The sequence below is a fragment of the Snodgrassella communis genome, assembly GCF_914768045.1.
In the GTDB taxonomy this organism is placed as follows: domain Bacteria; phylum Pseudomonadota; class Gammaproteobacteria; order Burkholderiales; family Neisseriaceae; genus Snodgrassella; species Snodgrassella communis.
The window spans coordinates 288357-346027 of the sequence record NZ_CAJZCD010000002.1 but is presented as its reverse complement, the minus strand read 5'-3'; the positions used below and the strand labels follow the sequence as shown (position 1 = coordinate 346027).

Genomic DNA, 57671 nt, shown 5'->3' with positions numbered 1-57671 from the left:
GGGAGTCGTCAAGTGGTTAAGACACTGGGTTTTGATCCCAGTATGCGTAGGTTCGAATCCTACCTCCCCAGCCAATTGCTTAATACAAAAGCATTGGGGAGTCGTCAAGTGGTTAAGACACTGGGTTTTGATCCCAGTATGCGTAGGTTCGAATCCTACCTCCCCAGCCACATTTGAGTATTTAAGTAGTAGACCCTTTTGGGGAGTCGTCAAGTGGTTAAGACCCCGGATTCTGATTCCGGTATGCGTAGGTTCGAATCCTACCTCCCCAGCCAATTTAAATAAGCGTGTAAGTTTACTTACACGCTTATTTAATGTGTAAATGACAAATTGTTACATAAGAGCGTATGTATATCACCAGAAGTGATATAATGCGCCCAGCCGGATAGATGGAAATTCATACAAGCATAATAATGCTCCAGTATGTATAAACAGCTTTCACTATTTATAGATAGACTGATTGAAAGGTTAAAAACACAACACAGATTCAATCCTAGTAACAGAAAAGGTGTTACTATTTTGCCATGCTACGATCAGGCATTAGCAAAATCCATTGATTAAATCCGTATCAACCCTGATACTTGTAGCTAACCAGTGCACACACTGGAAAATCTTTTTTCAAAGAAGTGGTTATTACTTTTAAATTTAAAAGTAACGTAAATAGATAAAGACTGAGAGAAAAAGGCGTAAACTACCTTGCTCAGTTGATTACACTACTTGTTTAAATGACAGATACACCAGCGTCAGTGGTGATATGAAAGCCTTGGATTAAATGTTTAATCTACCTCATACAAACCAAACCAAACCTAAACAGGACTCAGGTACAACAGAAATGGCAGCATACGACAGTTTGATGGTGTTTACCGGCAATGCAAACCCAGAGTTGGCTAATAACGTAGCCAGACATTTAGATATTTCTCTGGGACGTGCCTCCGTAGGAAAATTCTCTGATGGCGAAATCGCAATTGAATTACTTGAAAATGTACGTGGTCGTGACGTATTTATCGTACAGCCTACCTGCGCACCAACCAATGATAATTTAATGGAAATCCTGACTATGGCTGATGCGCTTAAACGCGCTTCTGCCGGCCGGATTACCGCTGCCATACCTTATTTCGGTTATGCACGCCAGGATCGTCGTCCTCGCTCAGTTCGAGTGCCGATTTCTGCCAAGCTGGTAGCCAATATGCTGTATTCTGCCGGCATTGATCGGGTACTCACCGTTGACTTACATGCCGACCAGATTCAGGGCTTTTTTGATATTCCAGTTGACAATATCTATGCCACTCCTATATTAGTGCACGATATTGAAAAGCAGCGCATTGATAATCTGACCGTAGTTAGTCCTGATATTGGTGGCGTAGTTCGTGCTCGTGCCGTAGCCAAAACGCTGGGTACAGATTTAGCCATTATTGATAAGCGCCGGCCAAAAGCCAACGTGGCTGAAGTGATGAATATTATCGGCGAAATCCAGAATCGCACCTGCCTGATTATTGACGACATGATTGATACAGCCAATACCTTATGTAAAGCTGCATCAGCATTAAAAGAGCGTGGTGCAGAACGCGTATTGGCCTATGCAACTCATCCAGTATTTTCCGGCGCAGCAATCGAACGTATCGCCTCATCAGAAATCGATCAGGTTGTAGTAACCGATACCATTCCATTATCTGAAGCTGCACAAAAATGCGAGCGAATCCGTCAGGTAAGCATTTCCGGCTTGCTGGCAGAAACTGTACGCCGTATCAGCAACGAAGAATCTGTGTCATATCTTTTTAATGAAGATGTGGCCATACCGGGAGCAATGTTTCTCCCTTAATCCCCAAAAGCCATCTTAAGCTGGTCGCGGCCGATGATGGCATTACAACCTTGGAGTAGTTATGTCTTACGAAATTAAAGCAGAAATCCGTGAAGCTCAGGGCACTGGTGCGAGCCGCCGCCTGCGTCGCGAAGGTAAAGTACCGGCTGTATTATACGGTGAAGGCACCGAACCGGTAGCTATTACTGTAGATCACCGTACCTTATGGTATGCACTGGAAAAAGAATCTTTCCATACTGCTATCATCAAACTGGACGTTAATGGTAAAACTTACGACGTTATCGTACGTGATTTCCAGATGCACCCATTTAAACCACAAGTACAACATATAGATTTTCAGGCTGTTGATGCAAATAAAGCCATCAATATCCGTGTTCCATTACATCTGTTGAATGCAGCTATTTCTCCAGCAGAAAAATTGCAGAGTGGCCGCGTATCCCTATTAGCTACCAGCGTAGAAGTGAATGCATTACCGAAAGACATTCCTGCTGTGATGGAACTGGATGTTGCCACCATTCGTGCCGGTGAAATCCGCCACCTGTCTGATCTGGTATTCCCAGAAGGCGTTACCAGCGTTGCCTTGAATCGCAACGAGAATCTGGCTATTGCTTCTGCTACCGGTAAAAACAAATAAGCTAGATAGTTTAAATATAAACCTATATTTGAAAAGTATTTAGCTTATTACAGATAAATACTTAATAAAAACTGAAGCCTGTTATTGCAGGCTTCAGTTTTTTCGTAAAATTTATAGTCATGAACAGCCGATAAAATCACGCTTGTCCAGTAGCATAACAATAAAAAAATGAACTGATAGCTCAAATATATAAAGCTATGCATTCTCAGAAACTGAATTGAGACAACATAATATAGCTCAAGAACACAACACTAATAATCGCTTAAACTCCAAACTACTATCCATAAGCCCCAAAATATAAGTAGCTATCGATAAATTGCATATTGCCTTCCTATACAGGAGCAAACCATTCATACAATAATTGAATCACAGGCATACATTACAGAAACTTTTAAATACACCAATAAAAGCAGCCAGCAAAAAGCGCCTAATAAAAGCCTTTATAAACCCAAAATAACGAATTCATTGTTACAGAGTATAAAACAGATTATCAACAGACAGCTAAATTGCCTTAAGCTAAAACCTAATTAATAGCCATTAAACAAAATCAGGATCTTTTCCGGCCTGATCTGCTGCGAGTACTCGTTACATGAGCTTTCTGGCCTGATGCCGGTTTAGTTCTAGAATCTTTTTGCTTATTATTAACTGCTTTGCGCGGTTTTTTAACAGCTGCCTTAAATTGTTTCTGAACCTTTTGTGTATTTTTTTTCTGAGATCGCTTGCCACTACTAGAGCTGATCAGTACCAAATCAATCCGACTAGTATCCAGATCAGCACGAGCGACTTTCACCATAACCTTGTCACCAAGCTTAAAGCGAATACCACTACGTTCGCCAACAATTGCCATCAGTTCAGGATGGAAATTGAAATAATCCTCACCCAGATCACTGATATGAATCATACCATCAATGTAAACATTATCTAAAGTAACAAACAGGCCAAAATTTGCCATACCAGAAATCGTACCAGAAAACACCTCACCAATTTTGTCTTGCATATAGTAAGTTTTCAGCCAGTTTTCAACATCACGGCTGGCATTATCAGCTTTACGCTCCGCCAGAGAGCAATGTACACCTAACTCAGTCCATGATTTTGGCTGATACTGTCTGTGCTGTAAAATTGCCTTAATAGCACGATGCACCGTCAAATCGGGATAACGCCGAATCGGAGAAGTAAAATGCGTATATGCCGAATAAGCCAAACCAAAATGGCCTATATTTTGCGGTTCATATACTGCTTGTTGCATAGATCGCAGCAACATAACACTAATGACACTACGATCTGGACGTTCTTTGATTTTTTCACTTAGATCTGCATAATCCTTTGGCGTAGGATTATTACCACCATTTAATTGCAGACTAAGTAAAGCCAGTTGCTCGCGCAACGTACTCAGCCGTTCACTGGTTGGGCCAGCATGATTACGGTATAGAGCAGGGTGTTTATGCTGCTTAAGAAATTCAGCTGCGCAGACATTGGCTGCCAGCATACATTCCTCAATCAGACGATGAGCCTCATTACGTTCAACCGGTACAATACGTTCGATTTTACCCTGCTGATTAAATATCATCTGAGTTTCAATACTTTCAAATTCCACAGCACCACGTTGCAAACGCTTTTTCAGTAAAATCTGATACAGCCGGTACAAACTCAGTACATGCGTTTTCATAGGATCGTCAAACTGATCATTACTAATCCAGTCCCATGCCTGCGTGTAAGTAAGCCGTGCATGAGAACGCATTATAGCCGGATAGAATTCATAGCTTTTAATATTGCCGGCATAAGTAATCACCATATCACAAACCAGACACAGACGTTCCACATTTGGATTAAGCGAGCAGATACCATTAGAAAGATTTTCTGGCAGCATAGGAATAACCCGACGCGGAAAATATACACTCGTAGCGCGTTCCAGAGCATCATGATCAATAGCATCATCAGGATGAACGTAATGGCTGACATCAGCAATAGCTACCACCAGACGGTAATTACGGCCAATTTTTTCCGCATATACAGCATCATCAAAATCTCGTGCAGTTTCACCATCAATAGTAATCAGAGGCAGTTCACGCAAATCAACCCGATTTTTGCGCTCAGCAGCTGTAACATGATCAGGTATTTTTGCCGCCTGAGCCAGACATTCACGACTAAATTGATATGGTAAATGATGTTTGCGTACAGCGATTTCAATTTCCATACCACTATCAGCATAATCACCTAAAATTTCAGTAACTCGAGCAACAGCGGCTTGTGTTGCATTCGGATAAGATTCAATTCTGGCCACTAGAACCTGCCCGGTTTTGGCCTTACCAAGAGAATCAGGCTGTAGCACAATACTGGCACCCAGACGCTTATCCTCAGGTACCAGCATCGCTACACCATGTTCAATAGCTAGCCGGCCAACCACATCCTGATTAGCGCGTTCAATCACATCCAGTACTTGCCCTTCGCGTCGTCCACGCCGGTCAGTACCTGCTGGCCGTACTGTAACAATATCCCCGTTCATCAACCCGCGCATTTGACGGGTATAAAGCACAAAATCACTACCATCTGCCGGATTCAACGGCACAGCAAAACCAAAATCATCCTTATGTACTTCAACACGACACTTAACCAGTGCCAGCTTATTAGCTACACAAACAGCACCACGGCGATTAATTAAAATCTGTCCGTCGCGCGCCATAGCGTTTAAACGCCGTTCAAAAAAAACTGTTTCTTCTTTCGTAATATTGAGTTTTTGTGCCAGCTCAGCCATTCTGACAGGGATGCCAATCTTTTCCAAAACAGCGATAATCCACTCGCGGCTGGGCAGGGGATTAGAATAACGTTGTAGTTCTCGTTGCAAATAAGGGTCTTGATGGCGTAAATCCGATTTTTTTTTCATAGGGTATTGACAATCTCTTTAGAGAAGATATAATGCGTTTCCTCAGTTAAAGGTATACTTTAACTGAAACTTGCAATATATGCAAAAGCCCAGGTGGCGGAATTGGTAGACGCGCATGGTTCAGGTCCATGTACCAGCAATGGTGTGGAAGTTCGAGTCTTCTCCTGGGCACCAGAATTCTGAAAAAAAGATATCTAATTTCTTAGATATCTTTTTTTCCATTTAAAACATTCGTAGAACATTTAAATTTTTAAATGCCATTCTCAAACTTTGTTTTTAAAACATAACATCATAAACTAAAACAGAACAGAGTAGCATTTAAAACATCAAAGCTTAATGACTGCCAAAATCATAATCAATTAAAGCATAATATTATGAAAAATCTGCGGACTGCCTGAAAGCTGTAAGCCCATACAAACCAAGATTTATATAAGCATATACCACAACATGAGTATATACATAATGATTAAAATATTTGTATAACATTGGCTATACCCATAACCAACAAAATACCTTCATATAAGCAATCTAATTGACAACATATTTTACAATAATAGAAAATTCTCTTGCCAATCAACAGCTATTATTCTTGATGCCCGTATTGCTATTGACAAATAGTACCAAAAATATATAATGCACAGCTCAGCTAAACGCAGCGAAATCATAGTTGCGGTAGAAAATAAGCCCAGGTGGCGGAATTGGTAGACGCGCATGGTTCAGGTCCATGTGCCAGCAATGGTGTGGAAGTTCGAGTCTTCTCCTGGGCACCAAAATTCCGAGAAAAGATATCTAAGAAATTAGATATCTTTTTTTATTTCTAAATGCGCAAGTAACTTTTCGCAAAACATAAAATTCTTATTTTATCCTTCTGCTTAAATACAGAACTGAATAAACTAAAGCAAAAAACAAACAAATTACCTTCTTTCATCAGCAGGTAACTGATTAAAAGCCCATTCTTTATCTGTACAAACCCGTGCCAATACCAAACCTAACGGCAGAGCCAAAACAATAAGCATAGCCTGTGTGCCCCAGTTAATAGCACTAATAATATCGTTTTGCTGTACAAAATACATGGCACGAAACATATATATACCGGGCACCATAATACATACCGCAGGTATCGATAGAGCAATACGTGGGCATTTACAAAGATGACTAAAATAAAAGGCACTAATACCAACCACAAATGCTGCAACCAGAGCGGCGGCTTGAATAGGAATATTGGTAAAATCGATTAATTCCAAACGCAGAGTATTGGCATACATCCCAATAAAGGCCGTTGTCAACGCAGTTTTAATCGGACTGTTAAAAAGCAGAGAAAACCCAAGTACACCCAAAAAGCTGGCAATCAGACGGAATAAAGCAGTCCAGACAGGATAAAGATTAGGAGTAAGCATAGCTTCCGGTGCCATATGGATACCGGCTGCAACCATCCAAGCTGCAAAAGTAGCACAAAAAATTACAGTCATCGCATAGGCTACCCGTTGAATGCCGGAGGAAAAATCCAGCTTAGCCAAATCCAGCACACCTGTTATCAGCGGAAAGCCGGGAATAAGAAACAGCATAGAAGCAATATAGCCAGCAGTATGCTGAATATTAACTTCTAATAATAAATAACTAACACCAATAATCAAAAAATACAGACTTGAAGCCACAGCAGCAGCCAGCATAGTGACCACAAACTGATTCAAGTGCTTGTGTAATAAAGTGCGTCGTAATGCCTGCCCAAAACCAGAAGCGATCAACACACCCAGCATCTCAATCAAACCACCACCGATTAGAAAAGTAAAAGAAGAGCAGGCAATAGCCGCAAATAATGCGGACTGGCGTAAACTATAAAGAGCTGGCTGATTTTCAATTTTTGCCAAAGACTGATCGAAATAGCGAATAAGTTCACTTTCACTCATATGCTGATAACGAGTCTGTATATCTAGTAACAGCGTTTCCAGTAACTGAATATTATTAGTATTGATACCCACACCCTGAATATTAGTGACTTCGGTTTTAAACTGCTTACCACAGCGACAGGTTGAATTAATTTCCGTCAGCGTAACATGTGCCTGATTTTCTACCCCAAGCATATGAGCAACATGTCGCATTGACTGCTTAATGCGGAAACTACCTGTGCCTGCTGCTAAACAAATTTTACCAACCCGTAAAACCAAATCTGATTTAATATTTAACTGGAGCTCGTCAGAAGAAATAGGCAAAGTCATAATTGATTAAGCTATAACAACAAATTAACCATTATAACCCTTATATTTCTTAACAGATAAAATATATATTAACCAACCCATTAACATAATAGATAACGTAATGCATTATTAATCATACAACATAATCGAAAGTCAAATTGCAAGACTCCACACTAAGCAAAGAACCTTGTCATCAATATGACATAGATAACTTAACTTCATATAAAACAAACCCAGAGCAAAGTGCAGCGCAATATAAACTCCCAATAACATTTAAAGCAAATTAAAAGCCACTAAATAGATTTTGCAAAATTGAATTTAAAAAACCAACTTTAGCAAGAAACCACAAAACAGCCCTAGTACATGTGCCTGCTGCAATAATTAACCTAATCAAACAACCGTAATTATTTAAAAAAATAGATTAAAAACAACCAGATTCCTAAACTAATTTAGCACCAATAAACAACTTGAAAGAAATCAATTCCTGCGAGGAAATGCTGCGTAACCACCAGTCAAAAGCACCCCCAACATAACGAATTTCAGTTATTTCTGCTCATTAAATATTGTTTTATAACAACAAAATTAATTAAACATCGTAAAAGTATATCTATTGTACAGTCAGATAAAGCTGGGTAGATTGACATTTTTCCGTTAGTATAGCAATGTACACATGAATCACATTTATAATTTAATTACAAAAGGATAAAGGAAATAAAATGAAAAATACATTGATAGAAGCCATCGAAAAACGTCGTACCCAATATACATTGGGTAAAAATGTTTCTCAGACACACGAGCAAATTACTGCCTTGATAGAAGAGGCCGTAAAACTGTCACCATCTGCCTTCAATTCGCAAAGCTCACGAGTGGTAATCCTGTTTGCTCAGCAAAGTGAAAAATTCTGGCAGATTGTCATGAATGAATTGCGTGCCATTGTTCCAGCCGACAAATTTGCGCCCACCGAGACCAAGATCAATAGCTTCGCTGCCGGCATTGGAACAGTATTATTTTATGAAGATCAGCAAACCATTGCTAGCCTGCAACAGCAATATCCCAGTTATGCTGAGCAGTTCCCCATTTGGTCAGAGCAAGGTAGTGGCATTGCACAGTTTGCTGTCTGGTCGGCACTAGCCAATGCCAATATCGGCGCCAGCTTACAACACTATAACCCGCTGCCAGATGCCGCTGCCGCTAAAGAATGGCAGATACCGGATAGCTGGAAACTACGAGCAATGATGCCTTTCGGTTCCAATGAAGCCCCATTTCCTGAAAAAACCTTTATTGATGATACCGAACGCTTTAAAGTATTTAATTAACCCTGTCTGTAACGTAACTATATAGACTAAAACTGGCCGGATTGACATACAGTCCGGCTTTTTTTATCTTGTTTTCTAAGCTTAAGCAAACAATCTTATAGCAGTACAAATGATTAGCAATATATAGTAAGTGTAAAATGCAGATTAAAAAAGCTGCATTATTGTCCGCGTAAAAAGAGTGCATCCAAATCCTGTAAACGCAATTTTACCCACGTAGGTCGGCCATGATTACATTGATTTGCGCGTTCAGTCTGTTCCATATCTCGCAGTAAAGCATTCATTTCCGGCAATGTTAATTTACGTCCGGCACGTACAGAACCATGACAGGCTAAAGTGGACAGAATACGATTTTCACTTTCTCTGATTACATCACTGCTGCCAATAGTCATTAAATCGGCTAGTACTTGCTGTACCAGTTGCTGAATATCACTTTTGACCAGCATTGCTGGTACTGTATGAACCACCAGTTGCTGATCATTCTCAATGCTGATATTCAGACCATAATTTTGCAAAGTGGTAGCATATTCGCTTGCAGAAGCAATTTCTTCATGACTGGCAGTAAAGCGGACAGGAATCAATAATGTTTGGCTGCTTACTTTACCATTAGCATCGCGTTGTTGTTTCATCTTTTCATAATTGACACGTTCGGCAGTAGCATGCATGTCTACCAGAATCAAAGCTTCTTCAGCCTGTGCCAGAATATAAATATCCAGTAGCTGGGCAATGGCATAACCTAACGGGGGGACATTTGTTTCATTTACAGGTAGTTGTACTGGAGTTTGCGTAGCAGTAATCCCCCGCGCTTGCTCCAAATCATTAAGTTCACTATCAATTACTTCTGCATCGGCAGTAGCAACGTTATCTGCCATAGAAACTGTTTCTGATCTATATAGTTCGGCATAAGTATTCATGGCAGCTTGAGATTCTTTTAAACTCAAGTTGCGCTGTATGGGGGTATGGCTACGGTGATAGGGCGCTGGTGATTGTTTTGAACCAGCTGCGTTTTCTTGCGCGGGGAACAGTTGCTGTACACTGGCAGGCTGTTTGTGCATGATATCCGCCAAAACAACGGCTGGCTGGGAAATGGATTCAGTTTGAGTGGCATTGGTGGCAGCCAGACATTTATTTAAAGCATGAAAAACCAGCTGATGTACAGCCTGACTTTGCCGGAAGCGCACTTCGGTTTTGGTGGGATGAACATTTGCGTCCACATCAGTTGGTGATAGGGTAAGAAAAAGCGCAAATGCTGGTGTTAATGCTTGATGCAAAACATCGTTATAGGCCTGTTTTACAGCGTGTAAAATAATTTTGTCACGTACAAAGCGCTGATTGACAAAAATGTATTGCTGGCTGGTTTTTCCTTGTGCAAAAGTAGGTTTGCCAATTAGACCGTTTAATCGCATCCCGTTTATTGTTTCATCTACATTTAGGCTGGCCGCGGTAAAATCTACCCCCATAATTGCGGTGCACCGCTCCGAAAGGGATTGTGCAGGCAGGGTGAATATATTCTTGCTATTGTGCTGTAATTCAAAAGCTACATCAGGATAAGCCAGTGCCAGACGCTCTACCATGGTACGACAATGAGCAAATTCTGTGCTTGGCGATTTCAGAAACTGCCGTCTGGCCGGTGTATTAAAAAAAAGCTCAACAACATCTACCGTGGTACCTGGTGCGTGTGCTGCTGGTTTGACGGGACTAAGTTTGCCATCTTCTGCAAAAATTTGGGTAGCATGGGCAGCAGTGGCAGTACGGCTGGTTAATGTTAGGCGGCTGACTGAGGCAATACTGGCCAATCCTTCACCGCGAAATCCCATGCTTACCACTTTTTCTAGATCATCCAGTGTGCTAATTTTACTGGTGGCATGGCGTTGCAGAGCAAGGGGGACGTCGGTCTCATTTATGCCTTGTCCGTTATCAGTTACAGTTAGACGTTTGATACCACCAGCTTCTAACTGGATATCGATATAACTGGCACCGGCATCCAGACTATTTTCAATAATTTCTTTAAGCGCATTAGCAGGGCGTTCTATCACTTCACCGGCTGCTATCTGGTTAATTAAGTGATCGGGTAACAGATGTATCTGGCTCATATTTTGCCTATAATATATGAATGTACAGCAGTATAGAATACTTAATTTCGTTTATGTGCTGTTAGCTTGTGCCGCATAATTTCAATTATGGCTGGTAAAACAGAAATGACAATAATAATAATCAATGCTAAAGATAGGTTCTGCTTGATAAATGGCAGATTACCAAAAAAATAGCCGGCATAGGAAAACAGCAATACCCAGAGAATAGCACCAATACAATTGTAACGGAGAAAATGACCATAATGCATATGGCTCATACCGGCCACAAAGGGCGCAAATGTTCGTATGATCGGTACGAAGCGTGCAATAACTATGGTTTTTCCGCCATGTCTTGCATAAAATTCCTGCGTTTTGTGTAAATAAATCTGCTTAAATATTCGAGATTGAGGATTAGCAAACAGATATCCTCCAAATTTCTTGCCAATTGAGAAATTTACCGCATCTCCAATAATAGCCGCAGTTAGCAACAGCACGACCATTAAATGGATATTCATCTCTCCGACTGCTGCTATTCCGCCCGCTGCGAACAGTAAGGAATCACCCGGGAGAAAAGGTGTGATTACTAATCCAGTTTCGCAAAAAATTAAAACAAAGAGGATAACATAAATCCATATACCATATTGACTGACAATGAATTGCAGGTGCTGATCAATATGTAAAATAAAATCTATCAGGGTAGAGATGATATTCATAAAGCATGAAAAAAGATAAAAGGAAGCATTTTAACGCAAAGCATACCGTGACAGCAGTTATATGCATGTTAAAATCAAATTTATAACTTTCGGTCTATCATTCAGGCTGATAAAGACTAATCTAATACTGATGAACATACTATGAGCCAATATGTGTACTCAATGCTGCGCGTAAGTAAAACCGTGCCGCCACAAAAACAAATTATTAAAGATATTTCGCTATCCTTTTTCCCGGGTGCAAAAATTGGTTTGCTGGGACTTAATGGTGCTGGTAAATCGACTGTGCTGAAAATTATGGCCGGAGTGGATACCGAATTTGAAGGAGAAGCTATTGCTATGAGTGGCATCAAAATCGGTTACTTACCACAGGAACCGCAATTAGATGCTGATAAAACTGTACGGGAGGAAGTGGAATCTGGACTGGGCGATGTAGCCGGTGCCCAGCAGAAGCTAGAAGAGATTTATGCGGCCTATGCCGAACCAGACGCTGATTTTGATGCATTGGCCGAAGAACAGGCACGTCTGGAAGCCATTATCACCGCTGGCGCCGGAGATAATATAAAACATCAATTAGAAATTGCCGCTGATGCTTTACGTCTACCTGAATGGGATGCGCGAATTGGTAATTTGTCTGGTGGTGAAAAACGCCGTGTAGCTTTGTGCAAATTGTTATTAAGCAAACCAGATATGCTGTTGCTGGATGAGCCTACTAATCATCTGGATGCCGAATCTGTAGAATGGCTGGAGCAATTTCTAGTTCGTTTTCCCGGTACTGTGGTTGCTGTAACACATGACCGCTACTTTCTGGATAATGCCGCTGAATGGATTCTGGAATTAGACCGAGGTCATGGTATTCCGTGGAAAGGTAATTATAGTTCTTGGCTAGAGCAAAAAGAAGCAAGACTGGCACATGAGGCAAAAGCTGAAGCTGCGCGTATTAAAGCTATGAAACAAGAACTCGAGTGGGTACGCCAGAGCGCGCGCGGACGTCAGGCCAAATCAAAAGCTCGCTTAGCTCGTTTTGAGGAAATGAGTAATTATGAGTATCAGAAGCGTAACGAAACACAGGAAATTTTCATACCAGTGGCTGAGCGTCTGGGTAATGAGGTAATCGAATTTGAGCATGTTAGCAAGAGTTTTGGTGACAAATTACTGATTGATGATTTAAGTTTCAAAATTCCGCCGGGAGCCATCGTCGGTATTATTGGTCCTAATGGTGCAGGTAAGTCGACATTATTTAAGTTGATTACTGGGCAGGAACAGCCAGATCAGGGGCAGGTGAAAATTGGGCAGACTGTTAAATTGTCAGTAGTAGATCAAAGCCGTCACGGGTTGCATGAAGATAAAAATGTGTTTGATGAGATTGCTGAGGGGCGTGATATTTTACAGGTAGGACAGTTTGAAATACCGGCACGCGCCTATCTGGGAAGATTCAATTTCAAAGGCAGTGACCAGAGCAAAATTGTCGGTAAACTATCCGGTGGCGAACGTGGACGGTTACATTTGGCTAAAACGCTGATTTCTGGTGGCAATGTTTTATTACTGGATGAACCTTCCAATGATCTGGACGTGGAAACTTTACGCGCACTGGAAGATGCATTACTGGAATTTGCAGGTAGTGTTCTGGTTGTATCACACGATAGGTGGTTCCTTGATCGAATAGCTACGCATATTCTGGCTGCCGAAGGTGAATCAAAATGGATATTTTTTGATGGTAATTATCAGGAATACGAAGCAGATAAAAAGCGCCGCTTAGGGGAGGAAGGAGCAAAGCCTAAACGTATTCGCTATAAACCAGTAACCCGCTGATCAGCTAAAGCCGGGCAGACTGAGATCAAATAATTTGAATTGTCCGGCTTATCTCTATAAGTTGATATCAATCATAAATTAGTATTTTAAACATTGTCATGCAGCAATGGGCGCTAAACCACAAAAGTACTTGAAAAATGTTGGTTCAGCACCATTTCTACATTCAATTTTATTGCATATTTTCAGGAAAGATTGAGGCATTACATGGCTGAAGTTTATGATTCTCCTTCGGTACAGCCAACTACAATGGCGATGTTGCCCCTGCGTGACGTTGTCGTTTACCCGCATATGGTATTGCCCTTGTTTGTAGGGCGGGAAAAATCTATAGCGGCTCTGAATGCAGCAATGGAGCATGACGAACCGGTATTCTTACTGGCACAGAAAAATGCTGATACTGATGAACCGCATGCAGAAGATATGTATGCTATGGGTACAGTGGCCAATATTCTGCAAGTACTCAAACTACCTGATGGTACCGTTAAAGTGCTGGTAGAGGGTCTGTATCGTGCTCAAGTACAGTATATTGATGAAAGTGGTGCGTACGCTGAGGCTCATATCGAAAAATGTGAAGACACCAATGAGGACACACATGATGACGAGGCATTGCGTCGCACATTACTGTCTCAGTTTGAGCAGCTGGTAAAATTAAACAAAAAAATTCCGACAGAAGTAGTAACCACTATTCACGGAATTAATGAATTAAGCCGGCTGGCTGACACCATCGCTGCTCATTTGCAGCTTAAGCTGGATCAGCGCCAACAGATTCTGGCTATGGTAAATGTTACCGCTCGTCTGGAACATTTACTGCATCTGCTTGAATCTGAGCTGGATATTCTTCAGGTAGAAAAACGTATTCGCGGCCGGGTAAAACGGCAGATGGAGAAATCTCAGCGTGAATACTATCTGAATGAGCAGGTAAAAGCGATTCAGAAGGAGCTTGGTGAAGAAGATGATGATCTGGCTAATCTTGAAGCACAGATTCGTCAGGCCGGTATGAGCAAGGAAGCAGAAGAAAAATGTCTGTCTGAGTTCAAAAAATTACGCATGATGCCCCCGATGTCTGCGGAATCTACTGTTGTGCGTAACTATATTGATACTTTGCTTGAATTACCATGGAAAAAGAAATCTAAAGTTAGCAAGGATATTGCCAAAGCAGATCTGATTTTGAATGCTGATCATTATGGCTTGGAAAAGGTAAAAGAACGCATTCTTGAATATCTTGCTGTACAAAAGCGCATGAATCAGCTAAAAGGGCCAATTTTGTGTCTGGTTGGGCCACCTGGTGTGGGTAAGACTTCATTGGGTGAATCCATTGCTAAAGCCACTGGTCGTAAATATGTGCGCATGGCTCTGGGTGGCGTACATGATGAAAGTGAAATCCGAGGCCATCGCCGTACCTATATTGGTTCTATGCCCGGTAAAATTCTGCAAAACATGACTAAGGCTGGTGTAAAAAACCCACTGTTTTTGCTGGATGAGATTGATAAATTAGGTAACGATTTTCGAGGTGATCCGGCCAGCGCTTTACTTGAAGTGCTCGATCCTGAACAGAACCATTCGTTTTCTGATCACTATGCAGAAGTAGAATTTGATTTATCGGATGTCATGTTTATAGCTACGTCCAATAGTCTAAATATTCCTACGCCGTTGCTCGATCGTATGGAGATTATTCGTCTTTCCGGTTATACCGAAGACGAGAAAATCAACATTGCCATGAAATATCTGGTTGCGAAGCAAGTCAAGCAGAACGGCGTACGTGATGGTGAAATCTGCATTGAAGAATCTGCTGTGCGCGATATTATTCGTTACTACACCCGCGAAGCCGGCGTACGTTCACTAGATCGTGAGATTGCCAAGATTTGCCGCAAAGTAGTTATGAAGCAGTCGGTTGCAGAAGAGAAAGTCGGTGCAGGTGGTAAGGGTAAAAAGGCTCAAGCCAAGCCGGAAGAAATCATTATCAATGCTGAAAATTTGCATGAATATCTTGGTGTGCGTCGCTTTGATTATGGTGTGGCAGAAAATGAGAACCGTGTCGGACAGGTAACCGGTCTAGCTTGGACTGAAGTGGGCGGTGAGCTTTTAACAATTGAAGCCAGCAAATTCCGTGGTAAAGGTAATATCCTGCGTACCGGTAAGCTGGGTGATGTTATGCAAGAATCCGTCAGTGCTGCATGGAGTGTAGTGCGTTCTCGGGCTGAAAGTTTGGGTATTGAACCTGATTTTTATGAGAAAAACGACATTCATGTTCATGTTCCCGAAGGTGCTACTCCTAAGGATGGACCTAGTGCAGGTAGTGCAATTACTCTGGCTCTGGTTTCGGCTTTTACCGGTATTCCTGTACGTGCAGATGTAGCCATGACTGGAGAAATTACCCTGAGAGGTGAGGTTTTACCGATTGGCGGATTGAAAGAAAAACTGCTGGCGGCATTGCGTGGTGGGATCAAACATGTGTTGATTCCAAAAGATAATGTTAAAGATCTGGAAGAAATTCCTGCTAATATTTGTGAAGAACTTACCATTCATCCGGTACAATGGATTGATGAAGTGCTTAATCTGGGACTGGCATATCCACCCAGCCCTTGGCAAAGCGTTTCTGAAGAAGGTGTATTAGCTAAATCTGCGACTAAGTCAACTACAAAAACCGTAAAACATTGATATGCAGCCATTCACCAACACTAATTGGTGAATGGCTTTATTTTTGGTTCGATTTAACTCACTGCAAGCCTATCGACGCTTGACACAGAGAATTTGGGCTTGTTATAAAGTAAGCGTAATGTATTGTTCAGGTTTCACCACCCATGTGGCACCTGAAAATCATATGAACATAACAACAGAAAGGGACTTTATTGTGAATAAGTCTGAATTGATTGAAGCTATTGCTCAAGAAGCCGATTTATCTAAAGCTTCTGCAGCTAAAGCTCTAGATGGTATGATTAGCGCTGTTACCAATGCACTGAAAGGTGGCGATACGGTAACTTTGGTGGGTTTCGGTACATTTTATGTAGGTGAGCGTGCTGCCCGTGCTGGACGCAATCCTAAAACAGGTGAACCATTAGAAATCAAAGCAGCCAAAACACCTAAGTTCCGTGCTGGTAAAGCACTGAAAGATGCTCTTTGATTTAAAATTGCGTAATACAGCAAGGCGGGATATCCCGCCTTTTCTGTTGTTGTCGTATTTATGCATTAGCGCTTCAAACGGCATTGGTTTAGCTTAACAAAAAACGTTACAATAGAATATTATCTGCTTTAGAAAAGTTAACTGAATCCCATGTTCCACATTGTAGAAAAATATAGAACTCCAGCCCAGATCATTCTGGGTGTGATTTGTCTTAGTTTTGTGTTTGCAGGTGGCTATTCGCTGGCTGTACCCGGTACTGATTACATCAGTAAAGTTGGTGATATTAAAATCAAAGTTAGTGATGTTAATGATTTCCAGCGGCGATTACAGAATGCTTCTGGTAACCCAGTGAGCAAACAGCTGGTTTATGACACACTGGTTGATCAGGCTTATATTCAGCAGGGTGCTCAAGATATGAGCATCAATGTATCACTCGAACAGATAAAGCAAATTATTGCTTCTGAACCTAGTTTTCAGGAAAACGGAAAATTTGTCGAAACCAAATATCGCGCATTCCTGCAACAGGCTGGCATGTCTGAAGAAGCTTTAATCGACGATATACGTAAGCAGTATGCCATGCAGACAATGCTCAATCTGATGAAAGCTGGTAATCTGGTAAGTGATGTACAAGCAAAGCAGATGGTTAATCTGCTTCAGTCTGCACGCCAATTGCAAACTGTAACCTTTCCAGCAGCAAACTTTGTCAATCAGGTGGCAATAGATGACAACAAACTTAAGGCTCATTACGAAGCCAATAAAAAACAATATTATCAGCCACAAGCAGTAAAATATGAGTTTGTACAATTGTCAGCAGCAGAATTGGGTGCTAAGGAAAATGTCAGTGCGGAGGAGTTAAAGGAAGCGTATGACAAAATTCCGGCATCAGCTTCTGCGCCAAAACCATCTCTGGAAGATGTAAAAGCACAATTAACACAGGAGATACAGGCTCGCAAGGGTACAGCACTGGTGGCTAAAATGAAAGAAAGTATCACTGATCTGGCTTTTAATAATCCTACAACACTGCAACCCATTAAAGACAAGCTTGGCTTGGAAATTCATAAAGTTGATCAGGGATGGGTAACACGTGAGATGGCTAGTGCCAGCGGTATGCCGAAAGCCTTGGAAGATGTTTTGTTTGGCAATGATGTACTGGTTAAACGCTACAATTCCGAACCAGTAGATATGGGTAACGGAACTTACTGGGTAGTGCGCGCTCTTGATGTGCGCAAAGAACATCAGGCATCCTTTGCCGAAGTCAAGGCTCAGGTGAAACAGGATTATGTGGCATTGGAAACCAAAAATCTTGCCATAGCAGCGGCCAAACAGGCTATAGATGCTATAAATAAAGGTAACAGCCCCACTTTGTCATGGTCTCCCAGTACTGATTTGACTCCACAGCAGGCAGTAGCTGTTATGTCCAAGGACGATTTCCAATCTTGGATTAAAGCTAAACCGGCAAACGGCAAATCTGCATATATCCTGCTTAGTGACCAGCAAAACCCGGTTCTGGTGAAAATTAATTCAATCAAGCCGCCACAAGATTTGGTTAATGTTCTGCCACAGGCCAAACAAGTAATCAGTCGAAATCTGGCACAAAATCTGGTTACCCTAAATCTAGAATGGATGAAGAGTCGTTATAAGCTTAAGCAGGGTGTACAGAAACTGGAAACCGGAGACGAGCAATAATTTTTATCATTGACCTTATAAATTAGTTTATAAGGTCAATATTATTTAATAGCCTGTATGAATTAGTAGCACGTGCTGTTTGATTTATTTTTTGTGGATGAAGGATTGTTGCGTTGTATACCAGTTATCATGCCGTTACAGGTGAAGTTCTGTTTAATCGTAAAAGTCTGACCAAGGCTGAATTCGGACTACAGTATCAGCAGTTGGCACTGCAACAATATGCCTTTGCCCAAGAAGATGTACAATCCCGTACCCAATGTTTACTGGCCTTTGCTCAGCGTCTGGAGCAGGCCAAAGCGGAGCTGGCCTATCAGATTTGTATTGAAGTAGGACGCTGTTTGCGCGAGTGCGAAGCCGAAATCAGCAAATCAATTGCGTTAATTCGCTACTACGCCCATCTGGCACCTGAACTACTGGCACACAAAACCATTGCTACACAGGCAAGTCTGAGTCAGGTACGCTTTGAACCATTGGGAACACTACTGGCCGTTATGCCGTGGAATTATCCGGTATGGCAGATTCTGCGTTTTGCTATTCCGGCTTTATGTGCGGGCAATGCCTGTCTAGTAAAACCAGCACCTTCTGTAGGCCAAATCAGCCAGATGCTGTTTGACTTGGTGGGTGAAGACTTACCTTTACAATTGGCCTGGCTAAATAATAATGATATTGAGTATGCTATTTCAAAAACGCAGGCATTGGCTTTTACAGGCTCAACTGAGACAGGACGGTATTTGGCAGCACTTGCCGGCCGACATCTGCGTAAATGCGTAATGGAGCTGGGAGGAAGCAATGCATTCATTGTATTGAATGATGCAGATGTGGAACAGGCAGCTTCAGAAGCGTGTTATTCGCGTTTTCGTGATGCTGGCCAATCCTGTAATGCAGCCAAACGGCTTATAATCCATAATGAAATTGCAGACGATTTTATTACTGCGTTGCAACAGCATTGCCAAAAATTGCGGATGGGCGAACCATGGTTGCCAACTACTACTTTAGCACCCTTGCACCGTCAGGATTTACGCACCGCTGTTCATACGCAAGTACAGGATGCAGTAGCTCATGGTGCACAGTGTCTGCTGGGCGGTGAAATTCCAAAAGATATGTCAGGTTGGTTTTATCCAGCTACTATTCTGGATAAAGTAAATTCAGATTGTCGTGTATATCATGAAGAAGTATTCGGGCCGGTTGCTATTATTCTACGGGCGCAAGACAATGCTCATGCATTGAATCTGGCTAATGATAATCCTTTTGGCTTGGGGGCTAGTATTTACACGCAGAATACCCATACAGCATGGCAGTTTGCGGAACAGTTAAATGTGGGTAGTGTGTTTATCAACCGTCATACCAGTAGTGATTTACGTTTACCATTTGGAGGCGTAAAAGATTCTGGATTTGGACGTGAGCTGTCAGAATTCGGGATATATGAATTTGTTAATGTTAAAACTTACTGGCAAAAATAAGCAGCTAAAACAGATAGTGACGTCCTGTTTGAAAAAAAATGTAATAAAGATAGAAATAATTTTCATTGCATAAAATAATGACTCTGCTTAGTAAATAGGGATAAAATTCATGTATGTAGCCAGACGTACTTACTGGTTCGTACTCGCAGTAATACTCATTCTGATAGCTATCGTGTGGCTGATCAAATCAGATCCTCAAAAGAGTGTGTATTCCAGTGCAGATGGTCAGACTGTTCAAAAACAGTCTGAAGTAAATCATGTGCAACATCCTCACGATAATAATAATAATCATACAGACAAGCAGGATTTTCATGTACCGACCAAACCCAGTGACAGCTATGCATTGCCTATAGATGAATTGCAACAATTTATTCCGGCAATGAAAGAAGGTAAGTTGCAGCTAAAGTATCCGGATGGCGGTAATAAAATTCAGGGTGGCTATAAAAACGGCAAGCCGGTAGGGAAATGGCATACTTGGTACCCTAATGGTCAGATGGCTATTGAAATGAATTGGAAAAAGGGGATGCCAAGTGGCCGGACTTTGAGTTGGTATGAAAACGGGCAAAAACGTGGTGAGCTGTTTTTTGTTAATGGTAAAGCAGAGGGACGCTGGCAGCGCTGGTATCCAAATGGCCAGATGAAACAGGATATGTACGTCCATCTGGGCGAGGTTCAAACCATGACAACATGGGATGATAAAGGGCATCTGCTTGCCGATGTGGCTATACACAATAATAAGGTAAGTGGTGTAGTACTGAGTTGGTACGATTCGGGCGCCAAAAAAAGTGAATCGATATTTGAAAAAAATGAACTGATACGGAAAACCCAATGGGACGAGGACGGTTTGATTGTTGATTTAGGTGATAATTAAAAATATTCACTAGTTTGCTATTTAAAATAAATATTTTTATGTAATGCACAGCGTGGATTAAAAGAGGCTAGACAAAATGGGCACTTATATTGTTGATATTGTTCATAAGTCAGAAAGTTTTTGCACTTTCCACACATAACCGGCTTGCTGTTTTCAGTGTTCATGGGAACAAAACGATGGCCACACATTTGGTCATGACATTTAAAACAAGCATAATATTGCTTACACTGATTACATTGAAGTGCGGCAATATCATTTTCATTGTGATAATGTGTACAACGGCCACATACATCGGTTTCAATTCCTAAAATCATGTTTTTACATATGAATGCTGTTAATTTAAATTTATTGTAATAGAATTGCCAGCTTTATAAAATACCGGCTTCATTACTTCGACTATTAATTATTGTAGTCAGAATTTTGTATTTGAAGGAAATGATATATAAAGCCGAATCTTTGGAACAGATTCGGCTTTATATAATTAAATAAACAAACTCAGATTACATGCGTTCAATTAAGGCTTTACCGAAAGCTGAGCAAGAAACTTCTTTTGCGCCATCCATCATACGGGCAAAATCATAAGTAACGATTTTATCAGCAATGGCTTTTTCAATAGCTGCATTCACCAACTCGGCAGCTTCTTTCCAACCTAAATGACGCAGCATCATTTCGGCAGAAAGAATGATTGAACCCGGATTGACTTTATCCTGACCGGCATATTTGGGTGCTGTGCCATGAGTGGCTTCAAAAACGGCATATTCGTCAGAAATATTAGCACCCGGCGCAATACCAATACCGCCTACTTGAGCAGCCAGCGCATCAGAAATGTAATCACCATTCAGATTCAGGGTGGCGATTACATCGTATTCTGCTGGACGTAATAAAATCTGTTGTAGGAAAGCATCGGCAATACAATCTTTAATTACAATGTTTTTACCTGTTTTCGGATTTTTGAATTCGCACCATGGACCTTCACCAATTAAAGTCGCACCAAATTCATTTTTAGCTACTTCATACGACCAGTCGCGGAAACCGCCTTCGGTGAATTTCATGATGTTACCTTTATGAACAAAGGTAACACTGTCACGGTCATTATCAATAGCATAACGTATGGCTGCACGAGTCAGGCGCTGTGAGCCTTCTTTGGACACAGGTTTGATCCCAATGCTGGAAGTTTGCGGGAAACGGATTTTGGTAACGCCCATTTCACCCTGCAGGAAATTAATTACCTTTTTAGCATCTTCTGTTTCAGACAGCCATTCAATACCTGCATATATATCTTCGGTATTTTCACGGAAAATAACCATATTCACTTTACTTGGGTCTTTCAGTGGCGAAGGCACACCGGTAAAGTATTGTACAGGGCGAACACACTGATATAAATCTAGTTGCTGGCGAATAGCAACGTTCAGTGAGCGGATTCCGCCACCAACGGGTGTAGTCATCGGCCCTTTGATGGCTACTTTGTACTCTTTGATGGCTTCCAGTGTTTCTTCCGGTAACCACACGTTTTCACCATAAATTTTAGTGGCTTTTTCGCCAGCATAGACTTCCATCCAGACTATTTTTCTCGTACCGTTATAAGCTTTGGCTACTGCAGCATCAATAACGTCTTTCATCACTGGCGTAATATCTACACCGATACCATCACCTTCAATAAAGGGAATGATAGGATCATTCGGGATGGCTTGGCCGGAAACGATTTTATGACCTTCTGTTGGCACTTTAATGTGACTCATGGTAACTCCTGTGATGTTACTTTTTCTGATGGGTGACTACACACTCCCGCTTGTAGCCAGTCAGGTTAATTATCCTTTATTTTGTTGACTTAAGCCAGAAAAATGTAGTGCGATGTAGTCTGAACTTTGCTTTAGGCAGAATAGCGCAATTACAGCTGCCATTTAGCTCTGGATTGACTTGTATGTACTTGCCGCTGTCCATAAATCTGATTGATATTCATGCTGATAGAAGTGGCTGATACCCAGACCTATGAGCCGGAAAAGAGCACTGTCGTTAGGCATGCGTTTAAGTAGATTCTGTCCGGCAGCAATCAGAGCGGCAGCATCAGGTAAAGGAGATGAATAGGTTTGGGAGCGCGTATAAATCTGAAAATGTGTATTTTTTAATTTTAATGTAACACAACTGCCTTGAAGCCGTTTTTGTTGCATGCTTTGAAACAACGTCTGTGCCAATTCAGGCAGATGATGGGCTATTTCTGTTAGATTTTCGTTATCATTCAGTGTAATTTCAGTTGAGATTTGCTGACGGTCACGTTCAGCTGTCACCTCACGGTCATCGCGTCCTCGAGCTAAATCAAATAGCCGGTACCCCCAGCGACCAAAATGATGCACTAAAACAGATAAACTTACCTGACTTAAATCACTCACTGTAGTCCAGCCTAATGAATGCATTTTCTGTTCGGTAACCTTACCAACACCGGGAATTTTTCCTAATGGCAGATTATGTAGAAAAGCTTTAACTTGTGAAGGCGCAATAACAAACTGTCCGTTTGGTTTGCGCCAGTCGGAAGCAATTTTAGCCAAAAATTTGTTGGGTGCAATTCCCGCCGAAGCTGTCAAACCCGTTTCAGCCTGTATGGCAGCGCGTATTTCGCGCGCAATATCTCGTGCATAAGGTAATGTGCCCTGATAGCTGGTTACGTCCAGATAAGCTTCATCTAGTGAAACAGGTTCAATCTGATAAGTGTAGCGGCTAAATATACTGTGTATATGTTGTGATACAGCGCGATATTTACTAAAATTTGGTGGAATATAGATTGCCTGAGGACATAAACGTTTGGCTGTGGTTACAGCCATAGCTGAATGTAAACCATACTTGCGTGCAGTATATGAAGCAGCACAGATAACCGATCTGGGCCCATCCCACGCAACCACAACCGGTTTGTTTTGTAGTTCTGGACGGTCGCGCAATTCTACTGAAGCATAAAAAGCATCCATATCAATATGAATTATTTTTCTTTCGGACATATTACCCTGTGCGATATAGTATGATTATTTTCAATTTATCCTGTTCTGTATTGGTTGAAGCCGATAAATATACATTTAATTAATATTTTTAATGATTTTCAATTCATTAAATAAAATAGAATCCAATAACTTTTGTATTGTACTATTTTCGCTGGTATATGAACCAATGTAGAGAATGTAAGCTATCTTACCGTACTGCCATTTTCAAGTTTTGCTTTATTAATGTCTGGATTTACCTGCTTCAACGTTATGGCAAATTTACTGTCTTTTCAGAGAGATATTCTCATTCGCTTTATACCATTCTGATTCTAAGTTTATTGCAATCAGGACATTTAGATTTTCTGCCGTCATTACCTTAATAATGCTTATGAAAATTTCATATCAGCACTTTGTACATTTATGTCCAGTAGGTGTAGAGAAAATGTGTAATGTGCACAATTAAGGCATAATTTAATATGTATGTACATGTTTTTTAGTTCAGTACAACTATATTAACGAGATTAAAAACAGGCATCAGCAATAAACATTATAGCTGATGCCCGCTTTGAAATTATGGATTAATGTAATGCGTAGCCACTCAGATACTTAATGCGTTCGTTAGTCATCTGAGTATCACATTCCAGTCGCAGGAATTCTGCATGAGCCGGTGTGTCTGCTTTCGCAGCTTTTTCCTGACATTGACTGTTCTTACGGGCTATCCATTTCTGCTCTTCCTGCTGTAATGTTTTGCGTACAGTATCATCAAGATTACGCCAGTGTGTATTAATAACACTGTTGGCATTGCGGTTATTATCCCGTGCTAGTTGCAATTGATTAGCCGTAATCTCAGTTGGTTTACTGTTGTTTTCTGAAATTTTATCTGCATTATTATTGCTATCAGTCTGGTTGTCGTTGCCTATAGCAGGTATATGTCCGTTAAGAATCGCACTGGCCATTTGCGCAGTTGCGCTTGGCTGATCTATTGGCGATACCTTTGCATTAGGATTGGTGATCAGGGTAATAGCGTCGGCACGATTGTAGGTATGGCCGGCAATGACCACTGTATCTTTAATACCAAATGGCAGCAAAGCATTCCCCAGAACTGTAGCGAATGTCTGAATACCTGCCTGATCAAAATTGCTGGCAGCGGTGGCTGCTGATGCTGCATTAGTATTGCTGGCCACCGGAGCATATTTAACAGCTTTGGTAAAAACACCATCACGTTGTGTAACTTCGTTTCCCTGTAGCTGCTGATTAAGTTGAGCAATAAAATCTGATTTACCAAATAACAATGGTGCATTGGCTTGGGTTTGCTGCCAGATATTGGTCGGAATAGTAATCTTTAATTTACTGCTGCAAATAGGATTACCATTAGCGTCTTTGTCTAATTTACCTTCTGACAAAGCAATACTCAGTTCGTGACTGGCACCAATAACTTTTTCGGCATCAACAAACTGTCGACTGTCATTTTGGGCAAACTGACGGGCATTGTTATCAATACCGGCTTGCAGAGTTTGTTGAATCTGGTTGTGCAACTGTTCACTGTTACAGCTTAATTGCGGTGATGAGGCTGATTCATCCCGGGAGCAGGCTGCCATAGAGAGAACGCTGATGATGCTGTACACAAGTATGCTTTTTTTCATGATTGTTTCCTAAGCATTGTTAATGAATATAGACAACATGATTACATATAACCCATCCTTATTATGCGGCGCATGTAATTTTTAATCATTTGATTTTACTAAAAAATACAAAAAAAGCCTGTAATATGTTCAAGTTTAGGATACAACATGCGGAAATTAACGCAAACTATCAAGTATGGCATATATTGGGCTTAGAATGGCTTCACCCAAGCGTAGTGAACGCTGTCCGTTCCAGCCAAAATCATCATCAGGCCATTGATGGTTATCCTTAAATGGCATCTCCAATGTATAGGCTAAGCACTTGAAGGTTTCACCGATATAAGATGTGGCAAGACTTAGATTTGCTTCGCCCGGTGCATCTTTTTCATAACCATATTTATCCTGAAAATCTGGACTGGCCACCAGAAAGGCATGTTTAAATTGTTTCTGTAATGTATACAGCCGTTCATCAAATGAGGGGATACCCTCATTACCGGAAAGAAATACATAAGGAATGGTTTCATCACCATGAATATCCAGAAATAAATCAACACCGGTTTCCTGCATTTTTTGCCGGACTACAAAAACTTCTGGACTGCGTTCCATGCTGGGATTTAACCATTCACGATTTAAATTAGCACCAACTGCATTAGTACGAAGATTACCCAATGCTGAACCATCTGGATTCATGTTAGGAACAATATAAAAAGTAGCCCGATCAAGTAGCGCACGAGCTGTCGGATCCTGATGATCAAGCAGACGGTTAAGTACGCCCTCAACAAACCATTCGGCCATGGTTTCGCCTGGATGCTGGCGAGCAATAATCCATATTTTCAGATCACTGGCGGCCTGATTGCCGATAGTTAATAGATTAATGTCACGCCCTTGTATTGTGCTACCTAAGTCTTCTATTTGACACAGTCCGCTACTTTGTGAGTCACCAAGCAAATTAAGATGCTGTTCATAAGAATAGGGTTCAAAATAAGCGTAATAGACACTGTTTGCCAATGGGGTGTGATTAATGCAAAGTATTCCGTTTTCGTAGGTGGTAGGAACGCGAAACCAGTTGATCCGGTCATAAGAACACATTGCTTCATAGTCTTCCCAACCAGCAGGATAGGCGGAGTCGGCAGCATTGATAAAGTGTAGCTGAAGATTCTGGTAGGCCGCACCCTGTACACGGAAATAAAACCATTGGCGGATGTTGGCTGCGTTGTCTTTGGGTAATTTCAGGCGAATGTTGCTAGGCGTATGAGCATCTACAATTTCTATATTACCACCATCAAACTGAGTACTAATTTTAAGCATGAAATCACTTTCATATGGGCCACTGATTTAAATTTAGATATATTGTATTCTTTTTGTAGGTGATTTTCGATATTGTGTATCTAACTTGTTGCTTGAAAGTATTGTTATTGTCAGTAAATTTGTATTTAAATAGTTGATTAGTCTTGTGCAGAGGAAAGTATTGGTTCTGGTTTTCCCAAAAATTTAGGTTGTTTATCTTTGATATATAAATCACTTACAGCTTTAACACGTGCTAAAATCTCACGGACTATTACTTTTGCATAGTTTTTGCCACCTGGAGCTGCTACTGCATAGCATTGTGCATCTAGCTGATGCTTTCTGGCGATAAGTATGGCACGATCACAATGGAAGCTTTGCGTAATTATGGTAAAACTGTTTACCTGAAAAATTTTTTCTGCACGAAGTACAGAGTCTAAAGTTCTTAGTCCGCCATAGTCCAATGTTATAGATGAAGCAGGAATGCCCGCTTGAATTAAGTCTTGGCGCATGGTTTCTGGTTCATTGTAATTTTTACGAGAATGATCTCCGCTCAGAAGCAAATGTTTAATTTTTCCTTGCTGATAAAGTTTAACGGCACCCTCAATACGGTATTGATAAAACGGATTTAGTTGACCATTGCGTAAATACTTTGCCGTACCTAATACAAGACCTACATGACGCGGTGTGAGCTGGCTGCTGTCTGTGAAGGTATAGGGCATAGCCTGTCTGCTTATTAATTGATAAAGCAGTATCAAAAAAATTAGGATGGCTATTGTGCTAAAAAGGATATATTTAGTGATCCTTTTTAATAAAGTTATAGTCATGTGATTAGAGCTTTATAATGTTTAAGATGTATATAAATATATTCTTTCAGAATAATTGATAAAGGCTAAATCTGTCAATAATATGACATATTTTGTTAACACTACTGATTTATAGTAGTGATGAGAATTGAATATGGCAATATTAGTGAATTTAAAAAAATTGTCGATTATAAATTTTTCGGCGAACTTGGGCTCATTCCGTTAAAATGGGCAGTTATTTTTGGTTTTCTGGTGTCTGATATTGAAGATGCCGGGACGCTATTGACTGAATTAATTAATTATTGGCTTGCATGAATAATATACGTAATTTCTCTATTATCGCCCATATTGATCATGGGAAGTCTACACTGGCTGATCGTTTCATTCAGTATTGCGGCGGTCTTGAAAATCGGGAGATGAGTGCTCAGGTACTTGACTCCATGGATATCGAAAAAGAACGTGGCATTACTATCAAAGCACAAACAGCAGCCTTGCAATATAAGGCACGTGATGGTCAGGTTTATCAGCTTAATCTGATTGATACTCCGGGACATGTGGATTTTTCTTATGAAGTATCGCGTTCGCTGTCTGCCTGTGAAGGTGCATTGCTTGTGGTTGATGCCTCACAGGGTGTAGAAGCACAAACTGTTGCCAATTGCTACACCGCAATTGATCTAGGTGTAGAAGTACTGCCGGTATTGAACAAAATTGACTTGCCGGCAGCAGAGCCAGAACGGGTAATCGAAGAGATAGAAGACATTATTGGCATTGAAGCTATGGACGCTGTGCGCTGTTCGGCTAAAAGTGGTATCGGTATAGAAGATGTGCTGGAAGAAATTGTCAAAAAGGTCCCTGCACCTACTGGCACGGCTGATGCACCATTAAAAGCATTAATTATTGACTCATGGTTTGATAATTATGTTGGCGTAGTGATGTTGATACGTATGGTAGATGGAACCGTGCGCCTGAAGGATAAAGTTCGCTTCATGGCCACAGGCGCCGAGACACAGGTCGAACAGCTGGGTGTATTTACGCCAAAATCTGTTCAGAAACCAGAGCTTAAAGCTGGTGATGTAGGCTTTCTGATTACTGGTGTTAAAGAGTTGGGATCAGCAAAGGTGGGGGATACAATCACCTTGGCTCGCGAGCCGGCCAGTGAACCTTTACCCGGATTCAAAGAGGTTCAGCCACAAGTGTTTGCCGGTCTCTATCCGGTAGAAAGTCACGATTATGATGCGTTACGCGAAGCATTGGAGAAATTACAGCTCAACGATGCAGCGCTGAAATTTGAGCCGGAGGTTTCTCAGGCGCTGGGCTTTGGTTTTCGCTGTGGCTTTCTCGGCCTATTGCATCTTGAAATTGTGCAGGAAAGGCTGGAACGAGAATTTGACATGGATTTAATTACCACTGCACCAACAGTGGTATATGAAGTGTTGCTGAAAAGTGGCGAACGTATTGAAATTGAGAATCCATCCAAATTGCCGGACATCGGTACTCTTGATGCGATTTATGAACCCATTATCACTGCAACTATATTGCTGCCACAGGAATATGTTGGTGCAGTAATGACGTTATGTAACCAGAAACGTGGGGTACAAAAGAATATGCAGTATATGGGGCGGCAGGTAATGCTTACCTATGATATGCCTATGAATGAAGTGGTAATGGATTTCTTTGATCGATTAAAATCAACTTCACGTGGTTACGCTTCATTAGATTATGAATTTCTTGAATTTAGAGCCGCAGACTTGGTGAAACTGGATATTTTGGTCAATAGTGAAAAGGTTGATGCGCTCAGTCTGATTGTGCATCGCAGTAATTCAGTTCATCGTGGCCGGGAACTGGTAGCCAAAATGCGTGAACTGATTCCGCGCCAGATGTTTGATATTGCAGTACAGGCGGCAATAGGCGGTAAGATTATTGCCCGCGAAAATGTTAAGGCGCTGCGCAAGAATGTGCTGGCTAAATGTTATGGCGGTGACATCACCCGTAAGAAAAAATTATTGGAAAAACAAAAAGCCGGTAAAAAACGCATGAAACAAGTAGGCAACGTGGAAATTCCGCAAACTGCCTTTCTGGCGATTTTGCAGGTTGGAGATTAATATATGTCGAATACGATGATTATAGGCGCAGCGGTACTACTGGTACTGGGTATTCTGCTATTTTTCAAGAGTGCAAAAGTGCGCGGGGAAAATGGCGAGTGGAGTGGTGCATTGCAATGGGGCTATCTGCTGATGCTGGTTGGTGCTTTTGGCCTGTTGTCAACACTGATGAGCTTTACCGCGGTATTACTGCTATTCGTGCTGCTTACCGGTATAGCTTGGTTTGTACACCGGAAACAGAAGAAAAAGCATTCTGGTCAGATGGATGATAATCACTTCACTGATTACATGAGTGGTTTTTTTCCCATCATTCTGGTGGTATTTATACTACGTACATTTGTGGCCGAACCTTTTCAGATTCCGTCTAGCTCAATGCGCCCGGGCTTGATTCCCGGTGATTTTATTCTGGTGAATAAATTTGTCTATGGCATTCGTCTGCCCATTCTGAATAATGTGCTTATTCCCGTAAGCAAGGTTGAGCGTGGTGATGTGATGGTGTTTAATTATCCTGAAAAAACAAAAATCAATTATATTAAACGCGTGATTGGTTTACCGGGAGATGTTGTTACTTATAAGGATAAAACACTTTCAATCAATGGTAAGACAGTTAACGATACTGACGAGCAAAAACTTTACAGCTATCCCGAGCAGGTACCTAATTTTGGCACTATAACCATTCAGGCTCAGCAACAGACTGAACAGCTTGATAATAAATCGGTTCAGGTGTTGAAGATGCCACAACAGCCTTCAGTTATTTCTGAGGGCGTACGGTCTTTTCCCGATCGTGAGTTATGTACTTATTATCCTGATGGCAATGGATTCAGTTGTACAGTTCCGGCTGGAAAATACTTTATGATGGGTGATAATCGTGATAACAGTGAAGATAGTCGCTACTGGGGCTTTGTAGATGACAAACTGGTTGTAGGCAAAGCGTTTCTGATATGGCTGAATATGGGCGATATGAAACGAATCGGTACCAAAATTCACTAATGCTGATTTCAAGCGCAAGATTCTGTCTTGCGCTTTGTCTATGCAGCAATAATGTATTGATTCTGATATGTCAGACTGATTGCAAAATCTTTCCTGAAAAACAATTAATTTATTATTAAAGAAGGTTAAATGAAAAAAACTGATGTACGGCATGAAAATGCTTTGGGCTATGTTCAGAAGATGCTTGGCTATCACTTTAAGCAATCAAAACTATTGCAACAGGCATTAACCCATCGCAGTTACAGCGCGTTACACAATGAGCGGTTTGAATTTATTGGCGATTCAATTTTAAATTATTCTGTAGCCAAGATGTTGTTTGAGGCATTTCCACGCCTGACAGAGGGCGAATTGTCTAGAATGCGTGCAAATCTGGTGAATCAGGATACATTGTCACAAATCGCTGCTGAATTAAAAGTGGGTGATGCTTTGTTGCTGGGTACCGGAGAATTGAAAAGCGGCGGCTTTAGACGTCCATCCACGCTGGCAGATGCAATGGAAGCATTGTTTGCTGCGGTGAGTTTTGATGCTGATTTCAATACGGCCGAAGCTGTGGTGCGCCGCTTGTATGCAGAACGAATCCGGCATATCAATCCGCTAAATAGTGGTAAAGATGCAAAAACGCTTTTACAGGAAGCTTTACAGGCAAGGCATATGCCATTGCCTAAGTATAGAATCGTAGATCAGATTGGTGATGTGCATAATCAGCAGTTTGTAGTGCAATGTGATTTGGGGGAAACGGGTTTTCAAACTGAAGCGGCCGGACATAGTCGCCGTGAAGCAGAACAGCAAACAGCGAAGACTGCTCTGGTTTGGCTAGAAAAGAATTTCCCGTCGGCAAAGAATCGGAAAAAATAATTTTTTAACAATTATCGATATAAAAATGAGAATTATATGTATCTTTATGTTGTTACTGAGTAATATTATCTGGGCTAAAATAGTGCACTCTTTTGATGCTGTTTATCCGAATATTAAACATTCTGCTGGTCGGGAATTTTTTGCAGAGGAAATGGGAGGCGTAAAGCCAGTTGATTATTTTGGCCGTCATTATTTTTCAAAACCAAATGAATTTATAAAAATTCTAGCTTTGGTTGATGCAAAACAGGCAAGTGAGGAAAATTGGCATTTTGCTGGTATAAAGGCATGGCCAAGTCAGCCTGATACCTATATTTTTATAGCTTGTTCTAGCATTCAAAAAGATGATAACGATTATTGTCATTATCTAGAAAAAGGTAAAACAATCATCGCTGTGCTGCATTTAGATCGGGTAAAGGGCTTTTCACTGCTGACTAAACCGTGGATTGAAAATAGTGATAATCTGCAAAGCAGTGCCTTTTTACTAGATAATGATTTAGGTGAAGAGGTTATTGGAAATCCACGACGTTATGATTTTGCTCCTTATCGATTAAGCTCTAATGTATTAGCTTTTGGTATACGTCATAACGCATTTACAAGCTATGCTGGTGGTGGAGCAAATGATGAATCGGTAACATTATTTGCCGTAATTAATGGTGAATTACTACCTATTTTCAATGCACCAACCTATCATTTGGCTAATTATGCAGGAGACTGGCATGAAGATGGTACACGTGACCATGAACTGCATGAAAATAAATATATTATTAAAATTCTGCCAACGTCTCATTCAGGAATGAAAGATATTCTTTGGTCGGAAAAAGGGAATGCAAAAAAGGTATCTATGATATATCATTGGGATAAGCTAAAGAAAAGGTATATTCCTGTCAAAAATCAATTATTCAATAATGAAAACTGAGCTGTCGATTAGCAAGTGTCAAGTATTCCTGTATGGGCAAATATCATCCAATTAATCGGAAAATCAGTATTCCCTGTATAAGCACTCAGATTACTTAAATATTTATATTGATAAGGAAAAAAATGATTAACAGGCAAAAGACAATTTCCAAAACGCTGACTGAGCTACCTGATAATGTTACTCTGGTTGCAGAAAAATTGGATTATCTGGATTGCCAGAAGAAAGAAATTTGCAAAAATATTACAGCATATGAAGCTTATAAAATGATGACATCTAATCAGCCCGAATGGCTAAGGATGTTATTTAATCTTAGAGATATTCTAGTCAAACCGGCAGGCGTGCGGGCTATACAAGGGTTTACTAATCTGGATGAGGACAAGTATAAATCCGGCCAGATAAATACAGCTCATTTTTTTACCATAACTGAAGACACTGCGGATAAGCTTACTTTGATTGTGAAAGATTCGCATTTGGACGTTTGCGTATGCGTGCGGATTACTGAGAATACTTCTAATTCCGATAAAAACATGCTTTATCTGGTTGCATCAGTAAGAAATCATAATTTCTGGGGGCGTTTGTATATGTTGCCCGTTTCAATACTTCATCCGTTTATTGTTCATAAACTGTTTGAAAATATTCATTAATCAATTGTGGTAATTTTATTTTGTCAGTTTGATGTATTCTGAGCGTTATTTGTAATATATCGGTAATTGCTAATATGCTGAAGTTTCAATAATATGGTAATCAAACCGGGTAAAAAATTGCATCACCAGCGCAATGTATTCATGAACCCGATAGTTTATATTTTTGCTTTGCAACTTAGTAGCCTATAATCTGATTTTGCAACGTTGCATTGGTAAATTTATTGTCTTTTAAAATTCCATATTTTGGAAAATGCCAGTTTATTATTCGCTACGCTGTGGTTATTTTATATCTTTTGGAAAGAGTGTATGTCTGAAGTGCCTAGTCATAATTATCCATCTCCGTCAGACAATTTTAGCTGTGGCTTTGTTGCCATTGTCGGCCGCCCGAATGTGGGTAAATCGACATTAATGAATCACCTTATTGGCCAGAAAATCAGTATTACCAGTAAAAAGGCTCAGACTACCCGCCATAGAGTTAATGGTATTTATACTGATAATGAAGCACAATTGATCTTTGTTGATACGCCAGGATTTCAGACATATCACCGTAATGCGCTGAATGACCGTTTGAATCAGAATGTTACTGAAGCAGTAGCTGGTGTGGATGTGATTGTTTTTGTGGTTGAGGCTTTACGGTTTTCTGATGCAGATCGCGAAGTTTTGCAACAATTACCACAGCGCGTTCCCGTGGTGCTGGTGATTAATAAAGTGGATAAGGATAAGGCAAAAGACCAGACTATCATGCAGGCTTTCATTGATGAAGTACAGCAAGCCTTTACTTTTGCTAAAGTAGCATTGGTTAGTGCCAAGCATGGTTTGGGTGTGGCTCAACTGATACACATACTTAAACCCATGTTGCCACAGGGAATCCCGCTTTATCCTGAAGATATGGTAACAGATAAATCGGCACGATTTCTGGCCATGGAGATTGTGCGTGAAAAGCTGTTTCGCTATCTGGGTGAAGAGCTGCCTTATGCTATGAACGTTGAAGTGGAGCAGTTTGCCGAAGAGGATGGGCTATACCAGATTTATATTGCTGTTCTGGTGGATAAAGATAGCCAGAAAGGTATTCTGATTGGCAAAGGTGGGGAAAAATTAAAAAAGATTTCCACTGAAGCACGTTTAGATATGGAAAAGCTGTTTGAAACCAAAGTATTTTTAAAGGTTTGGGCAAAAGTGAAATCTGGCTGGGCTGACGATATTCGCTTTTTACGTGAATTGGGTATGTAGGATTCAACTGAATATAAGTACTTGTCTGCTCAGATGCTGTGGTACGGACAAGAATACTATTCACTTTGTGGGCGCAGGTATTTTGTTTACATGAAAATATGCTGATGCCTTTGATAGGCATTGGTTGGTAAATGTAATCAGATATTGCTATGTATCAACTACAAATAATAATAGGTTTATGCTTTTAAATATTCTGGACTTTGTGCATACCAGTATTCAGCAAGTAGTGCAGGTTGGTGATACGGTGGTAGATGCTACAGCGGGTAACGGGCACGATACTCTTTTTCTGGCTACCTGTGTTGGTGAACAAGGTAAGGTAATGGCCTTTGATATCCAGAAAGCTGCATTGCAGGCAACCCATAAAAGACTGAAAAATGCTGGTTTGAGTGAACGGATTGAGCTGATTGAGGCCGGACATGAGTATCTGGATAATTATATTGAAGGTGAGGTCAGTGCTATCATGTTTAATCTGGGATATTTACCGGGAGCAGATAAAAACTGTACAACTACAGCCAGTACAACATTAAAAGCCATGCAGGCGGGCTTGGCTCATTTGGCGATCAATGGGGTATTGGCTGCGGTTTTATATCCGGGGCATGAACAGGGTAGAATTGAGGCTCAAGCAGTACAAGAATGGGCTGCTGGCTTACCACAACAGCAGATAGCAGTATTAAAATATGCTTTTATTAATCGGGTACATAATGCACCATATGCTTTGTTGTTACAGAAGCAGGCATAAGACCACGAATTAAAGTAACAGGAAACTAGAGATGAAACGCAAGGAATTGATACAGCTGGCTACAACTGTATTACAGCGACTCGATGCTATCTTACCTCCATTAGCTCAGGAACCAGACTGGACGGCGGTTGCTTATCGCTGGCATAAGCTGGGTAATAAAGGTATTCTGGAAAGCCTGCCTCATCCACATACTTTTGCCCTGAACTGTCTGGCAGCAGTAGATGAGCAACGACGTCAACTGGTACGTAATACTGAACAATTTCTGGTAGGCCGGCCAGCAAATAATGTATTAATGACTGGTGCACGTGGTACGGGTAAGTCATCACTGGTTAAAGCATTATTGCATCAGTATGCTGCTCAGGGCTTGCGTCTGGTGGAAGTGGATAAAGGTGATTTGCTCACTTTACCGGCACTGTTGACTATGCTGGCGCAACGAGCAGAAAAATTTATTTTGTTCTGTGATGATTTGTCGTTTGAAGACGGTGACGATGCTTACAAGGCTCTGAAAACCACACTTGATGGTGGCTTGTCGCAACGTTGTGACAATGTGCTGGTTTATGCTACTTCTAATCGTCGGCATCTGATGCCTGAATATATGGCTGACAATACTGCCCAGACAGGTAGTGGTGGCGAAGTCCACCCACAAGAGGCAGTAGAAGAAAAGGTATCATTGTCTGATCGCTTTGGTTTGTGGCTGAGCTTTTACCCATTTGATCAGGATGCTTATTTGCAGGCAGTAGAAAATTGGCTGGCACAAGCTGGTTTACATCTGGATGACACTACTAAACGTGCAGCACTTAACTGGAGCCAGAGTCGAGGCAGCCGCTCGGGCAGGGTGGCGTGGCAATTTGTCTGTGACTGGGTTGGACGGGAACCACAAGAAAGAAAAGTTTGATTTTTTTGAGAGAAGATTTTTTTATTGACTTTTCAACTTAAAAACTATCTTAATTAATTATGAAGTAGTTTGAATAAATTCTTTGGTAATAATTGATTTTTCTTATATATTATTAATGAATTTTTTTGAACAGAATTTAAATAATTATTTATTGTTTTCCTTTGGGCTGTATATAAAGTGCTGTCTTTTTTACTCCTTGAAAATAAACATTATCACAATCTGATTCTATTTCATTGATGGTGTTGAATCGTGTTGTGTTGTTTTTTGATTTCAATGCTGTAAATGAGTTTACTGATCGGTTTTAATTTATTAATTAGGTGATTATTTCCACTCTGTATTTTAGATAAGTATATGTTTATGTTGATTTTGTCAATATAAATTTTCTTTGATTTTTACTTTTGCAAGATGCGATATGGCTTTTTGCCAAAATAATATTCAATTATACTATAGAGGGGAATTAGTGCTCACTTACTCGTTATGGTAATAAAATAATCTGTTAGAAAAATGCCAATTTCAGCTAGCAAATAATCTGATTAATTACTGCGCTTAATATTGATTTTTATTGTTAACAATATTAAGAAAGTACGATATAGATTTTCATCGTTTAATGGTTGTCTTTTCGTTTTAAAATTATTGATTTATATCAGTAAAGCTTAATTATCAAATAAATCAGACTGGACTTTGGCAGGAGCTACTTGTACACGTCGTTCACCTGTGGCGAAGCGGATATTAAGATACTGACCGGTTTTCAGTTTGCTGCCATCATTAATAATGTGTCCGCGCTGATTGGTTACCACGCTGTAACCTCTGGCCAGAATCTGCAAAGGTGAAACAGCCTCCAGTACTGAAGCTTGCTGTTGTAATCGCTGCTGAGCTCGCAACAGAATATTTTGCCAAAATTGCCGCAACTGCTGTTCACGGTAAGCAAGTGCCTGCTGCGCATGGGTAGTCTGTGGCCGTAAGCTGTTTAGGTTGCGCTGTTGCTGTATCAGACTTTGTTGTTGCTGTCTGAGCTGACGTTGCATGCTTAGTTGTAATTGGCGTTGCAAGTCTGATAGTTGCTGCTGTTGTTGCTGCCAGTTTTGTTGCGGATGTTTTAACTGACGCGCCAACCAGTCGAGTTTCTGTGAAGCATCGTAATAGCGCTGTTGCAGTAATTGGCAAATGCGGGTTTGCCATTGAGCAACGGTATGCCGTAATTGTGCCATATCTGGACTAACCAGTTCTGCGGCTGCTGTAGGGGTAGGAGCGCGCACATCGGCAGCAAAATCGGTGAGGGTAAAATCGGTTTCATGGCCAACACCACTAACGCTAGGGATAGCACTTTCTGCTACGGCTCGTACCACGATTTCTTCATTGTAAGACCATAAATCCTCAATACTGCCACCACCACGGCAGATAATCAGTACATCTGCCTGTGCATGTTCGTTGGCTGTGGCTATGGCAGCTGCAATCTGCTGTTCACTGCCGGCGCCCTGTACCGCAGTCGGATAGACAATCACGCTGATGCCGCTATGACGTCGACGTAACGTTGTTACCACGTCACGCAAAGCTGCTGCGGCCAGACTGGTGACTACGCCCACTACTTTTGGATGGGGTGGTAGCTGGCGTTTACGTTGAGGAGAGAATAAACCTTCCGCAGTTAATTGTTGTTTCAGTCGTTCATAAGCTTCGTATAATTGCCCCAAACCTTTATGCCGGACGGCATTGATGGTGATCTGAAATTCACCACGAGCCTCATAAATGCTGATTTTTCCAGATACTTCAAGGTCATCGCCTTCCTGTAAGGGCTGGCTAAGTTGCTGTGCCACGCCTTTAAACAGTACACATCGAACCTGTGCGCGGGCATCTTTTAAAGAGAAATAATAGTGTCCGCTGGCGGCACGGGTAAGATTGGAGACTTCGCCGCCAATCCATAAACCAACCAGATTCTGTTCGAGTAATTGCCGGGCACATGCATTGAGTTCAGAGACGCTTAATGCAGCTGGAGCAAAGAAATCAGACATAAAACACCATATTTCGAGCGATATTGTGGTGCACATATTATACGGCCTTTTCAACAGGGTTTCAGTTCTGTGTATACACCGTGGTATAGTGCCATTTTGTCATTTATGAGCAGAATTATGGGCTGGTTAGCCGGTTTGATACAACGCCACTGGCAACATCCACATACAGGGCTGACCATACTGTTATGGCCGCTGGCACGGATTTTTCAAATAATAGCCATGCTGCGCCGCTGGCTTTATCGAGTCGGGCTATTATCCAGTAAACGGTTGTCCTGTCCGGTGGTGGTAATCGGCAATATTCATGTTGGCGGTGTGGGTAAAACCCCTTTAGTGGCTACATTAGTTCAGGCGTTGCAGCAGCGGCAGATTAAGGTTGGTATCATTAGCCGCGGCTATGGACGTTCCAGCAACGATACGATAATTATCAATGCCTGTACTACTGCTTCAGAAGTCGGAGATGAACCGCTGATGCTGTTTCAGCAAACTCAGGCACCGATTGCTGTTGCCAGTACACGTGAGGCTGCGGGTAAAGCATTGCTACAGGCACATCCGAATTTGCAGCTCTTGCTAAGTGATGATGGTCTGCAACATTATGCCCTTAAGCGGGATCTGGAAATTGTGGTGTTTCCGGCAGCAGATATTGGCAGAAACATGGATTTATTACCTAATGGACCATTACGTGAACCACTTGGTCGTTTGCATTTGGCTGATGGGATAATATTCAGTCAGGGCGATGCAATAGCGATGCAGCGAGCGCAGCAGTTAGGCATACTAAAAACACAGTGGTGTGGTTACAGTAGATTAAATTATGCTGATTTTTATTGCCTGAACCAGCCACAACAGACTGCACAAGCAACAGACTTTGCTGGTAAGAATTGTGCAGCTATCGCTGCTATTGGCCGACCAGAACGTTTTTTTCAGGCATTACAGACTTTGGGCATTGAGCTGAAGCAGACTATCGCGCTGAGCGATCACGCTGTGATTAAGTCAGCAGACTGGCCTCAAGCAGATGTGATTTTTATTACCGAAAAGGATGCAGTGAAGTTGGCAGCACCTTTGCAACATAATATCTGGGTTTTGCCTCTTTCGGCACAAATCTGTCCGGATTTGGCTGAATTTATTCAGACCCGATTACAATTGTGCGCTACTGATACATTGAAAACATGCTCATAATGAAAAAGATGTCATTAATGCTGGCTACTGGTAAAATTTCTATAGATTGACTTGTCAGTACAGGATTGATGGATGGTACAGAAATCAGGATACAAGGAAAATTTTGTTCAGGCTGGATATTTCAGTGTAGTCTGTATCGTCATTTCAATATATGGTAAAGTCATTCATTAATGTTATGTGTCGATTATTAACAGGCAATGCCTTATTCGGCCATCAGGCTGAATGAAAAAAGATAGATATCGCTTACCACTTGTGTGGTATTAAAGGATAAAAAATGGATCAAAAATATCTGGATATTCTGGTATGCCCCCAATGCAAGGGAAAATTGCAATGGCATCCACAGCAACAGGAACTGTGGTGTAAGGCTTCGCGGCTGGCTTATCCGGTTAAAGACGGCATTCCCTATATGCTGGTAAATGAGGCGCGTGAATTATCTGATGAGGAATGCACAGCGAGCAAATGAGTAATTTTGTCGTATTGATTCCGGCGCGACTGTCTTCCAGCCGCTTGCCCAACAAGGCTTTAGCAGATATTCATGGTAAACCGATGGTTGTGCGGGTAGCAGAACGTGCCCGCCTGAGTAAAGCCAGTAATGTTGTTGTGGCCACCGACCATATAGACATTCAGGCTGCGTGTGAAGCTCATGGAATTAAAGCCGTATTAACGGGTACAGACCACGAAAGTGGTACTACACGTCTGGCGGAAGCAGCTACTATCCTGAATTTGGCTGATAATGACTGTGTAGTCAATGTACAGGGTGATGAACCGCTGATTGAACCGGAACTAATTAATGCAGTGGCTACGCAATTACAACAAAGCAGTGCTCCAATGGCAACAGCTGCACACTTGTTAACTGATTATGCAGATTTTATTGATGCTAATTGTGTTAAGGTGGTGCTGAATAGCCAGCACAATGCATTGTATTTCAGCCGTGCTTGCATTCCTTGGCCACGTGACCTGATGCGCAGCGGTGCCGAAGTGTTGCCGAAGGATATACCGGTCTATCGTCATATTGGAATTTATGGTTATCGGGTACAATTTCTGCATCAGTATTCTGGTTTAACACCCTCTCCATTAGAGCAGGCAGAATCGCTTGAGCAACTACGGGTATTATGGCATGGCTTTAACATTGCCGTACAAATCACACCTCATGCACCTGCTGCGGGAGTTGATACGTTGACAGATCTGGAGCGTGTACGAGCCAGTTGGCTGGATACATATAAATAAATATTATTATTTACAGTATATTAGATTAAATTATAGATATATTCAGGAGTTTAAATGAAAATTTTATTGTTAGGTGCGCCTGGTGCTGGTAAAGGCACACAAGCACAATATATTACTGCTGCGTTCAATATTCCGCAGATTTCAACTGGAGATATGCTGCGTGCGGCAGTAAAAGCGGGTACACCACTGGGTATCGAAGCTAAAAAAATTATGGATGCCGGTGGTCTGGTACGTGATGACATTATAATTGGTTTGGTTAAAGAACGCATTGCTCAGCCTGATTGTGCTAACGGCTTTTTGTTTGATGGTTTTCCCCGTACACTGGCTCAGGCCGAAGCCATGGAAAGGGCAGAAGTACATCTGGACGCCGTAGTAGAAATTGCTGTACCTGATGAAGTGATTATTGAACGTTTGTCTGGTCGGCGCGTGCACCCGGCTTCAGGCCGTACCTATCATGTAATATATAATCCACCAAAAGTAAGTGGTGTTGATGATGAAACGGGTGAACCACTGATTCAACGTGACGATGATCAGGAGGAAACCATTAAAAAACGCTTGCAGGTATACCATGAACAGACAGAAGTACTGATTGACTTCTATGGCAAACAGGATGGTGCTACTGCGCCGGATTATATCCGTGTTGATGGCACACAGCCGGTGGAAGCAGTCAAAATTCAGGTATTGGCAGCATTAAAGCTATAATTCTTTGTTCAGGCTGTCTGTTTCCGGATTTAATTTCAAGCGCAGGCAGTCTTTAATTTTGGTTACACTGTGCCAATACTTTTTCCAAATAATTAAGCTGAATAAAATATTCAGTCTCGGAGACTTTGGTATGAATATTGCCAAAACTGTGCTGGTGACTATGCTACTTAGTGTTTGTACTCTGGCATTAGCTCGTAAGGAAACTTTGTATAACGAACATTACATTGGCCCGGATGAGAATCAGGCATGGGAAGAACTTGCTGTGCCGATGCCAGCCTATCCGACTGCTAATGAGCAATGGGCAAACATTTATGTTAACCAGACGTATACAGGCCAGCCAAAATTAATGCTAAACAGTATTTCTATTCATACTGACCATACTGTACATTATATTTTGAATCAGCAATCCAATCAGGGTATTAATAATCTCTCTACTGAAGCCATCCATTGTCCTACACGACGCATGAAAGTATTCGGTTTTGGAGATGATGTTAATAAACGCTGGATACAACCACGCAATAGCCAGTGGAAAGTAATCGGTACTACTCTAAATCAGCTGGATAAAGTGCGTTCTGTGCTGTATCAGACTTTCTGTGAAGACGGATTGCCACGTAATCAGCAGGAATTGATGAAACGTATAACTACCCGCGCAATGCGCTAGACAGGACTTATCGTGGAATGGTTCAGTGATGCTCATATCTGGTGGTTGCTAATTATTGGTTTTAGTGCCGGTTTGATGGATGCCGCTGTAGGCGGTGGTGGGTTGTTACAGATACCAGGACTTTTTGGAGCCTTACCAGCACAAACCAGTGTACCTGTTGTTTTGGGGGTCAATAAATTTGCATCAGCCAGTGGTACGTTGGTAGCCGCGGTACAATACACTAGGCGTATTCCGGTACCATGGGCAATGTTGTTGCCAGCTGCCGTTCTTGCGTTTATTTTTTCCTATCTGGGTTCGCATGTTGTGGTGTATCTGCCTACAGCATGGATGAAACCGTCCATTCTGGTTATTTTAATTGTGATGGCGGTTTATACTTTTCTGAAAAAAGATCTTGGACAAGTTCAGCGTCAGAGCCATCTTAGCCGGCGCGAATATGTTTTTGGTCTGTTTATGGGTGCATTAATCGGTCTGTATGATGGTATTTTTGGTCCAGGTACTGGTAGTTTGCTGGCTTTTATATTTGTGCGCTTTTTTGCCTTTGATTTCATTACTGCTACCGCATCTTCAAAAGTCATCAATCTTACGACCAATCTGGCCGCACTGATTTTCTTTATTCCAAACCATTATGTGGTGTGGCACTGGGCAATTCCATTGGCTGTCGCTAATTTAACTGGCGGGTTAATCGGTGCCAGATTGGCTATGCGTGGTGGCAGTAAACTATTGCGCAAAGGATTTATTATTTTATTATGTATTATGATTGGTAAATTTGGCTGCGATTTACTTTAATTTTTATTTAAAATAATATTTTCTCGGTATATTATAGTTTTATCGTCTTCGGTTGCTTGTTTAAAGCTCTGTATTGCTGGCAGACGTATTTGTTATTTGGTTAGATTTGCGTTTGTGCCGGAAAAATTGCTGCAATAATTCTTTGGATTCAGCCGCCAGTACACCGCCCAGAACGGCGGTATGCGTATTAAGCTGGCGATTGTTAAATAAATTAATTACACTGCCAGCAGCACCGGTTTTGATTTCAGCAGTACCATAGATCACTCTTTTCACTCTGGCCTGTATTAAGGCGCTGGCACACATGGCACAAGGCTCCAGAGTGACATATACATCACAATCCTGTAAGCGATAATTACTCAGTGCTTTACTGGCAGCGGTTAGCGCCTGTATTTCAGCATGGTGGCTGATATTATGGTCGGTAATACAACGATTATAGCCACAACCAATGAGATTATTTTCGTATACCACAACTGCACCTACCGGCACTTCATTCAGTAACTGTGCCTGCTGCGCTGCATGTAATGCCTGTTGCATCCAGTGTTGCATGATTTTTGCAGACGGAAACAGGGCTACTGGTGGATGCTGTTTTATTTGTTGACGCCAAAATGTTTTCTCTTCAGCGCTCAAGCTTTGTGCAGCACGGTTTTCCACTAAAGCGATAAATTGCCATAACACGCTTTCAGTACTACTTGTGCTGATGTTTTTTAACTGTAAAAAAGCGGTAATGGCACCACGCCGCTGTAAATCTTCTACACAGTGTATATCAAGCTGTTTTAGGATAGCTATGGTTTTAGGCGTTAAGGGGGGGGTAGTAAATGGCGTAATCATAAGCAAATGGAATGAATGTTGCCCATTATCCTACTATAAATCTGGTCGATTTAAAAAAGAATTTGATCTGCGTAAATTATGTGATTATTACTGAATATGGTTTGTGTATGTACAGATTAAATGTAATATCTTACTCAGTAAATCCAGCAGTTCATGTTGTGGCATGAGGGTGGGACAATCTGCCTGTTGGCAGAATTGTCTGGAAAATAAAACTGAGGTATTGAATAATTAAGCCACATTGATACAACTAAATAATTTCTATTCTGCAAAGTGAAATGATTGAGTTCATTTTAAAAAGTTATAATTCGATAACTTTTGATTTGTTATTTGGCTTGATGTTGCTCGATAACAGCTTGTTCTATAGCAGCTTGATGCACTTCATCGCTGTAATCCTGCTGTTGTTCCGCCATAATCCCTAATTTAATAAATAATGCCTGATCTTTTTCTATCTGAGGATTAGCTGTTGTTAATAATTTATCTCCATAGAATATAGAATTAGCTCCTGCTAAAAAAGCTAATGCCTGTGTCTGTTCATTCATTTGTTGCCTTCCTGCCGATAAACGTACATAGGATTCTGGCATCATAATACGGGCAACAGCAATCATTCTGATAAAATCAAACGGTTCTATATCTGGTTCATTTTCTAGAGGTGTACCTTTAACTTTAACTAGATTATTAATGGGAACGCTTTCTGGATGTGGTGGTAAATTGGCTAATTGAATTAATAAATTTGCGCGATCACTGACTGACTCTCCCATACCCAGAATACCACCTGAACAAATTTTCATACCTGCATCTCTCACGTAAGCCAATGTCTGCAATCGATCATTGTATGTATGAGTAGTGATGATGTGACTATAAAATTCGGGTGAAGTATCCAAGTTATGATTATAGTAGTCTAATCCGGCTTCGGCCAAAGCATGGGCTTGATCTGATGTTAATTTACCTAAAGTCATACAAGTTTCCATGCCTAATTCTTTTACACCTTTTATCATCTCTAAGACATAAGGCATATCTCTGACGGTAGGCTGTTTCCATGCTGCTCCCATGCAAAAACGGGTTGAACCTATGGCTTTAGCCGCTTTGGCTTTCTCTATGACTTTTTGTACCTCAAGTAATTTTTCTTTATCTAATCCTGTATTGTAATGGCCGGACTGGGGACAATATTTACAATCTTCCGGGCAGGCACCTGTTTTAATCGATAATAAGGTTGATACTTGTACTTCATTTGAATTGAAGTGTTGCCGGTGTACAGTTTGAGCCTTAAAGATAAGATCGTTAAAAGGTAGTTGAAATAGTTCCATAACTTCAGGCAAGACCCAGTTATGACGAATAATGCCCAATGACATAATAATTTCCTTTAGTAATAAGCTTGGGATTTTCAATACTGCATACAATTCAATGCTATATTGCCAACCATTTAAAATTATTAAATTGACAAGAAATGGGGATAGGTGTGCAGACGGATGTTGTTTTATCAAAAGTTAATGTCTGTTCGCATCGGTTTTCTCCTCAGCATTGGAAATTGCGATAATACGCTATCATTTGTGACTATGCTAATATTTTTAAATTTTAAAGGCATAATAACGGTAATGGTATCGCGCTGAGGTAAATCTTTTACGCAATGTATATCAAGCTGTTTTAAAATGATTCTGGTTGAGAACCAGAAGTAGTATTCTGTCTGGCTAGGGCATTATTCTGCTGTGAATCTGGTTAATCTTGGAAAAGGAATTTGATATGCAAAATTGTGTGATTATTACTGGTCATAATCGCGGTTTGGGGCGCGCTCTGGCTGAATATTATCTGACTCAGGAAATCAGGGTGGTTGGTCTGTCGCGACATGGCTGGGACAATCCGCCAGAACGATTATTGCAATATGTGATTGATTTTGCTGATGCTGAGGCTTTAGCTACACTTGTACAATCAGCCAGTTGGCAGAATAATCTGGAAAATAAGAATGAGGTGATTCTAATTAATAATGCTGGAATCGTGGAACCGAATGCACTGACTGGTCAGCAGGACTATGATGCGATTATTAAAGCGATAGCGGTAAATATTACTGCACCATTATTATTAACCAATGCAGTTATTGCAGCAGCTACTAAAGCAGATATTCGTATTGCACATATCAGTAGTGGCGCTGGCCGTCATGCTATAGCCGGCTGGAGTGTTTATGGTGCTACCAAGGCTGCGCTGGATCAGCATGCAGCAGTTGTAGCTGCCGAGAATCATCCACGCGTACGTATTGCCAGTATTGCGCCCGGAGTGGTGGATACCAATATGCAGCAGAATATTCGTTCGGCGAATGCGGAAAAATTTCCGCTGGTACATAATTTCATTAATTTAAAGGCGAAAAATCAATTACAAAGTGCTGAAGATACGGCATATCAGGTTGCGACCATGATTGCAGCGGAAGATTATGGGCAGCAAACTCAGCGTGATGTGCGGGAATAAACAGGGGTTTGTTATAATAGTTCCCTTTTGTTTTGCCTGTTAATTTCATGACGACTGCCGCTTACCAACAACAATTGTCTGACAAACAACTTTATCTGGAACATTTATTTGCTGACTGCGCTTTCCCGCCAGTGCAGGTTTTTACTTCGCCTGCATCGCATTACCGGATGCGCGCTGAATTTCGCATCTGGCATGATGGGGATGAGTGCAGTTATGCTATGTTTACGCCGGGTGAAAAAGCCAGCGCCGGCAATGTTCACAAATTGCGTAATTTTTCTGTCGCCCATGAAAATATAAATTCATTGATGCCCAAGCTGTTGGATTGTATACAGGCCAGCGAGTTGTTAAAGGCACGGCTGTTTCAGGTTGAGTTTTTAACCACGCTGGCAGGTGACACGCTGGTAACGCTGATTTATCACAAAAAGCTGGATGATGGCTGGATGCACGCAGCCAGAAAATTGGCTGCTAAACTGGGTGTTCAGGTTTTGGGACGCAGTCGGGGGCAGAAAGTGGTTTTGGAGCGTGATTATGTTATTGAACGCTTAAATGTAAATCAGGAGATATTTCAGTATAAACAGTTGGAAGGGGGCTTTACTCAACCCAATGCAGAAGTGTGTCAGTCTATGCTGAGTTGGGCTGTAAATGTGGCGCAAACGATTAATACCGGAGACTTGCTGGAACTATATTGCGGTAATGGTAATTTTACTCTGCCTCTATCTCGCCATTTTCGCCGAGTACTGGCTACTGAGGTATCAAAAACTTCTGTGCAGGCTGCACGCTGGAATATTGCAATCAACCAGATAACTAATATTGCGCTGGCTCGGCTGTCGGCTGAGGAATTTACTGAGGCTTATACCGGTGTCAGAACTTTTCAGCGTCTGGCAAGCGAGCACATTAATCTGGCTGATTATCAGTTCAGTTCGGTTTTTGTCGATCCTCCGCGAGCCGGTATTGATCAGGCAACGCTTGAATTGTTACAAAAATTTGACAATATCATTTATGTGTCCTGTAATCCTGTGACTTTGCACGAAAACCTGCAAATACTTCTAACGACGCATGAAGTTAAGCGGGCGGCGATGTTTGACCAATTTCCTTTTACACCACATATTGAATCGGGTGTCTGGTTAAAAAAGCGTTGATTAATCAATAATTAATATTATTCGGTTTAATCCAGTGCTCTGAATTTTAAAGCGCGCTGATTCTGGCTTGATTTAGCTTTGATACCCATTCTATTTTAACTCTCATCATCAATGATGATTCTGATAAAAAAAACTGCCTGACAGCTATCAGGCAGTTTTTTATTGCATAAAGCAATTAATTCTGTTCTTCAGTTTGAGCTTTCTGACGTAAGCGCAAGCCTAATTCACGCAGTTGTTTTTCATCAACATGATTTGGTGCATCTACCAGTAAGTCCTGTGAACGTTGTGTTTTCGGGAAAGCAATAACGTCACGAATAGAGTCAGCACCAGCCATCAATGTAACCAGACGATCCAGACCGAAAGCCAGACCACCATGAGGTGGCGCACCGAATTTCAGGTTGCTTAGTAGAAAACCGAATTTATTCTGTTGTTCTTCTGGCGCAATTTTTAATGCAGCAAATACTTTTTCCTGAATGTCAGCACGATGAATACGGATGGAACCACCACCGATTTCCCAGCCGTTTAACACCATATCATAAGCACGGGCAAGACATTGTTCAGGTGCGCTTACCAGTAGGTCTTCATGGCCCGCTTTGGGTGCAGTAAACGGGTGATGCATGGCAGACCAGCGTTGTTCTTCTTCATCATATTCAAACATGGGGAAATCAACTACCCATAATGGGCGCCATTCTTCGGTAAAGTAGCCATTGGCTGCACCGTGTTCATGGCCAATTTTGATACGCAGGGCACCAATGGCTTCATTCACGACTTTTGCCTTGTCTGCGCCAAAGAAAATGATATCGCCATTCTGAGCGCCGGTTTTTACAATAATCGACTGCAATGCGCTATCAGAGAGAAATTTCACAATCGGAGACTGCAAGCCACTGTCTTCGCTATTGTTTATCTTGCTGATATCGTTAACCTTGATATAAGCCAGACCTTTGGCACCATAGATGCCTACAAACTCGGTATAAGTATCGATTTCTTTACGGCTCAATCCGGCACCGTTAGGTACGCGCAATGCCACAACTCGGCCGTTTTTCATGTCGGCAGCAGCACGGAATACTTTAAATTCTTCCGTTTTCATGACATCTGTAAGCTCGGTAAATTGCAGGTTTACTCGTAAATCCGGCTTGTCTGAACCATACAGGAACATGGCGTCATGCCAGCTCATGCGTGGGAAAGTTGGCAGATCTACGGATAATGCTTCCTGAAATACCAGTTTAACCATGTTTTCCGTGATATCCATGATTTCGTTTTCGCTAAGGAACGAAGTCTCTAAGTCAATCTGGGTAAATTCAGGTTGACGGTCAGCACGTAAATCTTCATCACGGAAACATTTAACAATCTGGTAGTAACGGTCAAATCCCGCCACCATCAGTAATTGTTTGAATAATTGAGGAGACTGAGGCAGGGCAAAAAACTCACCCGGGAAGACACGGCTTGGCACCAGATAATCGCGGGCGCCTTCCGGAGTGGAGCGGGTAAGCATCGGTGTTTCGATATCAATAAATCCCTGACTATCCAGATAACGGCGTACAGCCATAGCGACACGGTAGCGCAGACGCAGATTATTCTGCATAACTGGACGGCGCAAATCAATTACCCTGTTGGTTAGGCGCACATTTTCACTGATGCTTTCATCATCAATCAGAAAAGGAGGGGTAGCGGCAGTATTGAGTATATCAATTTCTTTGGCTAAGAGTTCAATGCCGCCAGAGATCATTTTATCGTTTTTGGTACCTTCTGGGCGTGCGCGAACACGACCAGTAATGCTCAGGACATATTCATTACGGGCAGAGTCGGCCAAGGTAAATGCTTCGGGTGTATCCGGGTCTATAACTACTTGTACAATGCCTTCTCGGTCACGCAAGTCAATAAATATTACACCGCCATGGTCACGGCGGCGATGTACCCAGCCTTGTACGGTGACAGTCTGGTCGAGGTATTGCTCGTTAATTAAGCCACAATAGTTGGTTCGCATTTTAATGCCTTTGTTGCAGTGATTACGGTTAATTTTGTCATCAGGAATATTATCCCTGCCAAGTGCGGTACTAGTGCGGTTTGGCTGGGTTGTGTAACGGGAAAATAGCCTGTAGTGACTGTTTATGTGGAGGTTCATCTGGCTGTACCATGCCTAGCGAAATAACATATTTCAGTGCATCGTCCACACTCATATCTATTTCGCGTACATCTTTCTTGTTGACCATAATATAGTAGCCACCAGTAGGATTGGGCGTAGTAGGTACATATACAGAAATATATTCGTCTGTTGGTGTATCGCCAGTCTGATGAGGCAGGGCAGACGCAATATTATCTGGTATGTGGCCAGAAACAAATCCTATAGTCCAGATATCATGATGCGGAAACGGTATCAGTACAGGTGTTTTAAACGACTGGCGGGAATCTGACAATAATGATTCAGATACTTTTTTAACGCCGGAATAAATGCTTTTTACGACCGGAATACGTCCCCAAAAAGCGTCCCAAGCAGCCAATATTCTGCGTCCTAACACATTTGCTGTCAGTAAACCGGTAAAAAATACAATTATAAGCGCCGCCAGCAAACCTATACCATGAAGTTTAAACCCCAAAAATGCCTGTGGTTGCCAGCGTGCCGGTAAAATGTTGACAAGCTGGTCTGCCATGCCAATGATGTAACTGATTACCCAGATTGTTACAATAATGGGCAGCCATACCAGCACTCCAGTGAGCATGTATTTCTTTAGGGATTTTTTCAGTTTTCCGCTCTCGGCAGGCTGTTGCGCCATGGTGTAGTTATGTCCTTTTAGTCTGCTCAGTTTACAAATATCAAATTCTATATTATACCTACATTTGGTTGTTTTCACACCGACTATTACTGAAGTTGATTAAATTCAATTTTAAACGGATAGTTTGTGCAGATATAAGCTGTCTTTATCAGTCTTTACGCGTAATTAATCTTCTAAGCATAAACACAGTTTGCGGTAAATTAGTTTTAATGAGATGTGTCCGATAAGTTGAAAACCGATATGCTATTTATTCAGTATGATTCGGGAAGTGTCTTTTATTATATGATGGTATTCTATTATAGATATTTCAAGTTTTTTATATGCAATTCAAATTTTTAGTTTACGCATGAGAATGGTTGCATGAGTAATATTTATATAAATATTTAATTATAAAAGAATAATGTCTAATGTTTCACTATTTGTATCTTTTAAATCGGATTACCTGAACTTTCATCGAAATAGTGTCAATAAGCTTGCACATATCTTTATCTAGATCGTTACAGGGTTCTTTAAATCTTCTGCTCAAATCAGTTATGGTAGTATTTTCTATCAATAAATCATTATCGGATGTATGAACCGATATTCTCTCGCGCTTAGGAAAAGCTTATTGGGAAATTTGGAAATTCAATATACAACCTGATGTCAATTTAAATTTCTAATCTAGAAACGCTTGAATTATTTATTATTTTTACTTGATTTTCAATAGATTACCAGTAAAAACTAATGTAAATTTATTTGGTATAATATATTTGGTGTAAATATAAAATTTAATTATATATTTTTAGGGAAGCTATAACTGTCGATATGACAAGTATGCGTTTTGCCAGTGCTTGGTTACCGTGGTGGGTTGTGGGTGTCTGTGGATCTTATCTATTACCCTCGCCTGTAATTTTGCCGTGGTTATATGCTTTTGTTACTTTGGTTGTATTGACAGTGTGGACAGGCTGGCAATGGTGTCGATTTGGCTGTGCAATCTGTGCTGGTGTGATATTTGCGTTATGGCGCACTGATATAGTATTGCAACAGCAATGGCCACTAACTGATAAAGCACAGTTACTAGATGTTGTTATTCAAGTAGCAGATATTCCCCAGCAGGATCAGCAGCGCAGCCGCTTTGTGGCACAGGTAACGTTACCAAATGGCCAACAGCAGCAATGGCTACTGACTGATTACACAAAACAATCATGGCCACCGGGCAGCAGATGGCAGATAAGGGCAAAAGTACGTGCTATTATTGGCGAAAACAATAAGGTTGGTTTCAACAGGGAAGCCTGGGCACTGGCTAATCATATTGGTGCGATGGGTACTATTGTCAAAGGGCAGCGTAAAGCATTACCTGCGTCAACTGGCTGGCAGCAATGGCTGGTTCAATGGCGTGTATGGTGTAGTGCACGCTGGCAGGCACAGATTCAGGCTTACCCGCAGGGTGTTGCTTTGCTCAAAGCGCTTGCCGTCGGTGAGCAGTCTGCATTACCCGCAGCAGCATGGCAAATATTTCGCCCACTTGGATTGAATCATTTGGTTAGTATTTCTGGTCTGCATGTCGGTATGCTAGCGATGTTAGCTGCATGGTTATGCGGCAAATGCTTGCTGTATTTACCCATACGTGTGTACCAGCCATGGATTTACACACGATGTACAGCTGTGCTTACCGCTATTATCTACAGTGCACTGGCTGGTTTTGCTGTGCCCACCCAGCGCAGTATGCTGATGATTATTATTCTGGCATTAACGTGGCGACGCGGGTATTTGCGTGCTTTTCAGCTATGGTGGTTAACGATAGCGATTGTGTTGCTGTTTGACCCTCTGGCTGTGTTAAGCGTTGGATTCTGGTTGTCTTTTCTACTGGTTGCTGTGTTGATGTGGGCAGGTGAGGGCTATGGCCATACTGCCAAATGGCGGCAGTTGGTACTGGCACAGTGGGCAGCTGGGCTGGCTTCGGTGGTACTGGTGGCTTTTTGTTTTGGTTCGGTACCGATAATATCCCCGCTTGTGAATGCATTGGCAATTCCTTGGTTCACGCTGATTCTGGTACCGCTGGCTTTACTGTCATTAATTATTCCCTTGGATATTTTGCGTACAGTTGCCGCTTATCTGAGTGAACAAACCATGCGTTTGCTATACACAATAGCTGATTATGCCCCTGAATATTATCCAGCCCACGCACCTCTGGCATTGTGGGTGTTGGCGATTATTGCCGTTTTGCTATTACTGCTGCCGCGGGGCTGGTATTTACGTCCATTATGTCTGTTGATTGTGCTGCTATTGCTCTGTTATCAGCCACCACGCCCAGCTCAGGGTGAGACCGTTGTCAGAATATGGGATATCGGACAGGGTTTGGCTGTAAGTATTAGTACGGCAAAACATGAATTATTGTTTGATACAGGAACCGCGTATGCGGCACAATCTGCATTATTACCCAATTTACGTGCTGCCGGTATCAGACAGCTGGATACGCTGGTGTTGTCGCATAATGATAGCGACCATGATGGTGGTACGCTGCTGATTAAGCAGCATCTGCAACCGCGAAGCATTATTGTCGGGCAACCGCAAGCATATTCATTTCCAGTACAAGCATGTAAGGGTGGTACCAACTGGCAATGGGATGGAGTATGGTTTGAATTTCTCAACCTGCCAGTGGAAGCCAAAAGCGGAAAAAATGACCATAGCTGTGTGTTACGCGTTGTGAGTTCAGATAAAGCCATACTGATTACTGGTGATTTAGGTAAAAAAGGTGAACGTGCTTTAGTGACGGCTTATGGTGATAATTTATTTAGCCAGATTTTAATTTTAGGTCATCATGGTAGCCGTAATTCAAGCGATATAAATTTTATTCGTACTGTAGCGCCACAATATGCTGTTGTCAGTGCCGGTTTTGCCAATCCTTATGGTCACCCTCATGTAGAGGTACAGCAATTACTGGCGCAGGAAAGTATTATGCTGTTACGCACAGATCGGATGGGAGGTTTGCAGACACGTTTATCTGCCAGTCCATTACATTGGAATCCATTGCATAACTATCGACCTTACTGGCAGCGTAAACCGGTGTCAGAAAAAATACTACAATAGCCTTATACCATTAGTCCTCTAAATGGGATAATATATTGGCGTATAATGATAATTGTTTGTTGGTCGGATTGAAGGACTCAAGATGCATTGGCGTAGAATTTGTTCTTTGGGCTTGATGGGGCTATTGATGGCTGCTTGTGCTACGCCGGAACAAAAAGCTGCTCGGGCGGCGGCGGAAAAAGCGGCTGAACAGAAACTTCAGCTGGATTTGGCTGCACAATGTGATGCGCGTACTGCTGAATTGATGCAGGCACAAATGCAAAATCCGGCTTTTTTTTCTGATCCTGCCAATGCCAGAATAGCGGAAGAATACCGGCAAAAGATTAATCTGCCGATTTTTCAGAGCTGTTATAAACTGGCTTGGAATAATTATGTGAATCAGGTTAAATTACAACAGGCGCGAGACTGGGCAATGCAGCGCAGATGGGATGATGACATGAATTGGATGATGTTCAGGCCACGCTGGTGTCGCAGCTCCCATAACGGACATACATATGTATACCGGTGCTGACAGCGAAATAAAACAGGCAGATTTTAGCTGCCTGTTTTATTTAATCACACTTGCTATTATTGGCTCAGTACATCTACGCCCTTGGGTGGGGTAAATTTAAACTGGCTGCGGTTAAATTGTGGATGGGTATTGATTTTGCTAAAAGTGATGGTAGTTTGATTGCCAAAACTGTCTTTTAATTGCATGTTGGCCAGATTATCGCCACGAAAGCCTATACGAATATTCTGATAGCCGGTATTACTGCGTTTTGGTATGGCACGAACATAGTCGATGCCATCGCTATTGCCATCGTCTGACAAAGAATAGTTGGCGTTCAATGCTGATTTGTTGGATAGAATGGCTGCCGGTGAATCACCAATTGTCTGATTTTGCTCTTGTTTGGTTACCTGAGCCAAATCTTGATCATATAACCAGACGGTTTTACCGTCACCAACAATAGTCTGTTTATAAGGCTGCGTGTATTCCCAGCGAAAAAGCCCCGGGCGTTGAATGGCAAATGTCCCAGATGTGGTTTGAGTACGTTTTTTACTGTGAACTGTCTGGGTAAACTGGCCTGATATACCATCTGTATCAGAGTTGAACTTCTGCAGAGTATCTAAACCGCCAGCATTAACCAGTGCACAACTGATGACCATTACGCCACTAAGCACAGCTTTACTCAAAATTCGCATTGATTACTCCTTTGTTTAACTATTGGTGAATATTTTAGCGGGTTATAGCTAAAGTTCAACCAGAAATTGACAGATAATTGCCGGTTCAGTAGGTTAATTTAGGAATGGTGGGTGAAAATTATTTCCCAATCGACCAACAAAATGGCAAAATTATTCTAATCGATTTTATGAAAATAATTTGCAGTTTTATGCTTTTCAGGTTGATGCCAGCTAGAATAAGCGGCTTGAAACAGAGTTATAAATTAATAATACTAATCTTAAAATATGTCATGCATTGTCCATTGCATAAAATAAATCATTTGTTATGACAGTATTTTTTTACATTTGAATTATATTTTAATTATGTAAGAACCAAATAAGATTAATTGCGCAATATAAATACTAATGAAAAATCATTATTCTATTAGATTTCTCATTAGTATTGGTTTAACTAATTAACGTTTTGCTGCCTGCTCAAAACGAGCAAAATCCTGTTTTGCTTGCTGAAGTTTAATTTTGTTTTCATTCAGTTTATTTTGCAAATGAGCGATTTTATGGCTGTCATTTTTAGCCTGAGCCTTGTCCAATTTACGCTGAGTATCGTTAAGGTTATAGTTTAATTTGTCGATTCTCAGGGTATATTTGCGCCGTAAATCTTCGTTGCTACAGTTTTGGGCAATATTAGCTTTTTTTCTGTTTAATCGATTAATCTGTTTCTGATTATTGTTGGCGCGAGCATATTGCAGCTGTTGTTCAATCTGTTGTTGTTTTTCTTTACAGGTTTGCCAATTGTTATCCGCCATGGCAGGAAAGGTAACTGATAAAGCCAGAACAAGCAGGGTACCTTTGAGCGTACGTGAGTGATTCATGTATTTATCCTTTTGCGTTAACGATTTTATATTGTGAAACCAATAGACACTTTGTGCTGCATGTAAAGTTAAATCTATTTAAATGGCAGTTTAATTTATATGGGCAGGGCATGTATACTTATTAATAATTTATTTTACGTTTATTTTTGAAAATGTCTATTGCTGTTTTGCTGGAATCAGCCTTACTAAGTTGTCAGCCAGCTGAAAAATGTACTCTGAGTATCGAAGCACAACAGATGTGTGCACAAACGCCAGCAAATGCCTTGCAACGGGATGAATGCGCTGTAATCAAAGATTTTCGTTTTGCCGGCCATCCGGTGAAGCCAGAATTAGTATCGCCGGACAAAGTTACAAGTCGCAAATTTACGACAGCAGAAGGCTATGCAGCTTTACTGCATGCGGTTTGTCATATTGAGTTTAATGCAATCAATCTGGCGCTTGATGCAGCCTATCGTTTCAGGTTGTTACCGGAAGAATTTACGCGCGATTGGGTGCGCATTGCCGCTGAAGAAGCTCATCATTTCCAGCTTATGCGAAAGCGTTTACAGACACTCGGTTACGATTACGGTGATTTTTCCGCGCATAATCATTTGTGGGACATGGCTTATAAAACTGCATTTGATCCGCTGCTGCGTATGGCTCTGGTACCCAGAGTGCTGGAAGCGCGTGGATTGGATGTTACTCCGGGAATGCGTGCTAAAATAGCGCAAAAGGGCGATGATGCTACATGTGCCGTTCTGGATATTATTTATCACGATGAAGTAGGTCATGTGCAGGTGGGAAATTATTGGTATCAGTATCTATGCAGACTGCGTGGTCTGGAACCATTGGCTTTATTTCGGCGCTTACTCAGTCGCTATGATTTATTTATTTTTCGTGGCTATGTAAATATGGATGCACGCGAGCAGGCAGGTTTCTCACGTTTCGAACTGGAAATGCTGGAAAATTTTGAGCAAAACCGCCAGTCTGATATACACAACTGGCGGCTGGCTCTGCAAAATTAAATGTAATCGCTATATAAATAGTATCTAAAGTTACTGTGTTATACGAGAGTTTGTCAGTTTATTTCATTGCAGCAGTTAGAGCATTGACATTATAACGGAACATATCAATATAGGTAGCAGCAGGCGTGCTTTTACTTAATGCATCGGAATACAGGCGGCCGCTGATTCTGGTTTGAGTTTCACTGGCAATCCGCTGTACCATTTTCGGATTTTTTATATTTTCAATAAAAATGGCTTTAATATGCTCGCGCCGAATCTGGTTGATGATTGCTGCTACTTGTCTCGCTGACGGTTCTGCTTCTGTACTTACGCCCTGCGGAGCGATGAATTGAATCCGATAACGTTTAGCCATGTAGGCAAAAGCATCGTGTCCGGTCAGTACTTTTCGTTTTTCTGGCGGTACAGCATTAAACATTTTGCTGGCCCAGCTATTTAATTCCGCAAGCTGCTGTTGATAGATGGCCAGCCGCTGCTGGTAATAGGCTTTACCTTGCGGGTCTACACTGATTAGTGCATTGGCAATATTACGCGCATAGGTCTGCATCAGCACCGGATCATTCCACACATGCGGATCGGTATGCTGATGGTGATTGTGTCCATCATCTGTCATCATCAAAGGCTGAATTCCCTTAGTAATAATGAATACGGGAATACGGCTTTGCTGGGCTGCACGTTGTAAAGATAATGGTTCCAGTCCTAAACCATTGAGCAAAATCAGCTTGGCTGTACGCATTTTGCGCAAATCCTTGCTTACCAGCTGATACATGTGCGCATCCTGATCGGTGCCAATCAGGCTATCTACTTGAACGCGTTCACCACCAATTTGCTGAGTTATATCACCGAGAATACTGAAGCTGGTAATGACGGGTACAGGGGCAGCATAAATCATGCGTGCAAAGCCCGTCAGACAAAAGGTTAACAAGCAGATAAAAAAGCCACGTTTCATTATCATATCTCCTAAAATGTTTATTAATCAATACTCTATTTCAGGCAACATGGTGGCGTTGGCGTCTGTATAAACGCCGTAAAATACCACTTTCGCTGCCGACAAATAATGACAAAATATAGACAAAGCCACAGCACAAAATAATGGCTGGGCCGGAAGGCAAATCAATATAGTAAGACAATAACAGGCCAATGTAGCCACAAACTACTGCAATAATGGCTGCTATTGCCATCATGCCGCCCATGGTTCTATGCCATAAGCGTGCACTGATGGCGGGCAGCATCATTAAACCTACTGACATCAGTGTGCCCAGTGCCTGAAAGCCTGAGACTAGATTCAGTACCACAAGTATCAAGAATATAATATGCCATAGTGCTCCCTTGCCATTTACAGAACGTAAAAACAAAGGGTCGATACTTTCGAGCATAAGAGGCCGATATATAACCGCCAGTACCACCATGGTAATACTGCTGACAATGGCGACCAAAGTTAATGCCGCCCGATCCACTGAAAGAATGGATCCAAACAATAAATTAAGCAAATCTACGCTATTACCACCTCTACTTACCAATACAACACCAAGTGCCAGACAGGTAAGAAAAAAAGCTGCAAAACTGGCATCTTCTCGTACATTGGCAAAGCGGCTGGCAAGCCCAGCCAGTAAAGCCATTAGTAGGCCAGCCATAAAGCCACCTATACTCATGGCTGGCAGACTTAAACCTGCCAACATATAACCTACTGCTGCACCCGGTAAAATAGCATGCCCCAGAGCATCTCCTACCAAACTCATTCGCCGCATCATCAGAAAAACACCTACCGGTGCTGCCCCTACAGCCAAGAATACTATTGAGCACAGGGCAAAACGCATAAAATCGTAATCAGCAAAAGGCTCTAGAAGTAATTGGGCAATATTCATTGATTTACCTATCACACCACTGGTTCTGTTCATATTGTTGCATGGCTTTTGCAGCCTGTTGCAAATATTGATCTGTTAATACGCTGTCAGTTTTTCCAGCGGCAATTTTTTCACGCGCAATCAGCAGGGTATTGGGGAAATAGGCTTGTACCTGTTCGTAATCATGCAAAACGGTAATCACTGTACAATGCTGTTGCTGTTGGTGCGCTTTGAGAATATCAAGCAAAGCAAAAGTAGTGGCAGCGTCTACGGCATTAAATGGCTCATCCAGCAATAGTACTTTGGCATTCTGAATCAGCATGCGTGCCAGTAATACACGTTGAAACTGTCCGTTGGATA

At 41.5% G+C, this 57671-nt stretch carries 49 protein-coding genes and 5 tRNA genes (2 of these 54 cut by a window edge); 34 read left to right on the top strand and 20 right to left on the bottom strand.

Going from position 1 to position 57671, the window contains the following annotated elements; all coding sequences use genetic code 11:
- From MJ761_RS03615 to MJ761_RS03595, 5 genes are all read left to right on the top strand, one after another.
- Positions 1–74: transfer RNA gene (locus MJ761_RS03615), tRNA-Gln, on the top strand; it begins 2 nt to the left of the window's first position.
- Positions 75–94: 20 nt separating this feature from the next.
- Positions 95–170: transfer RNA gene (locus MJ761_RS03610), tRNA-Gln, on the top strand.
- A 29-nt stretch (positions 171–199) separates the two neighbouring features.
- A tRNA-Gln gene (locus MJ761_RS03605) sits at positions 200–275 on the top strand.
- A 557-nt stretch (positions 276–832) separates the two neighbouring features.
- Positions 833–1819 carry a ribose-phosphate pyrophosphokinase gene (locus MJ761_RS03600; protein ID WP_080701815.1) on the top strand — a complete coding sequence of 329 codons (987 nt, stop codon included), beginning with the start codon at positions 833–835 and terminating at the stop codon, positions 1817–1819.
- Positions 1820–1880: 61 nt separating this feature from the next.
- Positions 1881–2453, top strand: coding sequence for a 50S ribosomal protein L25/general stress protein Ctc (locus MJ761_RS03595; protein ID WP_037407564.1), 573 nt, complete (start codon positions 1881–1883; stop codon positions 2451–2453).
- Positions 2454–3000: 547 nt separating this feature from the next.
- Here the strand turns inward: MJ761_RS03595 and rnr are convergent.
- Positions 3001–5334, bottom strand: a complete 2334-nt coding sequence (gene rnr / locus MJ761_RS03590) for a ribonuclease R (RefSeq protein ID WP_093090316.1) — start codon at positions 5332–5334, stop codon at positions 3001–3003.
- Positions 5335–5421: 87 nt separating this feature from the next.
- Between rnr and MJ761_RS03585 the strand changes: the two genes are divergently transcribed.
- A tRNA-Leu gene (locus MJ761_RS03585) sits at positions 5422–5508 on the top strand.
- A 509-nt stretch (positions 5509–6017) separates the two neighbouring features.
- Positions 6018–6104 (top strand) — tRNA-Leu (locus MJ761_RS03580).
- A 144-nt stretch (positions 6105–6248) separates the two neighbouring features.
- On the opposite strand, the gene MJ761_RS03575 is transcribed toward MJ761_RS03580, so the two are convergent.
- Positions 6249–7550, bottom strand: a complete 1302-nt coding sequence (locus MJ761_RS03575) for a threonine/serine exporter family protein (RefSeq protein WP_093090318.1) — start codon at positions 7548–7550, stop codon at positions 6249–6251.
- 695 nt (positions 7551–8245) lie between these two features.
- Between MJ761_RS03575 and MJ761_RS03570 the strand changes: the two genes are divergently transcribed.
- Positions 8246–8845, top strand: coding sequence for a nitroreductase family protein (locus tag MJ761_RS03570; protein WP_093090320.1), 600 nt, complete (start codon positions 8246–8248; stop codon positions 8843–8845).
- Between the two features lie 158 nt (positions 8846–9003).
- Here MJ761_RS03570 and mutL read toward each other — a convergent pair whose 3' ends face one another.
- Both mutL and MJ761_RS03560 read right to left on the bottom strand, forming a co-directional pair.
- Positions 9004–10935, bottom strand: coding sequence for a DNA mismatch repair endonuclease MutL (gene mutL, locus MJ761_RS03565; RefSeq protein ID WP_093090322.1), 1932 nt, complete (start codon positions 10933–10935; stop codon positions 9004–9006).
- 41 nt (positions 10936–10976) lie between these two features.
- Complete coding sequence (locus MJ761_RS03560) at positions 10977–11621, bottom strand: DedA family protein (RefSeq protein WP_093090816.1); 645 nt, start codon at positions 11619–11621, stop codon at positions 10977–10979.
- Between the two features lie 147 nt (positions 11622–11768).
- On the opposite strand from MJ761_RS03560, the gene ettA reads away from it, so the two are divergent.
- From ettA to MJ761_RS03530, 6 genes are all read left to right on the top strand, one after another.
- A complete protein-coding gene (ettA, locus tag MJ761_RS03555; RefSeq protein WP_093090324.1) occupies positions 11769–13436 on the top strand; it encodes an energy-dependent translational throttle protein EttA in 1668 nt (555 codons plus the stop codon).
- Between the two features lie 246 nt (positions 13437–13682).
- Positions 13683–16091, top strand: a complete 2409-nt coding sequence (lon, locus tag MJ761_RS03550) for an endopeptidase La (RefSeq protein ID WP_176715028.1) — start codon at positions 13683–13685, stop codon at positions 16089–16091.
- A 193-nt stretch (positions 16092–16284) separates the two neighbouring features.
- A complete protein-coding gene (locus MJ761_RS03545) occupies positions 16285–16554 on the top strand; it encodes an HU family DNA-binding protein (protein WP_037405990.1) in 270 nt (89 codons plus the stop codon).
- Between the two features lie 150 nt (positions 16555–16704).
- Entirely contained in the window at positions 16705–18240 is a 1536-nt protein-coding gene (locus MJ761_RS03540; RefSeq protein WP_093090328.1) for a peptidylprolyl isomerase, read from the top strand.
- Positions 18241–18353: 113 nt separating this feature from the next.
- On the top strand, positions 18354–19700 hold the full coding sequence (locus tag MJ761_RS03535; RefSeq protein WP_093090330.1) for an aldehyde dehydrogenase family protein: 1347 nt from the start codon (positions 18354–18356) through the stop codon (positions 19698–19700).
- Positions 19701–19809: 109 nt separating this feature from the next.
- Positions 19810–20571 carry a toxin-antitoxin system YwqK family antitoxin gene (locus tag MJ761_RS03530; protein ID WP_093090332.1) on the top strand — a complete coding sequence of 254 codons (762 nt, stop codon included), beginning with the start codon at positions 19810–19812 and terminating at the stop codon, positions 20569–20571.
- Between the two features lie 17 nt (positions 20572–20588).
- On the opposite strand, the gene MJ761_RS10920 is transcribed toward MJ761_RS03530, so the two are convergent.
- From MJ761_RS10920 to MJ761_RS03505, 6 genes are all read right to left on the bottom strand, one after another.
- Positions 20589–20885 (bottom strand): CHY zinc finger protein, encoded by a 297-nt coding sequence (locus tag MJ761_RS10920; RefSeq protein WP_093090334.1) that lies wholly within the window; start codon positions 20883–20885, stop codon positions 20589–20591.
- A gap of 186 nt (positions 20886–21071) precedes the next feature.
- On the bottom strand, positions 21072–22310 hold the full coding sequence (icd, locus tag MJ761_RS03525; protein WP_093090336.1) for an NADP-dependent isocitrate dehydrogenase: 1239 nt from the start codon (positions 22308–22310) through the stop codon (positions 21072–21074).
- 162 nt (positions 22311–22472) lie between these two features.
- On the bottom strand, positions 22473–23558 hold the full coding sequence (gene dinB / locus MJ761_RS03520; protein ID WP_093090338.1) for a DNA polymerase IV: 1086 nt from the start codon (positions 23556–23558) through the stop codon (positions 22473–22475).
- Positions 23559–24115: 557 nt separating this feature from the next.
- Positions 24116–25180, bottom strand: a complete 1065-nt coding sequence (locus tag MJ761_RS03515) for a lysozyme inhibitor LprI family protein (RefSeq protein WP_093090339.1) — start codon at positions 25178–25180, stop codon at positions 24116–24118.
- A gap of 156 nt (positions 25181–25336) precedes the next feature.
- A complete protein-coding gene (locus tag MJ761_RS03510) occupies positions 25337–26467 on the bottom strand; it encodes a M14 family metallopeptidase (protein ID WP_093090341.1) in 1131 nt (376 codons plus the stop codon).
- Positions 26468–26604: 137 nt separating this feature from the next.
- Positions 26605–27165, bottom strand: coding sequence for a SanA/YdcF family protein (locus MJ761_RS03505; protein WP_176715013.1), 561 nt, complete (start codon positions 27163–27165; stop codon positions 26605–26607).
- A 222-nt stretch (positions 27166–27387) separates the two neighbouring features.
- Between MJ761_RS03505 and MJ761_RS03500 the strand changes: the two genes are divergently transcribed.
- From MJ761_RS03500 to MJ761_RS03460, 9 genes are all read left to right on the top strand, one after another.
- The gene (locus MJ761_RS03500) at positions 27388–27564 is read left to right on the top strand and encodes a hypothetical protein (RefSeq protein WP_176715014.1); all 177 of its coding nucleotides are present in this window, start codon (positions 27388–27390) and stop codon (positions 27562–27564) included.
- Entirely contained in the window at positions 27561–29351 is a 1791-nt protein-coding gene (gene lepA, locus MJ761_RS03495) for a translation elongation factor 4 (protein WP_093090345.1), read from the top strand. The genes MJ761_RS03500 and lepA overlap by 4 nt, the downstream gene beginning before the upstream one ends.
- 3 nt (positions 29352–29354) lie before the next feature.
- Positions 29355–30341: a signal peptidase I gene (gene lepB, locus MJ761_RS03490; RefSeq protein ID WP_093090347.1), complete on the top strand. Its 987-nt coding sequence runs from the start codon at positions 29355–29357 to the stop codon at positions 30339–30341.
- A gap of 129 nt (positions 30342–30470) precedes the next feature.
- Positions 30471–31196 carry a ribonuclease III gene (gene rnc / locus MJ761_RS03485; RefSeq protein WP_093090349.1) on the top strand — a complete coding sequence of 242 codons (726 nt, stop codon included), beginning with the start codon at positions 30471–30473 and terminating at the stop codon, positions 31194–31196.
- A 46-nt stretch (positions 31197–31242) separates the two neighbouring features.
- Complete coding sequence (locus MJ761_RS03480; RefSeq protein ID WP_093090350.1) at positions 31243–32112, top strand: hypothetical protein; 870 nt, start codon at positions 31243–31245, stop codon at positions 32110–32112.
- Between the two features lie 122 nt (positions 32113–32234).
- Entirely contained in the window at positions 32235–32756 is a 522-nt protein-coding gene (locus tag MJ761_RS03475; protein ID WP_093090352.1) for a DUF2867 domain-containing protein, read from the top strand.
- 306 nt (positions 32757–33062) lie between these two features.
- Positions 33063–33986 (top strand): GTPase Era, encoded by a 924-nt coding sequence (gene era / locus MJ761_RS03470; protein WP_093090354.1) that lies wholly within the window; start codon positions 33063–33065, stop codon positions 33984–33986.
- A gap of 178 nt (positions 33987–34164) precedes the next feature.
- The gene (gene mnmM / locus MJ761_RS03465) at positions 34165–34725 is read left to right on the top strand and encodes a tRNA 5-(aminomethyl)-2-thiouridylate-methyltransferase MnmM (RefSeq protein ID WP_093090356.1); all 561 of its coding nucleotides are present in this window, start codon (positions 34165–34167) and stop codon (positions 34723–34725) included.
- 31 nt (positions 34726–34756) lie between these two features.
- Positions 34757–35620, top strand: coding sequence for an ATP-binding protein (locus MJ761_RS03460; protein ID WP_093090358.1), 864 nt, complete (start codon positions 34757–34759; stop codon positions 35618–35620).
- A gap of 653 nt (positions 35621–36273) precedes the next feature.
- Here the strand turns inward: MJ761_RS03460 and xseA are convergent.
- Entirely contained in the window at positions 36274–37626 is a 1353-nt protein-coding gene (gene xseA / locus MJ761_RS03455; RefSeq protein ID WP_093090359.1) for an exodeoxyribonuclease VII large subunit, read from the bottom strand.
- 105 nt (positions 37627–37731) lie between these two features.
- Between xseA and lpxK the strand changes: the two genes are divergently transcribed.
- The 6 genes from lpxK to MJ761_RS03425 all read left to right on the top strand — a co-directional run bounded on the left by lpxK (position 37732) and on the right by MJ761_RS03425 (position 42175).
- A complete protein-coding gene (gene lpxK, locus MJ761_RS03450; protein WP_239392848.1) occupies positions 37732–38799 on the top strand; it encodes a tetraacyldisaccharide 4'-kinase in 1068 nt (355 codons plus the stop codon).
- 274 nt (positions 38800–39073) lie between these two features.
- Positions 39074–39262: a Trm112 family protein gene (locus MJ761_RS03445; protein ID WP_037405459.1), complete on the top strand. Its 189-nt coding sequence runs from the start codon at positions 39074–39076 to the stop codon at positions 39260–39262.
- Positions 39259–40026, top strand: coding sequence for a 3-deoxy-manno-octulosonate cytidylyltransferase (kdsB, locus tag MJ761_RS03440; protein WP_093090362.1), 768 nt, complete (start codon positions 39259–39261; stop codon positions 40024–40026). Before MJ761_RS03445 ends, kdsB begins: the two co-directional genes overlap by 4 nt.
- Positions 40027–40080: 54 nt before the next feature.
- Positions 40081–40728 carry an adenylate kinase gene (gene adk / locus MJ761_RS03435; RefSeq protein WP_093090363.1) on the top strand — a complete coding sequence of 216 codons (648 nt, stop codon included), beginning with the start codon at positions 40081–40083 and terminating at the stop codon, positions 40726–40728.
- A gap of 130 nt (positions 40729–40858) precedes the next feature.
- Complete coding sequence (locus MJ761_RS03430) at positions 40859–41389, top strand: CNP1-like family protein (RefSeq protein ID WP_093090365.1); 531 nt, start codon at positions 40859–40861, stop codon at positions 41387–41389.
- A gap of 9 nt (positions 41390–41398) precedes the next feature.
- Positions 41399–42175 carry a sulfite exporter TauE/SafE family protein gene (locus MJ761_RS03425; RefSeq protein WP_369796814.1) on the top strand — a complete coding sequence of 259 codons (777 nt, stop codon included), beginning with the start codon at positions 41399–41401 and terminating at the stop codon, positions 42173–42175.
- Between the two features lie 60 nt (positions 42176–42235).
- Here MJ761_RS03425 and tadA read toward each other — a convergent pair whose 3' ends face one another.
- Entirely contained in the window at positions 42236–43003 is a 768-nt protein-coding gene (gene tadA, locus MJ761_RS03420; protein ID WP_093090367.1) for a tRNA adenosine(34) deaminase TadA, read from the bottom strand.
- 323 nt (positions 43004–43326) lie between these two features.
- On the bottom strand, positions 43327–44352 hold the full coding sequence (bioB, locus tag MJ761_RS03415) for a biotin synthase BioB (protein WP_093090369.1): 1026 nt from the start codon (positions 44350–44352) through the stop codon (positions 43327–43329).
- Between the two features lie 388 nt (positions 44353–44740).
- Between bioB and MJ761_RS03410 the strand changes: the two genes are divergently transcribed.
- Together MJ761_RS03410 and trmA are read left to right on the top strand one after the other, a co-directional pair.
- Positions 44741–45457, top strand: a complete 717-nt coding sequence (locus MJ761_RS03410; protein WP_093090371.1) for an SDR family NAD(P)-dependent oxidoreductase — start codon at positions 44741–44743, stop codon at positions 45455–45457.
- 47 nt (positions 45458–45504) lie between these two features.
- Entirely contained in the window at positions 45505–46596 is a 1092-nt protein-coding gene (gene trmA / locus MJ761_RS03405) for a tRNA (uridine(54)-C5)-methyltransferase TrmA (protein WP_093090373.1), read from the top strand.
- 175 nt (positions 46597–46771) lie between these two features.
- Here the strand turns inward: trmA and aspS are convergent, their stop codons facing one another.
- Positions 46772–48580 carry an aspartate--tRNA ligase gene (aspS, locus tag MJ761_RS03400; protein WP_093090375.1) on the bottom strand — a complete coding sequence of 603 codons (1809 nt, stop codon included), beginning with the start codon at positions 48578–48580 and terminating at the stop codon, positions 46772–46774.
- Positions 48581–48650: 70 nt separating this feature from the next.
- A complete protein-coding gene (locus MJ761_RS03395) occupies positions 48651–49367 on the bottom strand; it encodes a DUF502 domain-containing protein (RefSeq protein WP_093090377.1) in 717 nt (238 codons plus the stop codon).
- Between the two features lie 804 nt (positions 49368–50171).
- Here MJ761_RS03395 and MJ761_RS03390 point away from each other — a divergent pair.
- Together MJ761_RS03390 and MJ761_RS03385 are read left to right on the top strand one after the other, a co-directional pair.
- Positions 50172–52436: a DNA internalization-related competence protein ComEC/Rec2 gene (locus MJ761_RS03390; protein ID WP_093090379.1), complete on the top strand. Its 2265-nt coding sequence runs from the start codon at positions 50172–50174 to the stop codon at positions 52434–52436.
- A gap of 82 nt (positions 52437–52518) precedes the next feature.
- Complete coding sequence (locus MJ761_RS03385) at positions 52519–52947, top strand: hypothetical protein (RefSeq protein ID WP_141683392.1); 429 nt, start codon at positions 52519–52521, stop codon at positions 52945–52947.
- Positions 52948–53003: 56 nt separating this feature from the next.
- On the opposite strand, the gene lolA is transcribed toward MJ761_RS03385, so the two are convergent.
- Both lolA and MJ761_RS03375 read right to left on the bottom strand, forming a co-directional pair.
- The gene (gene lolA / locus MJ761_RS03380; protein ID WP_239364940.1) at positions 53004–53582 is read right to left on the bottom strand and encodes an outer membrane lipoprotein periplasmic chaperone LolA; all 579 of its coding nucleotides are present in this window, start codon (positions 53580–53582) and stop codon (positions 53004–53006) included.
- 470 nt (positions 53583–54052) lie between these two features.
- Complete coding sequence (locus MJ761_RS03375) at positions 54053–54466, bottom strand: DUF1090 domain-containing protein (protein ID WP_093090385.1); 414 nt, start codon at positions 54464–54466, stop codon at positions 54053–54055.
- Positions 54467–54612: 146 nt separating this feature from the next.
- Between MJ761_RS03375 and MJ761_RS03370 the strand changes: the two genes are divergently transcribed.
- Complete coding sequence (locus MJ761_RS03370; RefSeq protein ID WP_369796807.1) at positions 54613–55470, top strand: ferritin-like domain-containing protein; 858 nt, start codon at positions 54613–54615, stop codon at positions 55468–55470.
- A gap of 58 nt (positions 55471–55528) precedes the next feature.
- Here the strand turns inward: MJ761_RS03370 and MJ761_RS03365 are convergent, their stop codons facing one another.
- The 3 genes from MJ761_RS03365 to MJ761_RS03355 form a co-directional block, all read right to left on the bottom strand.
- A complete protein-coding gene (locus tag MJ761_RS03365) occupies positions 55529–56359 on the bottom strand; it encodes a metal ABC transporter solute-binding protein, Zn/Mn family (RefSeq protein ID WP_176715029.1) in 831 nt (276 codons plus the stop codon).
- A gap of 97 nt (positions 56360–56456) precedes the next feature.
- Complete coding sequence (locus tag MJ761_RS03360; RefSeq protein WP_093090820.1) at positions 56457–57332, bottom strand: metal ABC transporter permease; 876 nt, start codon at positions 57330–57332, stop codon at positions 56457–56459.
- 4 nt (positions 57333–57336) lie between these two features.
- Positions 57337–57671, bottom strand: the final stretch of a protein-coding gene (locus MJ761_RS03355) for a metal ABC transporter ATP-binding protein (RefSeq protein WP_176715015.1). It continues 394 nt past the right edge of the window; 335 of the gene's 729 nt are visible here — the last part of the coding sequence; its start codon lies off the right edge, out of view — the gene reads right to left on this strand; its stop codon occupies positions 57337–57339.

Coding starts and splice junctions, on each gene's coding strand:
- mutL (WP_093090322.1), bottom strand. CDS start 10,935: ATGAGCCAGATACATCTGTTACCCGATCACTTAATTAACCAGATAGCA.
- tadA (WP_093090367.1), bottom strand. CDS start 43,003: ATGATTACGCCATTTACTACCCCCCCCTTAACGCCTAAAACCATAGCT.
- MJ761_RS03365 (WP_176715029.1), bottom strand. CDS start 56,359: ATGATTTATGCTGCCCCTGTACCCGTCATTACCAGCTTCAGTATTCTC.
- lpxK (WP_239392848.1), top strand. CDS start 37,732: ATGAGCAGAATTATGGGCTGGTTAGCCGGTTTGATACAACGCCACTGG.
- MJ761_RS03600 (WP_080701815.1), top strand. CDS start 833: ATGGCAGCATACGACAGTTTGATGGTGTTTACCGGCAATGCAAACCCA.
- dinB (WP_093090338.1), bottom strand. CDS start 23,558: ATGTCCGAAAGAAAAATAATTCATATTGATATGGATGCTTTTTATGCT.
- MJ761_RS03390 (WP_093090379.1), top strand. CDS start 50,172: ATGACAAGTATGCGTTTTGCCAGTGCTTGGTTACCGTGGTGGGTTGTG.
- MJ761_RS03410 (WP_093090371.1), top strand. CDS start 44,741: ATGCAAAATTGTGTGATTATTACTGGTCATAATCGCGGTTTGGGGCGC.
- MJ761_RS03385 (WP_141683392.1), top strand. CDS start 52,519: ATGCATTGGCGTAGAATTTGTTCTTTGGGCTTGATGGGGCTATTGATG.
- MJ761_RS03460 (WP_093090358.1), top strand. CDS start 34,757: ATGAAACGCAAGGAATTGATACAGCTGGCTACAACTGTATTACAGCGA.
- icd (WP_093090336.1), bottom strand. CDS start 22,310: ATGAGTCACATTAAAGTGCCAACAGAAGGTCATAAAATCGTTTCCGGC.
- MJ761_RS03375 (WP_093090385.1), bottom strand. CDS start 54,466: ATGAATCACTCACGTACGCTCAAAGGTACCCTGCTTGTTCTGGCTTTA.
- lon (WP_176715028.1), top strand. CDS start 13,683: ATGGCGATGTTGCCCCTGCGTGACGTTGTCGTTTACCCGCATATGGTA.
- rnr (WP_093090316.1), bottom strand. CDS start 5,334: ATGAAAAAAAAATCGGATTTACGCCATCAAGACCCTTATTTGCAACGA.
- ettA (WP_093090324.1), top strand. CDS start 11,769: ATGAGCCAATATGTGTACTCAATGCTGCGCGTAAGTAAAACCGTGCCG.
- MJ761_RS03575 (WP_093090318.1), bottom strand. CDS start 7,550: ATGACTTTGCCTATTTCTTCTGACGAGCTCCAGTTAAATATTAAATCA.
- MJ761_RS03510 (WP_093090341.1), bottom strand. CDS start 26,467: ATGCTTAAAATTAGTACTCAGTTTGATGGTGGTAATATAGAAATTGTA.
- MJ761_RS03570 (WP_093090320.1), top strand. CDS start 8,246: ATGAAAAATACATTGATAGAAGCCATCGAAAAACGTCGTACCCAATAT.
- adk (WP_093090363.1), top strand. CDS start 40,081: ATGAAAATTTTATTGTTAGGTGCGCCTGGTGCTGGTAAAGGCACACAA.
- bioB (WP_093090369.1), bottom strand. CDS start 44,352: ATGTCATTGGGCATTATTCGTCATAACTGGGTCTTGCCTGAAGTTATG.
- MJ761_RS03505 (WP_176715013.1), bottom strand. CDS start 27,165: ATGCCCTATACCTTCACAGACAGCAGCCAGCTCACACCGCGTCATGTA.
- lepA (WP_093090345.1), top strand. CDS start 27,561: ATGAATAATATACGTAATTTCTCTATTATCGCCCATATTGATCATGGG.
- trmA (WP_093090373.1), top strand. CDS start 45,505: ATGACGACTGCCGCTTACCAACAACAATTGTCTGACAAACAACTTTAT.
- mnmM (WP_093090356.1), top strand. CDS start 34,165: ATGCTTTTAAATATTCTGGACTTTGTGCATACCAGTATTCAGCAAGTA.
- MJ761_RS03540 (WP_093090328.1), top strand. CDS start 16,705: ATGTTCCACATTGTAGAAAAATATAGAACTCCAGCCCAGATCATTCTG.
- MJ761_RS03515 (WP_093090339.1), bottom strand. CDS start 25,180: ATGAAAAAAAGCATACTTGTGTACAGCATCATCAGCGTTCTCTCTATG.
- MJ761_RS03480 (WP_093090350.1), top strand. CDS start 31,243: ATGTTGTTACTGAGTAATATTATCTGGGCTAAAATAGTGCACTCTTTT.
- MJ761_RS03395 (WP_093090377.1), bottom strand. CDS start 49,367: ATGGCGCAACAGCCTGCCGAGAGCGGAAAACTGAAAAAATCCCTAAAG.
- MJ761_RS03475 (WP_093090352.1), top strand. CDS start 32,235: ATGATTAACAGGCAAAAGACAATTTCCAAAACGCTGACTGAGCTACCT.
- lolA (WP_239364940.1), bottom strand. CDS start 53,582: ATGGTCATCAGTTGTGCACTGGTTAATGCTGGCGGTTTAGATACTCTG.
- MJ761_RS03445 (WP_037405459.1), top strand. CDS start 39,074: ATGGATCAAAAATATCTGGATATTCTGGTATGCCCCCAATGCAAGGGA.
- MJ761_RS10920 (WP_093090334.1), bottom strand. CDS start 20,885: ATGATTTTAGGAATTGAAACCGATGTATGTGGCCGTTGTACACATTAT.
- lepB (WP_093090347.1), top strand. CDS start 29,355: ATGTCGAATACGATGATTATAGGCGCAGCGGTACTACTGGTACTGGGT.
- MJ761_RS03530 (WP_093090332.1), top strand. CDS start 19,810: ATGTATGTAGCCAGACGTACTTACTGGTTCGTACTCGCAGTAATACTC.
- MJ761_RS03595 (WP_037407564.1), top strand. CDS start 1,881: ATGTCTTACGAAATTAAAGCAGAAATCCGTGAAGCTCAGGGCACTGGT.
- aspS (WP_093090375.1), bottom strand. CDS start 48,580: ATGCGAACCAACTATTGTGGCTTAATTAACGAGCAATACCTCGACCAG.
- xseA (WP_093090359.1), bottom strand. CDS start 37,626: ATGTCTGATTTCTTTGCTCCAGCTGCATTAAGCGTCTCTGAACTCAAT.
- rnc (WP_093090349.1), top strand. CDS start 30,471: ATGAAAAAAACTGATGTACGGCATGAAAATGCTTTGGGCTATGTTCAG.
- era (WP_093090354.1), top strand. CDS start 33,063: ATGTCTGAAGTGCCTAGTCATAATTATCCATCTCCGTCAGACAATTTT.
- MJ761_RS03360 (WP_093090820.1), bottom strand. CDS start 57,332: ATGAATATTGCCCAATTACTTCTAGAGCCTTTTGCTGATTACGATTTT.
- kdsB (WP_093090362.1), top strand. CDS start 39,259: ATGAGTAATTTTGTCGTATTGATTCCGGCGCGACTGTCTTCCAGCCGC.
- MJ761_RS03430 (WP_093090365.1), top strand. CDS start 40,859: ATGAATATTGCCAAAACTGTGCTGGTGACTATGCTACTTAGTGTTTGT.